This window comes from Streptomyces zaehneri, from assembly GCF_032248645.1.
Classification (GTDB): domain Bacteria; phylum Actinomycetota; class Actinomycetes; order Streptomycetales; family Streptomycetaceae; genus Streptomyces; species Streptomyces coriariae.
Genome location: NZ_JASTTJ010000001.1, coordinates 398,756 through 455,453, shown reverse-complemented (window position 1 = coordinate 455,453; position 56,698 = coordinate 398,756). Strand labels below are relative to the sequence as shown.

The 56,698-nt window shown below is 70.5% G+C and carries 48 protein-coding genes, 5 tRNA genes and 2 pseudogenes (2 of these 55 cut by a window edge); 19 read left to right on the top strand and 36 right to left on the bottom strand.

The window, feature by feature from the left end; genetic code table 11:
• Window positions 1-290, top strand: partial view of a DUF3515 domain-containing protein gene (locus tag QQM72_RS02045; protein WP_314219030.1) — the 3' portion only. It extends 193 nt beyond the left edge of the window; 290 of the gene's 483 nt are visible here — the last part of the coding sequence; its start codon lies off the left edge, out of view; it ends in the stop codon at window positions 288-290.
• Window positions 291-314: 24 nt separating this feature from the next.
• Here QQM72_RS02045 and QQM72_RS02040 read toward each other — a convergent pair whose 3' ends face one another.
• From QQM72_RS02040 to QQM72_RS02030, 3 genes are read right to left on the bottom strand one after another with little or no spacing between them, the layout of a single operon-like run.
• Entirely contained in the window at window positions 315-1,472 is a 1,158-nt protein-coding gene (locus tag QQM72_RS02040) for a D-alanine--D-alanine ligase family protein (RefSeq protein WP_314219029.1), read from the bottom strand.
• A 59-nt stretch (window positions 1,473-1,531) separates the two neighbouring features.
• Window positions 1,532-2,542, bottom strand: a complete 1,011-nt coding sequence (locus tag QQM72_RS02035; RefSeq protein ID WP_314219028.1) for an NAD(P)H-dependent glycerol-3-phosphate dehydrogenase — start codon at window positions 2,540-2,542, stop codon at window positions 1,532-1,534.
• A complete protein-coding gene (locus tag QQM72_RS02030) occupies window positions 2,539-3,450 on the bottom strand; it encodes a lysophospholipid acyltransferase family protein (protein WP_314219027.1) in 912 nt (303 codons plus the stop codon). The genes QQM72_RS02035 and QQM72_RS02030 overlap by 4 nt, the downstream gene beginning before the upstream one ends.
• A 164-nt stretch (window positions 3,451-3,614) precedes the next feature.
• Between QQM72_RS02030 and cofC the strand changes: the two genes are divergently transcribed.
• Together cofC and QQM72_RS02020 are read left to right on the top strand one after the other, a co-directional pair.
• Window positions 3,615-4,253, top strand: coding sequence for a 2-phospho-L-lactate guanylyltransferase (cofC, locus tag QQM72_RS02025; protein ID WP_314219026.1), 639 nt, complete (start codon window positions 3,615-3,617; stop codon window positions 4,251-4,253).
• A 9-nt stretch (window positions 4,254-4,262) separates the two neighbouring features.
• Entirely contained in the window at window positions 4,263-4,466 is a 204-nt protein-coding gene (locus QQM72_RS02020) for a hypothetical protein (RefSeq protein WP_314219025.1), read from the top strand.
• 104 nt (window positions 4,467-4,570) lie between these two features.
• On the opposite strand, the gene QQM72_RS02015 is transcribed toward QQM72_RS02020, so the two are convergent.
• The 4 genes from QQM72_RS02015 to leuC all read right to left on the bottom strand — a co-directional run bounded on the left by QQM72_RS02015 (window position 4,571) and on the right by leuC (window position 7,920).
• Window positions 4,571-5,245, bottom strand: a complete 675-nt coding sequence (locus QQM72_RS02015; protein WP_314219024.1) for an HU family DNA-binding protein — start codon at window positions 5,243-5,245, stop codon at window positions 4,571-4,573.
• A gap of 138 nt (window positions 5,246-5,383) precedes the next feature.
• Entirely contained in the window at window positions 5,384-5,614 is a 231-nt protein-coding gene (locus QQM72_RS02010; RefSeq protein ID WP_028806672.1) for an SCO5555 family protein, read from the bottom strand.
• Between the two features lie 275 nt (window positions 5,615-5,889).
• Window positions 5,890-6,483, bottom strand: coding sequence for a 3-isopropylmalate dehydratase small subunit (gene leuD / locus QQM72_RS02005; protein WP_314219023.1), 594 nt, complete (start codon window positions 6,481-6,483; stop codon window positions 5,890-5,892).
• 6 nt (window positions 6,484-6,489) lie between these two features.
• The gene (gene leuC, locus QQM72_RS02000; protein ID WP_020128753.1) at window positions 6,490-7,920 is read right to left on the bottom strand and encodes a 3-isopropylmalate dehydratase large subunit; all 1,431 of its coding nucleotides are present in this window, start codon (window positions 7,918-7,920) and stop codon (window positions 6,490-6,492) included.
• A 189-nt stretch (window positions 7,921-8,109) separates the two neighbouring features.
• Between leuC and ndgR the strand changes: the two genes are divergently transcribed.
• Window positions 8,110-8,826, top strand: a complete 717-nt coding sequence (ndgR, locus tag QQM72_RS01995; protein ID WP_007384919.1) for an IclR family transcriptional regulator NdgR — start codon at window positions 8,110-8,112, stop codon at window positions 8,824-8,826.
• Between the two features lie 156 nt (window positions 8,827-8,982).
• Here the strand turns inward: ndgR and QQM72_RS01990 are convergent, their stop codons facing one another.
• Complete coding sequence (locus QQM72_RS01990) at window positions 8,983-9,477, bottom strand: DUF4188 domain-containing protein (protein WP_314219022.1); 495 nt, start codon at window positions 9,475-9,477, stop codon at window positions 8,983-8,985.
• A gap of 38 nt (window positions 9,478-9,515) precedes the next feature.
• On the opposite strand from QQM72_RS01990, the gene QQM72_RS01985 reads away from it, so the two are divergent.
• Complete coding sequence (locus tag QQM72_RS01985; RefSeq protein WP_314219021.1) at window positions 9,516-10,160, top strand: MerR family transcriptional regulator; 645 nt, start codon at window positions 9,516-9,518, stop codon at window positions 10,158-10,160.
• A 70-nt stretch (window positions 10,161-10,230) separates the two neighbouring features.
• On the opposite strand, the gene QQM72_RS01980 is transcribed toward QQM72_RS01985, so the two are convergent.
• The 9 genes from QQM72_RS01980 to QQM72_RS01940 form a co-directional block, all read right to left on the bottom strand.
• A tRNA-Glu gene (locus QQM72_RS01980) sits at window positions 10,231-10,303 on the bottom strand.
• 28 nt (window positions 10,304-10,331) lie between these two features.
• Window positions 10,332-10,403: transfer RNA gene (locus QQM72_RS01975), tRNA-Gln, on the bottom strand.
• A gap of 20 nt (window positions 10,404-10,423) precedes the next feature.
• Window positions 10,424-10,496, bottom strand: a tRNA-Glu gene (locus QQM72_RS01970).
• A gap of 62 nt (window positions 10,497-10,558) precedes the next feature.
• Window positions 10,559-10,631: transfer RNA gene (locus QQM72_RS01965), tRNA-Glu, on the bottom strand.
• Window positions 10,632-10,673: 42 nt separating this feature from the next.
• A tRNA-Gln gene (locus QQM72_RS01960) sits at window positions 10,674-10,745 on the bottom strand.
• A gap of 91 nt (window positions 10,746-10,836) precedes the next feature.
• Complete coding sequence (locus QQM72_RS01955; protein ID WP_314219020.1) at window positions 10,837-11,565, bottom strand: HAD family hydrolase; 729 nt, start codon at window positions 11,563-11,565, stop codon at window positions 10,837-10,839.
• 96 nt (window positions 11,566-11,661) lie between these two features.
• On the bottom strand, window positions 11,662-13,146 hold the full coding sequence (gene gltX, locus QQM72_RS01950) for a glutamate--tRNA ligase (protein ID WP_314219019.1): 1,485 nt from the start codon (window positions 13,144-13,146) through the stop codon (window positions 11,662-11,664).
• Complete coding sequence (locus QQM72_RS01945; protein WP_020128759.1) at window positions 13,139-13,924, bottom strand: fumarylacetoacetate hydrolase family protein; 786 nt, start codon at window positions 13,922-13,924, stop codon at window positions 13,139-13,141. The genes gltX and QQM72_RS01945 overlap by 8 nt, the downstream gene beginning before the upstream one ends.
• A 147-nt stretch (window positions 13,925-14,071) precedes the next feature.
• The gene (locus tag QQM72_RS01940; protein ID WP_171399624.1) at window positions 14,072-14,260 is read right to left on the bottom strand and encodes a hypothetical protein; all 189 of its coding nucleotides are present in this window, start codon (window positions 14,258-14,260) and stop codon (window positions 14,072-14,074) included.
• A gap of 604 nt (window positions 14,261-14,864) precedes the next feature.
• On the opposite strand from QQM72_RS01940, the gene QQM72_RS01935 reads away from it, so the two are divergent.
• From QQM72_RS01935 to QQM72_RS01900, 8 genes and pseudogenes are all read left to right on the top strand, one after another.
• Entirely contained in the window at window positions 14,865-18,632 is a 3,768-nt protein-coding gene (locus tag QQM72_RS01935) for a nitrate- and nitrite sensing domain-containing protein (RefSeq protein WP_314219018.1), read from the top strand.
• 9 nt (window positions 18,633-18,641) lie between these two features.
• On the top strand, window positions 18,642-19,055 hold the full coding sequence (locus QQM72_RS01930) for a roadblock/LC7 domain-containing protein (RefSeq protein ID WP_020128762.1): 414 nt from the start codon (window positions 18,642-18,644) through the stop codon (window positions 19,053-19,055).
• Window positions 19,056-19,167: 112 nt separating this feature from the next.
• A complete protein-coding gene (locus QQM72_RS01925; protein ID WP_009190816.1) occupies window positions 19,168-19,566 on the top strand; it encodes a DUF742 domain-containing protein in 399 nt (132 codons plus the stop codon).
• Window positions 19,547-20,122: a GTP-binding protein gene (locus QQM72_RS01920; RefSeq protein ID WP_054239771.1), complete on the top strand. Its 576-nt coding sequence runs from the start codon at window positions 19,547-19,549 to the stop codon at window positions 20,120-20,122. Before QQM72_RS01925 ends, QQM72_RS01920 begins: the two co-directional genes overlap by 20 nt.
• A 376-nt stretch (window positions 20,123-20,498) precedes the next feature.
• Window positions 20,499-23,816: a sensor histidine kinase gene (locus QQM72_RS01915; protein WP_314219017.1), complete on the top strand. Its 3,318-nt coding sequence runs from the start codon at window positions 20,499-20,501 to the stop codon at window positions 23,814-23,816.
• 10 nt (window positions 23,817-23,826) lie between these two features.
• Window positions 23,827-24,240 (top strand): roadblock/LC7 domain-containing protein, encoded by a 414-nt coding sequence (locus QQM72_RS01910; protein WP_037737006.1) that lies wholly within the window; start codon window positions 23,827-23,829, stop codon window positions 24,238-24,240.
• Window positions 24,241-24,335: 95 nt separating this feature from the next.
• Window positions 24,336-24,923, top strand: coding sequence for a DUF742 domain-containing protein (locus tag QQM72_RS01905; RefSeq protein ID WP_028807404.1), 588 nt, complete (start codon window positions 24,336-24,338; stop codon window positions 24,921-24,923).
• A pseudogene (locus QQM72_RS01900) lies at window positions 24,904-25,479 on the top strand (GTP-binding protein); the annotation flags it as partial. The gene QQM72_RS01905 and the pseudogene QQM72_RS01900, both read left to right, overlap by 20 nt.
• A 143-nt stretch (window positions 25,480-25,622) precedes the next feature.
• Here the strand turns inward: QQM72_RS01900 and QQM72_RS01895 are convergent.
• Both QQM72_RS01895 and QQM72_RS01890 read right to left on the bottom strand, forming a co-directional pair.
• Complete coding sequence (locus QQM72_RS01895; RefSeq protein ID WP_267018272.1) at window positions 25,623-25,814, bottom strand: acyl-CoA carboxylase subunit epsilon; 192 nt, start codon at window positions 25,812-25,814, stop codon at window positions 25,623-25,625.
• 67 nt (window positions 25,815-25,881) lie between these two features.
• Window positions 25,882-27,486, bottom strand: coding sequence for an acyl-CoA carboxylase subunit beta (locus QQM72_RS01890; protein ID WP_314219016.1), 1,605 nt, complete (start codon window positions 27,484-27,486; stop codon window positions 25,882-25,884).
• A gap of 409 nt (window positions 27,487-27,895) precedes the next feature.
• Between QQM72_RS01890 and QQM72_RS01885 the strand changes: the two genes are divergently transcribed.
• The 3 genes from QQM72_RS01885 (at window position 27,896) to QQM72_RS01875 (ending at window position 30,356) form a co-directional block, all read left to right on the top strand.
• Entirely contained in the window at window positions 27,896-28,501 is a 606-nt protein-coding gene (locus QQM72_RS01885) for a YceI family protein (RefSeq protein ID WP_314219015.1), read from the top strand.
• Window positions 28,502-28,594: 93 nt separating this feature from the next.
• Entirely contained in the window at window positions 28,595-29,233 is a 639-nt protein-coding gene (locus QQM72_RS01880; RefSeq protein WP_314219014.1) for a hypothetical protein, read from the top strand.
• A 337-nt stretch (window positions 29,234-29,570) separates the two neighbouring features.
• Window positions 29,571-30,356 carry a S1 family peptidase gene (locus tag QQM72_RS01875; RefSeq protein ID WP_314219013.1) on the top strand — a complete coding sequence of 262 codons (786 nt, stop codon included), beginning with the start codon at window positions 29,571-29,573 and terminating at the stop codon, window positions 30,354-30,356.
• A gap of 227 nt (window positions 30,357-30,583) precedes the next feature.
• Here the strand turns inward: QQM72_RS01875 and QQM72_RS01870 are convergent, their stop codons facing one another.
• From QQM72_RS01870 to QQM72_RS01825, 10 genes are all read right to left on the bottom strand, one after another.
• Window positions 30,584-31,951: a hypothetical protein gene (locus QQM72_RS01870; RefSeq protein ID WP_314219012.1), complete on the bottom strand. Its 1,368-nt coding sequence runs from the start codon at window positions 31,949-31,951 to the stop codon at window positions 30,584-30,586.
• A 61-nt stretch (window positions 31,952-32,012) separates the two neighbouring features.
• Window positions 32,013-35,045, bottom strand: a complete 3,033-nt coding sequence (locus tag QQM72_RS01865) for a glycoside hydrolase family 3 protein (protein ID WP_314219011.1) — start codon at window positions 35,043-35,045, stop codon at window positions 32,013-32,015.
• A gap of 740 nt (window positions 35,046-35,785) precedes the next feature.
• Entirely contained in the window at window positions 35,786-37,390 is a 1,605-nt protein-coding gene (gene cimA / locus QQM72_RS01860) for a citramalate synthase (protein WP_314219010.1), read from the bottom strand.
• 307 nt (window positions 37,391-37,697) lie between these two features.
• Entirely contained in the window at window positions 37,698-38,312 is a 615-nt protein-coding gene (locus QQM72_RS01855) for a TetR/AcrR family transcriptional regulator (RefSeq protein WP_314219009.1), read from the bottom strand.
• Between the two features lie 32 nt (window positions 38,313-38,344).
• Entirely contained in the window at window positions 38,345-39,382 is a 1,038-nt protein-coding gene (locus tag QQM72_RS01850) for an agmatine deiminase family protein (protein ID WP_314219008.1), read from the bottom strand.
• A 9-nt stretch (window positions 39,383-39,391) separates the two neighbouring features.
• Window positions 39,392-41,065, bottom strand: a complete 1,674-nt coding sequence (locus QQM72_RS01845) for an urease subunit alpha (protein WP_314219007.1) — start codon at window positions 41,063-41,065, stop codon at window positions 39,392-39,394.
• Complete coding sequence (ureA, locus tag QQM72_RS01840; protein WP_314219006.1) at window positions 41,062-41,757, bottom strand: urease subunit gamma; 696 nt, start codon at window positions 41,755-41,757, stop codon at window positions 41,062-41,064. Before ureA ends, QQM72_RS01845 begins: the two co-directional genes overlap by 4 nt.
• 199 nt (window positions 41,758-41,956) lie before the next feature.
• On the bottom strand, window positions 41,957-43,045 hold the full coding sequence (locus tag QQM72_RS01835) for a branched-chain amino acid aminotransferase (protein WP_314219005.1): 1,089 nt from the start codon (window positions 43,043-43,045) through the stop codon (window positions 41,957-41,959).
• Window positions 43,046-43,368: 323 nt separating this feature from the next.
• Window positions 43,369-44,412, bottom strand: coding sequence for a 3-isopropylmalate dehydrogenase (locus tag QQM72_RS01830; RefSeq protein WP_054239788.1), 1,044 nt, complete (start codon window positions 44,410-44,412; stop codon window positions 43,369-43,371).
• 197 nt (window positions 44,413-44,609) lie between these two features.
• Window positions 44,610-44,741 carry a hypothetical protein gene (locus tag QQM72_RS01825; RefSeq protein ID WP_020131440.1) on the bottom strand — a complete coding sequence of 44 codons (132 nt, stop codon included), beginning with the start codon at window positions 44,739-44,741 and terminating at the stop codon, window positions 44,610-44,612.
• Window positions 44,742-45,021: 280 nt separating this feature from the next.
• Here QQM72_RS01825 and QQM72_RS01820 point away from each other — a divergent pair.
• Window positions 45,022-45,222: pseudogene (locus QQM72_RS01820) on the top strand (alpha/beta fold hydrolase); the annotation flags it as partial.
• A gap of 86 nt (window positions 45,223-45,308) precedes the next feature.
• Here QQM72_RS01820 and pruA read toward each other — a convergent pair.
• Window positions 45,309-46,949 carry an L-glutamate gamma-semialdehyde dehydrogenase gene (pruA, locus tag QQM72_RS01815; protein WP_314219004.1) on the bottom strand — a complete coding sequence of 547 codons (1,641 nt, stop codon included), beginning with the start codon at window positions 46,947-46,949 and terminating at the stop codon, window positions 45,309-45,311.
• A gap of 191 nt (window positions 46,950-47,140) precedes the next feature.
• Window positions 47,141-48,067: a proline dehydrogenase family protein gene (locus tag QQM72_RS01810; protein ID WP_314219003.1), complete on the bottom strand. Its 927-nt coding sequence runs from the start codon at window positions 48,065-48,067 to the stop codon at window positions 47,141-47,143.
• 143 nt (window positions 48,068-48,210) lie between these two features.
• Here QQM72_RS01810 and QQM72_RS01805 point away from each other — a divergent pair, with 143 nt between their 5' ends.
• Entirely contained in the window at window positions 48,211-49,449 is a 1,239-nt protein-coding gene (locus QQM72_RS01805; RefSeq protein WP_314219002.1) for a PucR family transcriptional regulator, read from the top strand.
• A 36-nt stretch (window positions 49,450-49,485) separates the two neighbouring features.
• Here QQM72_RS01805 and QQM72_RS01800 read toward each other — a convergent pair whose 3' ends face one another.
• Window positions 49,486-50,076: a TetR/AcrR family transcriptional regulator gene (locus tag QQM72_RS01800; protein WP_314219001.1), complete on the bottom strand. Its 591-nt coding sequence runs from the start codon at window positions 50,074-50,076 to the stop codon at window positions 49,486-49,488.
• 96 nt (window positions 50,077-50,172) lie between these two features.
• Between QQM72_RS01800 and QQM72_RS01795 the strand changes: the two genes are divergently transcribed.
• Window positions 50,173-51,717 carry an MFS transporter gene (locus tag QQM72_RS01795; protein ID WP_399075585.1) on the top strand — a complete coding sequence of 515 codons (1,545 nt, stop codon included), beginning with the start codon at window positions 50,173-50,175 and terminating at the stop codon, window positions 51,715-51,717.
• 249 nt (window positions 51,718-51,966) lie between these two features.
• Here the strand turns inward: QQM72_RS01795 and serA are convergent, their stop codons facing one another.
• From serA to QQM72_RS01775, 4 genes are all read right to left on the bottom strand, one after another.
• On the bottom strand, window positions 51,967-53,556 hold the full coding sequence (serA, locus tag QQM72_RS01790; RefSeq protein ID WP_314219000.1) for a phosphoglycerate dehydrogenase: 1,590 nt from the start codon (window positions 53,554-53,556) through the stop codon (window positions 51,967-51,969).
• Window positions 53,557-53,789: 233 nt separating this feature from the next.
• Window positions 53,790-54,788, bottom strand: coding sequence for a ketol-acid reductoisomerase (ilvC, locus tag QQM72_RS01785; RefSeq protein ID WP_020131430.1), 999 nt, complete (start codon window positions 54,786-54,788; stop codon window positions 53,790-53,792).
• A gap of 139 nt (window positions 54,789-54,927) precedes the next feature.
• The gene (ilvN, locus tag QQM72_RS01780; protein ID WP_020131429.1) at window positions 54,928-55,452 is read right to left on the bottom strand and encodes an acetolactate synthase small subunit; all 525 of its coding nucleotides are present in this window, start codon (window positions 55,450-55,452) and stop codon (window positions 54,928-54,930) included.
• 21 nt (window positions 55,453-55,473) lie between these two features.
• Window positions 55,474-56,698 carry the 3' portion of an acetolactate synthase large subunit gene (locus QQM72_RS01775; protein WP_314218999.1) on the bottom strand. Its footprint extends 638 nt past the window's final position, so only the last 1,225 of its 1,863 coding nucleotides appear in the window; the start codon falls outside the window, past its right edge — the gene reads right to left on this strand; it ends in the stop codon at window positions 55,474-55,476.

Genomic DNA, 56,698 nt, shown 5'->3' with positions numbered 1-56,698 from the left:
CACCCGCGTCCGCGCTGACCGCGGGCTGGGGGAACCCGGCGATCATACTGCGCTGTGGTGTCGAACGACCCGAGAAGATGAGCGACGAGAGCGCCGACGCGGTCGAGGTGGACGGCGTGGGGTGGCTGCTGGAAGAGCGGGACGGCGGGGCGTTCCGGTTCACCACCACCCTGCGCAGGGCGTACGTCGAGGTGACGATCCCGAAGGACCGCGCGGGAGACGGCATGGCGCCGCTCGTCGACCTGGCGCCCTCCGTCAAGAAGGCGATCCCCGAAGGGATCGCCGACTAGGAGGAGTCCTGGTTCGAGACCGGGTCAGCGCAGTCCGGTGGACCTGCGCAGGGCCGCCTGGACGAGGCGGTCCACCAGCTCGGGGTAGCCGATGCCGGTCGCCTGCCACATCTGCGGGTACATCGAGATCGGCGTGAAGCCGGGCATCGTGTTGATCTCGTTGATGACGAACTCGCCCTCGTCCGTGAGGAAGAAGTCCGCCCGGACCAGGCCCTCGCAGGACGCCGCCTCGAAGGCCTCCACCGCCAGCCGGCGGACCTGCGCCGTCTCCTCGTCCGTCAGCGGCGCCGGGACGATCCCCGGGGTCGAGTCGATGTACTTGGCGTCGAAGTCGTAGTAGGCGTGCGCGTCCGGCGGCGGGATCTCGGCCGGGACGGAGGCGCGGGGGCCGTCCTCGAACTCCAGGACGCCGCACTCGATCTCGCGGCCCCGCAGCGCCGCCTCGACCAGGATCTTCGGGTCGTGGCGCTGGGCCTCGGCGATCGCCTCGTCGAGCCCGGACAGGTCGTCGACCTTGGTGATGCCGATGGACGAGCCCGCGCGCGCGGGCTTCACGAAGAGCGGCCAGCCGTGCTCGCCGGCGAAGTCGACGATCTTCTTGCGGGCGGCCGACTCGTCCAGGGCCCACTCGCGCGGCCGGATCACCACGTACGGGCCGACCTTGAGCCCGAAGGAGGTGAACACCCGCTTCATGTACTCCTTGTCCTGGCCGACGGCCGAGGCGAGCACACCCGCGCCCACGTACGGGACGCCGGAGAGCTCCAGCAGCCCCTGAAGGGTGCCGTCCTCGCCGTACGGGCCGTGCAGGACCGGGAACACGACGTCGACCTCGCCGAGTGCCTTCGGCACCGATCCCGGCTCGTAGTAGACGACTTCGCGGTTGGCGGGGTCGACGGGGAGCACCACGCCGCCGTCCCGCGACTCGGCGAGTTCGTCCACGTCGGGCGTACGGCGGTCGGTGATCGCCATGCGCTCGGGTGCGTCGGCGGTGAGGTACCAGCGGCCCTCGCGCGTGATGCCGATCGGCAGGACCTCGTACTTGGTCCGGTCGATGGCCTTGAGGACCGCGCCGGCCGTGACCACGGAGATCCCGTGCTCGGAGCTGCGACCGCCGAAGACAACGGCCACCCGCGGCTTGCGGACGGGCTGCTGAGGGCTCTGGGGGAGGTTCTCGGTGCTCATATCGGCTTGAGAGTACCCGGTGGTAGGGCCGGGAGTCAGCGTCCGCCCACCGGGTTCGCTCAGCGTCGCTCGGGCTTCGCGCTGCGCGACATCAGCTCCTTGAGGGCGACCACCGGAGGCTTGCCCTCGTGGACGATGCCGACGACCGTCTCGGTGATGGGCATGTCGACGCCGTGCCGGCGGGCCAGATCCAGCACCGACTCACAGGACTTGACGCCCTCGGCGGTCTGCCGGGTGACCGCGATGGTCTCCTGGAGGGTCATGCCCTTGCCGAGGTTGGTGCCGAAGGTGTGGTTGCGGGAGAGCGGCGAGGAGCAGGTCGCCACCAGGTCGCCGAGCCCGGCGAGTCCGGCGAAGGTCAGCGGGTCCGCGCCCATCGCCAGGCCCAGCCGGGTGGTCTCGGCCAGGCCGCGCGTGATCAGCGAGCCCTTGGCGTTGTCGCCGAGGCCCATGCCGTCCGCGATGCCGACCGCGAGGCCGATCACGTTCTTGACCGCGCCGCCCAGCTCGCAGCCCACCACGTCGGTGTTGGTGTAGGGGCGGAAGTACGGCGTGTGGGAGGCGGCCTGGAGCTTCTGGGCGACGGCTTCGTCGGTGCAGGCGACCACGGCCGCGGCGGGCATCCGGGAGGCGATCTCCCGCGCGAGGTTGGGCCCGGTGACGACGGCGATCCGGCCCGGTCCCACCTTGGCGACGTCGTCGATGACCTCGCTCATCCGCATGGTCGTACCGAGCTCGACGCCCTTCATCAGCGACACCAGGACGGTGTTCGGCGCGAGCAGCGGCGTCCAGTCGGCGAGGTTGGCGCGCAGGGTCTGCGAGGGGACCGCGAGGACGGTGAAGTCGGCGTCCCGGGCGGCCTCGGCCGCGTCGGCGGTGGCGCGCAGGTTGCGCGGGAGTTCGACGCCGGGGAGGTAGTCGGGGTTGGTGTGCGTGGAGTTGACCGCGTCGACGAGCTCGGGGCGGCGTGCCCACAGCGTCACCTCGCAGCCCGCGTCGGCGAGGACCGTGCCGAAGGCGGTCCCCCATGATCCGGTACCGAAGACGGCCGCCTTCACGGACTTGCTCACTTGCTGTTCTCCCCCTCGTGACTGGTCTGCGCCTGAGCGGTCTTCGTGTGACCGCTCTGCGCGTGGCTGGTCTGCGCGTGTCCGGACACCGCGCCGTCGATCTCCGCGGCGGCCACGGCACCGTCCCGCGCACCGGCCCCGGCACCGTCCTGCTCACCGGACACCGCCCCGGTCTCCGCCCGGGTGCGGCGGCTCTGCTCGATCCGCTCGCGGCGCGGGTCGTAGGGCGTCTCGGGCGCCTTCTCGCCGCGGATCTCCTCCAGCTGGGCGGTGACGGCCGCCATGATGACCTCCGTCGCCTCCTTGAGGAGTTCCGGGGTCATCTCCTGGCCGTAGAACCGCGTGAGGTCAACGGGCGGGCCGGCCAGCACGTGGTGGGTCTTGCGCGGAAGGAGGTCGGGCTTCCTGGCGTACGGCGGCAGCAGTTCGTTGGCGCCCCACTGGGCGACGGGGATCACCGGGCACTTGGTCTGGAGGGCGACGCGCGCGGCACCGGTCTTGGCGGTCATGGGCCAGCCGTCGGGGTCGCGGGTCAGGGTGCCCTCGGGGTAGAACGCGACGCACTCGCCGCGCTCCACGGCGTCGATCGCGGCCCGGAAGGCGCTCAGCGCGTCCGTGCTCTCGCGGTAGACGGGAATCTGCCCGGTGCCGCGCATCGCGGCGCCGACGAATCCCTCCTTGAAAAGTCCGCTCTTCGCCAGGAATCGCGGAACGCGTCCGCTGTTGTACTGAAAGTGCGCATAGGCGAAGGGATCGACATGCGAATTGTGGTTCACCGCGGTGATAAAACCGCCGTCGGCCGGAATATGTTCCATTCCGCGCCAGTCCCGCTTGATCAGAACCACCAGCCAGGGTTTGCAGAGGACCGCAGCGAAGCGGTACCAGAAGCCGATTCTGCGGCGGGGCACGCGGACACCTTCCTCTAGGACTTCCCATGGCCTGCTCCGGGGCCTGGGGGCCGCACAAGTGTCGCCCCGGGCCGCCGGTCTGTCGAGAACACGGTACGCCCGCGCGTCCGGCCGCCGGATGGGCCGGGTGACAATGACCGCGACACGAGAGGGACGGTACGCCGGTGCAGTGGACCTTGGTCATACCCCTGAAGCCCTTGGCGCTGGCCAAGAGCAGGCTCGCGGACACCGCCACCGACGGGCTGCGCCCGGGCCTCGCCCTCGCCTTCGCCGAGGACACCGTGGCGGCCGCACTCGCCTCACCTGCGGTGCGGGATGTGGCAGTAGTCACGGACGACACCCGGGCCGGGCGGGTCCTGGCGGCCCTGGGCGCCCGGATCGTCGCCGACGAGCCGCGCGGGGGCCTCAACGCCGCCCTGGCCCACGGGGCCGCCGCCGTACGCGCCTTCCGTCCCGATGCCCCGCTGGCGGCCCTCAACGCCGATCTGCCGGCCCTGCGCCCGTCGGAATTGGCCCGGGTCCTCGATGCGGCCGAGGAATTCCCCCGCTCTTTCCTCCCGGACGCGGCCGGGACCGGCACCACACTTCTCGCCGTCGCCGCCGACCGTGAATTGCTTCCCGCATTCGGCACGGATTCCCGGGCCCGGCACCGCGCCTCCGGGGCCGTGGAACTCCGCCCGGAGGGGGTGGTTTCCGTTCGCCAGGACGTGGACACCGGCGAGGATCTGCGCGCGGCGCTGTCCCTCGGGGTGGGTCCCCGGACGGCCGCGGCGGCGGCGCGTCTGTTGATTCCGGGGCAGTAGGCTGCCGCCATGCAGGCGACCGCATACACGTACGACCCCGGCACCCGCAGCGGACAGGTGCTGCTGGACGACGGCACACCGGTGCCCTTCGACGCTCCGGCGTTCGACGCGGGCGGACTGCGGCTGCTGCGGCCCGGGCAGCGGGTGCGGATCGAGGTGGAGGGACCGAAGGACAGGCCCCGGATCACCCTGGTGACGCTTCAGACGTTCTGACGGGCTCGGGCTCTTGGCCGAGGGTCCTCCCGGCGCCCGCCGGACACGCCGCGGGCCGGACTTCCGAGAGGGAGTCCGGCCCGGCGCGTGAGTGCCCCTGTGTCCTACGCCTTGCGGGCGGTGGTCTTCTTGGCGGTGGTCTTGCGCGCGGTCGACTTCTTGGCGGGGGCCTTGGTCGCCGTCGCCTTCTTCGCGGCCGGGGCCTTCTTGGCCGTCGTCTTCTTGGCGGTGGCGGACTTCGCGGTGGTGGTCTTCTTCGCGGCCGCGGTCGTCTTCTTGGCGGTGGCCTTCTTCGCGGTCGTCTTCTTGGCGGTGGCCGTGGTCTTCTTCGCGGCGGCCGTCGTCTTCTTCGCGGCGGCCGTGGTCTTCTTCGCGGCGGCCGACGCCCTCTTCGCCGGGGCGGCCTTCTTCGCGGCGGCCTTCTTGACCGTGGCGGAAGCACCGCCGGTCAGGCTGCCCTTGGGGGCCTTCTTCACGGCGACCTCGCCACCGCGCGGGAGCTTCTTCGAGCCGCTCACCAGGTCCTTGAAGCCCTGTCCTGCGCGGAAGCGCGGCACGGACGTCTTCTTGACCCGAACCCGCTCGCCCGTCTGGGGGTTGCGAGCGTAGCGGGCCGGCCGGTCGACCTTCTCGAACGAACCGAAGCCGGTGACCGAGACGCGGTCCCCCGCGACCGTCGCGCGGACGATGGCGTCCAGGACCGCGTCGACCGCCTCGGCGGCCTGCTGGCGGCCGCCCACCTTGTCGGCAATCGCTTCTACGAGCTGCGCCTTGTTCACGTCTTCCCCTTCGGAGACATTAGCCGGAACGAAACTGTTCAAGCTTTTTCGCACGTTAGGCAGATATATACCGCAAATCAAACACGAAACGGGCTAATCACCCTTGTGCCGCAACGAAATCGGCTGCTCCGGAGACGATCAACGCTCCCCTTCGGGCATTCGACCCTCGTCCAGGTCCGCCATGAACCGCTCCAGACGCCTTGTCGCATCGGCGAGATCGTGCTTGGCCGCGGCCGTAATGACCAGCAGCTTCCGGGTCAGCGCCATCCGTACGCCCTCCGGGACTTGCAGTGCGCGCACTCTTGTGTGCGCTTCCTTGAGCTGGTTCGCGACCGCCGTATAGAGCTCGAGTTGGCCGTCGTGTTCCATGCACAGATTGTGCCATCTGGGGCGAGTTGTCGCCCGCCCAGGGGGCAACTGCCGCCTCGAACGGCCGCCCCGGCACTTCCGGCGGTCGCTTCCACACAAGGCGCGTACCCCCGCAACAACCCCTCTAACGTGGGAAGTTGGGAGGTCGGGCGAAGATTCACGGGGCCGAACGGGTACAGACACAGCCGTACCCCCGATCGGACCGATCGGGGGTACGGCTGGGGTGTCGCGGTGGCCGAAACTCGACCTGCTCAGGGCCTGCTCGGGCCCCGGGGTCAGAGCTGGAGCGTCCTCGGCTTGTACGTCGGGCGCTTGGCCTCGTAGGCGGCGATGTCACCCTCGTTCTGGAGGGTGATGGAGATGTCGTCCAGCCCGTTCAGCAGCCTCCAGCGGGAGTTCTCGTCCAGCTCGAAGGAGGCGGTGACGCCCTCGGCCCGCACCTCACGCGCCTCGAGGTCCACCGTGATCTCGGCCTGCGGGTCCCGCTCGGTGAGCTCCCACAGCGCGTCCACGATCTTCTGCTCGATCACTACCGTGAGCAGGCCGTTCTTCAGCGAGTTGCCCCGGAAGATGTCGGCGAAGCGGGACGAGATCACGGTCTTGAAGCCGTAGTTCTGGAGTGCCCAGACGGCGTGCTCACGGGAGGAACCGGTGCCGAAGTCGGGGCCGGCGACCAGAACGCTCGCGCCCTGCCGCTCAGGGCGGTTGAGGATGAAGTCCTCGTCCTTGCGCCAGGCCTCGAACAGCCCGTCCTCGAACCCGTCCCGCGTGACCTTCTTGAGCCAGTGAGCAGGGATGATCTGGTCGGTGTCGACGTTGGAGCGACGCAGCGGGACGGCCCGGCCGGTGTGCGAGATGAATGCTTCCATGACTGATCAGACTCCAGCGGGCGTACGGGTCTCGGCGTCGGACAGGTCGGCCGGGGAGGCCAGGTGGCCCAGGACGGCCGTGGCGGCCGCGACCTGCGGCGACACCAGGTGCGTGCGACCGCCCTTGCCCTGCCGGCCCTCGAAGTTGCGGTTGGAGGTGGACGCCGAGCGCTCACCCGGGGCCAGCTGGTCGGGGTTCATGCCGAGGCACATCGAGCAGCCCGCGTGCCGCCATTCGGCGCCGGCGTCCTTGAAGACGACGTCCAGGCCCTCGGAGACGGCCTGGAGACCGACCCGCACCGAGCCGGGGACGACCAGCATCCGTACGCCGTCGGCGACTTTGCGGCCCTCGACGATGGCGGCGGCGGCCCGCAGGTCCTCGATCCGACCGTTGGTGCACGAACCTACGAAGACGGTGTCCACGTTGATGGAGCGCAGCGGCTGCCCGGCCTCCAACCCCATGTATTCCAGGGCCTTTTCGGCGGCGAGGCGCTCCGAAGCGTCTTCGTACGAAGCCGGGTCGGGGACGGACGCCGAAAGCGGCGCGCCCTGACCGGGGTTGGTACCCCAGGTGACGAACGGCGACAGTGCGGCACCGTCGATGACGACCTCGGCGTCGAACTCGGCGTCCGCGTCCGTCTTCAGCGTCTTCCAGTACTCGACCGCCGCGTCCCAGTCCGCGCCCTCGGGGGCGTGGTCGCGGCCCTGGATGTACGCGAAGGTGGTCTCGTCGGGGGCGATCATGCCCGCGCGGGCGCCGGCCTCGATCGACATGTTGCAGATGGTCATCCGGGCCTCCATCGAGAGCTTCTCGATGGCGGAACCCCGGTACTCCAGGATGTAGCCCTGGCCGCCGCCGGTACCGATCTTGGCGATGATCGCCAGGATCAGGTCCTTGGCGGTCACGCCGTCGGCCAGCTCGCCCTCGACCGTGATGGCCATGGTCTTGGGACGGGCCAGCGGCAGCGTCTGGGTGGCCAGCACGTGCTCGACCTGCGAGGTGCCGATGCCGAACGCCAGCGCGCCGAACGCGCCGTGCGTGGAGGTGTGGGAGTCGCCGCAGACGACGGTGGTGCCGGGCTGGGTCAGACCCAGCTGCGGGCCGACGACGTGCACGACGCCCTGCTCGACGTCGCCGAGCGGATGCAGCCGGACACCGAAGTCGGCGCAGTTCTTGCGCAGCGTCTCCAGCTGGGCGCGCGAGACCGGGTCGGCGATCGGCTTGTCGATGTCGAGGGTCGGGGTGTTGTGGTCCTCGGTCGCGATGGTGAGGTCGAGACGGCGCACCGGGCGGCCGTTCTGCCGCAGCCCGTCGAAGGCCTGCGGGCTGGTCACCTCGTGCAGGAGGTGCAGATCGATGAAGAGGAGGTCGGGCTCGCCCTCGGCGCGCCGGACGACGTGGTCGTCCCAGACCTTCTCCGCGAGTGTCCTACCCATCGCTTTCCCTCCGGCCGGCAATGTCGCACCGGCCCAACTAGAGATCTTGTGGAGGCGACGCCCGTTGCCCCTGTACCCGGGCACCCGCCGCCAGGCCCGTTGGTCCGCGGGCCACCATGCGTCCAAGGGTTGCGCGTCTCACGGAAAAATGAACTTGCGTTTCACAGAGTGAGACGGGAGTATCGTTGCATGGACAACAGTAGCGGCGTCGGCGTTCTGGACAAGGCAGCCCTTGTCCTGAGCGCCCTGGAGTCCGGTCCGGCCACCCTCGCAGGCTTGGTCGCTGCCACCGGACTCGCACGACCCACGGCTCACCGGCTGGCCGTGGCCTTGGAACACCACCGTATGGTGGCGCGCGACATGCAGGGCCGGTTCATTCTCGGCCCCCGCCTGGCCGAGCTGGCCGCGGCCGCCGGCGAGGACCGCCTCCTCGCCACCGCCGGCCCGGTGCTGACGCATCTGCGTGACATCACGGGCGAGAGCGCACAGCTCTACCGCCGCCAAGGGGACATGCGCATCTGCGTGGCCGCGGCGGAACGCCTGTCCGGCCTCAGGGACACCGTCCCGGTCGGTTCCACGCTGACGATGAAGGCCGGCTCCTCGGCCCAGATCCTGATGGCCTGGGAGGAACCCGAGCGTCTGCACCGCGGCCTCCAGGGCGCCCGCTTCACGGCGACGGCCCTGTCGGGCGTACGGCGCCGCGGCTGGGCCCAGTCCATCGGTGAGCGCGAGCCGGGCGTCGCGTCCGTGTCGGCTCCCGTCCGCGGCCCCTCCAACCGCGTGGTGGCCGCCGTCTCCGTCTCGGGCCCCATCGAGCGCCTGACCCGCCACCCCGGCCGCATGCACGCCCAGGCGGTCATCGACGCTGCCGCCCGCCTCTCGGAGGCCCTGCGCCGCACCGGCTGACGCCCCACGGGAAAGGGCGGCCTCAACGCCGCGGCAGCCCTTCTCCGTGCGGCAAGGTCACCCAGCCCGCAGGCGCGGGGCCGCGCCGATGCACGACTCCGCCGCGCGGGCGCGACAGGCGGCGCCGTACCCGTACCCCACACACGGCAAAAGCCCTTACGGCGCGGACCGATACGAGAAACGGTCCTTCGCGTACCGCCCCCGCTCCTCCAGCGGAACCTGCCCATGCGCCGCCGCGAGGCCGAACGCCGGCATGTCCCCGTAGACCGCCTCGTACGACCCCTCCGGCACGACGTACGTCTCGTGCCAGATCCCCACGTGCCCGCGCACCCTCCCGCCCCGCTCCATGCGGTTGATCTTCGCCCAGGCCTCGTGGTGGAACGCGTCGGGCGCGGTCGCGTAGGCGTAGAGCTTCTCCTTCGACTCCCAGTACTGGACGACGTAGTACGTCCGCGGCGAGGCCGTCAGGAGCACCCGGGAGAGCAGACCGCGGCCCGGATCCTTCTTCAGCTCCGCCAGCATGCGGAACATCGCGAGCATGACCGGCACCCACTGGTGCACGGCCCAGAAGTGGTTGACGCGCATTCCGATCAGCAGGACGACCACGTCTCCCCGGGCGTCCGCGGTGGTACGGCCGGCTGTGAAGGACATGCTTGGATAGTGCCGCTGACCAACGAAGGGCACAAGGCATGCGGCTGGCCGAACTGAGCGAACGCAGCGGTGTGTCCACCGCGACGATCAAGTACTACCTGCGCGAGGGACTCGTGCCGCCCGGCCGCCAGGTGAACGCCACGACCGCCGAGTACGACGACGAGCACCTGCGCCGGCTGCGTCTGGTGCGGGCGATGATCCAGGTCGGCGGGCTGCCGGTGGCCACGGTCCGCGACGTGCTCGGCCATGTCGACGACGAGTCCCTGGGCCGCACGATCCGGCTCGGCGCGGCCCTGTGGGCGCTGCCGCAGGTCCCCGAGCCGGACGCGGAGGACGAGTACGTGCGCGCCGCCCACCTGGAGGCGGACGAACTGCTGGGCGCCCTGGGCTGGTCGAACGCCCGGCAGTTGACGACCATCTCCCCCGCCTACCGTTCCCTGGTGGTGGCGGTGGCCGCGCTGCGCCGGCTCGGCTACGACTGGAATGCCGAACTTCTCGTGTCCTACGCCCGGTTGATGCACCGGGCCGCCGTGCTGGACCTGGACTTCGTGGAGACCCGGGAGTCGGAACCGGAGCGGATCGAGGCGGCGGTGCTGGGCGCGATCCTCGTCGAGCCGATGATGCAGGCACTGCACCGGCTGGCGCAGGAGGAGGAGTCGGCGCGGCGGTACGGCTTCGGATGAGACCGGACATACGGAAAGAGTCCGGATACGCGGAAAGCCCCTCGCCGAAGCGAGGGGCTTTCCGATTGCGTACCCCCGACCGGATTCGAACCGGCGCTACCGCCTTGAGAGGGCGGCGTGCTAGGCCGCTACACAACGGGGGCCTAGATCGTGCGTTTCCGCAGATCAGAGCTGGTCTACCAGGACTCGAACCTAGAATGACGGTACCAGAAACCGTAGTGTTGCCAATTACACCATAGACCAAGGTGATTCAATGAAAAGCGTACCCCCGACCGGATTCGAACCGGCGCTACCGCCTTGAGAGGGCGGCGTGCTAGGCCGCTACACAACGGGGGCCCTAGCGATCCTGCATCGAGGTGAGAGGGAGCTACCCGAGCTCTCCTCGCGGGAAGGATCTGTACCCCCGACCGGATTCGAACCGGCGCTACTGCCTTGAGAGGGCAGCGTGCTAGGCCGCTACACAACGGGGGCTTCGTGGAGTAGATCTCCACAGGCGCAGATAAGCTCTGCGAGCTGGCCTACCTGGACTCGAACCAAGACTAACTGAACCAGAATCAGTCGTGCTGCCAATTACACCATAGGCCACTGGAACGCAAGCCCCGCAGGGGTTCTTGTTCTAGCGTTGCTCCTCCGGTTCCGGCCTTTCGGCCCGCTCCCCGGCGGCGCAGGAAGAACATTACCCGAAGGTGGACCGGGCTCCAAAACGGGTATCGGGGCCGAGGATCGCGGGCAGTTCGGCGAGCGAGACGATCCGGTGGCGTCCGGACGGGAGCTCCACGGTGGCCGTGCCGTAGCGGTCGATCCACACGGAGAGCAGCCCGGCGTCGGCGGCGCCCCGGCCGTCGATCTCCGGATGGTCACCGACGTAGGCCACCTGGTGCGGGGCCAGCGACAGGGCCTCGCAGGCCGCGAGGAAGGCGCCCGCCTCCGGCTTGGAGACGCCGAGTTCCGCTGCGCACAGGATGACCTCGAAACGGTCGTGGACGCCGAGGGTGCGCAGCTTGTGGTCCTGGACGTGGATGCTGGAGTTGGAGAGGACCGCGTGGCGGTGGCTGGTGGCGAGGTCGTCGAGCACGGGCAGCACGTCCGGGAAGAGCGACCAGGCCGCCTCGTAGTGCGCGTGGTAGCGCTGGAGCCAGTCGTCGGCCTCCGTGTCGGCCATCTCACGGCCCAGGAACGCCCGTACCCGGTCCCGGCGCTGGTCCTCGAAGGTGATTCCGCCCGCCGAGAACCGGGCCCAGTGCTCTTCGGTGACCTCCCGCCACCGCGCGAGCCCCGCCTCCGCGGTACCGAACCGGTCGAGCAGCCCCTCGGCCGCCAGATAGGACCGCATGCCCTCGCGGTCGGCGGTCGAGTAGTCGAAAAGGGTGTCGTCCACGTCCCAGACCACGGCGAGGATGCTCATGATCCAACGGTAACGCGGCGGCGGCCGCCCTGTCCGGGGGATGCCGAAGGGGCGGCACCCGGTCGCCGGGTGCCGCCCCTTCGGGCGCGGGTGCGGTCAGGCGGCGAGCTTCGCCAGGGCCGCGTCGACGCGGGCCAGCGTCTTCTCCTTGCCCAGGATCTCCAGGGACTCGAAGAGCGGCAGGCCGACCGTGCGGCCGGTGACGGCGACGCGGACCGGGGCCTGGGCCTTGCCGAGCTTGAGGCCGTGGGCCTCACCGGCGGCCAGGACGGCCTCCTTCAGGGACTCGGACGAGGTCCAGTCGGCGGCCGCCAGCTTCTCGCGGGCCGTCGTGAGCAGCGCGTCGCTGCCCTCCTTCATCGCCTTCGTCCAGCTGGCCTCGTCGAGGACGGGCTCGGGCAGGAAGAGGAAGTCGACGTTGTCGGTGATCTCCGACAGCACCTTCAGACGGGTCTGGGCGTGCGGGGCGATCGCCTCCCACCTGGCCTCGTCGAAGTCCTGCGGGGACCAGGGGGCGTAGGGGGCCCTCAGCCAGGGCGCACAGCGCTCCGTGAAGTCCTTCACGTCCAGCAGGCGGATGTGGTCGGCGTTGATCGCCTCGCACTTCTTCAGGTCGAAGCGCGCCGGGTTGGGGTTGACGTCCGCGATGTCGAAGGCCGCGGTCATCTCGTCCATCGTGAAGATGTCCTGGTCGGCCGAGAGCGACCAGCCGAGCAGCGAGAGGTAGTTGAGCAGGCCCTCGGGGAGGAAACCGCGCTCGCGGTAGAGGTTGAGCGAGGACTCCGGGTCCCGCTTCGACAGCTTCTTGTTGCCCTCGCCCATCACGTACGGCAGGTGACCGAAGTGCGGGGTCCCCTGGGCGATGCCCAGTTCGGTGAGCGCCTTGTAGAGGGCGATCTGGCGGGGGGTGGAGGAGAGCAGGTCCTCGCCCCGCAGGACGTGCGTGATCTCCATCAGCGCGTCGTCCACCGGGTTGACCAGCGTGTACAGCGGGGCGCCGTTCGCGCGGACGATACCGAAGTCGGGCACGTTCTCCGGGGTGAACGTCAGCTCGCCGCGGACCAGGTCCGTGAAGGTGATCGTCTCGTCGGGCATGCGGAAGCGGACGATCGGGGTGCGGCCCTGGGCCTTGTACTCCGCCACCTGCGTCTCGGTGAGGTCGCGGCAGTGGCCGTCGTAGCCGGAGGGCCTGCCTGCGGCGCGGGCGGCGTCGCGGCGGGTGTCCAGCTCCTCCTGGGAGCAGTAGCAGTGGTACGCGTGGCCGGCGTCGAGGAGCTTGCGGGCGACGTCGGCGTAGAGGTCCATCCGCTGCGACTGGCGGTACGGCGCGTGCGGGCCGCCGACCTCGGGGCCCTCGTCCCAGTCGAAGCCCAGCCAGCGCAGCGAGTCCAGGAGCTGCTCGTAGGACTCCTCGGAGTCACGGGCCGCGTCGGTGTCCTCGATGCGGAAGACCAGCGTGCCCTGGTGGTGCTTGGCGAACGCCCAGTTGAACAGGGCGGTGCGGACCAGGCCCACGTGGGGGTTACCGGTGGGCGAGGGACAGAATCGGACGCGGACGGGGGAGCCGGGTGCGCTAGCCACGCTTGACAACCTTGTTGGTGAGAGTGCCGATGCCTTCGATGGTGACGGCGACCTCGTCGCCGACGACCAGGGGGCCTACCCCTGCCGGGGTGCCCGTGAGGATCACGTCGCCGGGCAGCAGCGTCATGGCCTCGGTGATGTTGACGATCAGATCCTCGATCGAGTGGATCATCTCGCTGGTGCGGCCGAGCTGCCGTTGCTGCCCGTTGACCGTCAGCTGGACGGTGAGGTCGCCCGCGGTCTCGAGGTCCAGGCCGGTCTCCACCCAGGGGCCCAGCGGGCACGAGGTGTCGAAGCCCTTGGCCCGGGCCCACTGCTTCTCGCGCTTCTGGACGTCGCGGGCGGTGACGTCGTTGGCGCAGGTATAACCGAAGATCACGTCCTTGACGCGCTCCCGGGGGACCTCGCGGCAGAGCCGGCCGATGACCACGGCGAGCTCGGCCTCGTGATGGACCTCCTCGGAGAAGGCCGGGTACTGGATGGCGTCGCCGGGACCGATCACCGAGGTGGACGGCTTGAAGAAGGCGAACGGGGCGTCCGGCACCTCGTTGCCCAGCTCGCGCGCGTGCTCGGCGTAGTTGCGGCCGAAGGCCACGACCTTGTTGGGCAGGACGGGCGGGAGCAGCCGGACCTTGCTCAGCGGCACCTTGGTGCCGGAGAGCTCGAAGTCCGTGAACGGGATGCCCTTGATGATGTCGAGGACGAGCTCGTCCGGCTTGTCGCCCTCGACCGCGCCGAAGGCGACGTTCCCGTCGATGGAGAACCTGGCGATGCGCACGGGTTGGTTGGCCCCTTGACTGAGCTGGCTGGAGTGTGACGCCCCAGGCTAACGCGGAAGGGCGCCCCCGGCCGGGGACGCCCTTGACATCCGTGGGTGGCCGCCTTGAGCATTCGGCGGCCTGTGCCCGTATCTCCGCGTGAAGATCTACTCCGCGACGGAGGCGGCCACCGGCACCTCCATGAGGATGGTGCGCTTGGGGTTCGCGGTCTGGGCGGGAAGTTCGACGGAGTGCTCCTGCTGCTCGGGGAGCTGGAGTTCGTCGGCGTCCGTGAGGTGCGCCAGGGTCGTACGCCGGGGGTTGGCGATCTTGTGGAACATCGTCGTCGTCTTCACAGTTGTACGTGACCCTGTCGTGTCCGGGCGTCCGGGAAGCCCGCAAGGGCCTCCGCACAGACGCGGTTTGTCGGATGTGCCATCCCTGTAAAGCGTCAGGCTAAACACGCGATTCCCGGTGAAGACGTGAAGGTCGCATGATCAGCGTGTGAGTTTGCTCACGAACCAAGGGGCAAAGCGGTCATTCCCGACCACCCGACGACCGTTACGAAACGGGCATTAGCGACCTGAAGCGCTCATTCCGCTCCTGATCATGGCGACTGGGACACCCCTCGATGGTCACCTCTTCACACCCTTATGTCCGCCTTATGGGGGATGGGTTTCTACATCCCGTAACTTGACCCTCACGTCGTGTCACGGATGTCACAGCCTGGCCAACGGGCCTTGTTGGAGATCCTGCACTGTGCTGGAATTCCTCGGACCGCCGCGGGATCGAGCCGGCGCACAGAGGGCGCTACAGCGCGCCCGGTGGCGGCGAGACAGGGGGAGCCAGCGCCGGTTACTCACGACCAATTGAGGGGCGTAATTCAGGACGCCTCTCAACACGCCGACACCGTCCTTCCGTTCACGCGGAGGGGCGCCTGGTCCAGAGGTTGCGACGCTAGTGCAGGGACGTTTCAAGAGGGATGGCAGCGCTTCGGCCGAGCCGGAGCCGCGCGGCGGGACTGGCCCGATGGCAGTCGGCTCCTCGCCCCAGCACGCCCAGAACCAGGGCCCCAATCCGTCCGGCGACGGCGGTGAGCGCTCCGGGCGTCCCGGTGCGTCCGCGTCGCCGAGTTCTCCTCCCCCGGCTCCGACGAAGCCCCCGACCGGCCCCACCGGCCCCGGCCCGCGGGTGGCGCTGCGCAACTGGCGCATCTCCACGCGTCTGGTGGCGCTGCTGACCCTGCCCGTGGTCGCGGCCACCTCGCTGGGCGCGCTGCGCATCAACCAGTCGATGGACGACATCCAGCAGCTCGACAACATGAAGCTGCTGACGGACATGACCAAGCAGGCCACCGACCTGGCCGACGCGCTGCAGGACGAGCGCGACCGCTCGGCCGGCCCGCTGGCGCACAACGGCAAGGCGACCGACCCCGGCATCAAGGGCCTGCGCGAGAAGACGGACCGCGCGCTGAGCGCCTTCCAGGACTCGTCGGAGGAGATCGACGGCGCCACCGCGGACGGCAACCTCCAGGGCGTCCGGGACAGCCTCGTCGGTCTGCTGAGCGACCTGGGCAACCTCGCCAAGGTCCGTTCGACGGCCTACGCGGAGAAGGGCAACTCCACCCAGACGGTGGAGGCCTACCACCGCCTCATCACCAGCCTGCTCGACCTGTCCCAGGACATGGCGCAGGCCACCAGCAACCCGGAGATGATCCAGCGCACGCGTGCGCTGGCCGCCTTCTCCTCCGCCAAGGAGTACGCCTCCGTCCAGCGTGCCGTGCTCGCGGCGGCGCTGCCGGTGGGCAACACCGTCTACGGCGACCTCTCCGAGAACGACCGGCAGTACGCCGAGGCCGGACTCGAGAACCAGGACTCCGAACTCGCGAGTTTCCGCAGCATCTACGGCGACGGCGGCGCCGAGGAGCTGCTGAAGCCGATCGAGCAGGGCAACCCGGTCATCGAGGACGCCGACACCTACGCCACCCGGGCGCTCAGCTCCTCCAGCGGCCTGGAGTCGCTGGACAAGCAGTCGTACCAGGACTGGCTCGACGCCAGCTCCACCAAGATCAAGCAGATGAACAACATCGAGCTGACGCTGCTCGAGAACATGGAGCAGAAGGCGCGTGAGCTGCGCGCCGAGTCGGAGCGCGAAGCGATCATCTCCGGTGCGCTCATCCTGCTCGTGCTCGGTGTCTCGCTGGTCGGCGCGTTCGTCGTCGCCCGGTCCATGATCCGTTCGCTGCGCCGCCTCCAGGAGACCGCCACCAAGGTCGCCCAGGACCGGCTGCCCGAGCTGGTCAAGCAGCTGTCCGAGTCCGACCCGCAGGACGTCGACACGTCCGTGGAGTCGGTCGGTGTGCACTCCCGGGACGAGATCGGCCAGGTGGCCGCGGCCTTCGACGACGTGCACCGCGAGGCGGTCCGCCTCGCCGCCGAGCAGGCCCTGCTGCGGGGCAACGTCAACGCGATGTTCACCAACCTCTCGCGCCGCTCCCAGGGCCTCATCCAGCGTCAGCTCTCGCTCATCTCCGAACTGGAGTCCCGCGAGGCCGACCCGGACCAGCTGTCCTCGCTCTTCAAGCTCGACCACCTCGCGACCCGCATGCGCCGTAACGGTGAGAACCTCCTCGTCCTCGCGGGTGAGGAGCCCGGCCGCCGCTGGACCCGTCCGGTCCCGCTGGTCGACGTGCTCCGCGCCGCCGCGTCCGAGGTGGAGCAGTACGAGCGGATCGAACTGGCCTCCGTGCCGACCACCGAAGTGGCCGGCCGGGTCGTCAACGACCTCGTGCACCTCCTCGCCGAGCTGCTCGAGAACGCCACCTCGTTCTCCTCCCCGCAGACCAAGGTCAAGGTCACCGGTCACGCGCTGCCCGACGGCCGCGTCCTGATCGAGATCCACGACACCGGTATCGGCCTCTCCCCCGAGGACCTCGCCGCGATCAACGAGCGGCTCGCATCGCCGCCCACCGTGGACGTGTCGGTCTCCCGACGCATGGGTCTGTTCGTGGTCGGTCGGCTGTCCCAGCGGCACGGCATCCGCATCCAGCTGCGTCCCTCCGACTCCGGTGGCACGACCGCGCTGGTCATGCTGCCCGTGGACGTCGCCCAGGGCGGCAAGAAGCCTCAGCCCAAGCCCGGCCAGGGCAGTGTCGCGGGTGGTCCCGCCGCCGCGCAGGCCGCAGCGGGCGCCGCCGCCGCGCGTCGCCAGACCGGCTCGCAGAACGGTTCGCAGGGCGGTGCCCTCGGCTCCGGTCCCGGCACCGGCGGCAGGCTCGCCCCCGGTCAGGGTGCCCGGGCCGCGCTGCCCGGCCGCGACGGCGGTGGCCGCCCCGGTGGTCAGCCGCCGCGCGGACCGCAGCAGCCTCCGTCCTCCCCCCAGCAGGGCCGACCGGCTCCGGCCGGTGCGGGTGCCGGTTTCGGCGCTCAGGCGCCGGGCGCGCCGCAGGGTCTCCAGGCGGCCGGCACGGCCTCCCAGGGCGTGGACATGTTCGGCGGACGTCCGACCCAGCAGCGGGGCAACAAGGCCGACCAGGGCGGCCGCGGCCGCCAGCCGCAGCTGCCGCCGCGCGGTGGTCCGCGCGCCGAGCTGCCCGGTGGCAACCCGCAGCCGCGGGTGACCAGCTGGGGCGACGAGAACGCCCAGCCGCCGGTCCCGCGCAGCCCGCTGGACGCCCCGCGCGGTCACGAGGAGCCGGACGTCGCCCAGACGTCGCGCATGCCGCGCATCGACGACCGTCAGGGTCCCGGCGCCACCGCCGAGATACCGGCGATCCCGCGCATCGACGACCGCCAGGGCCCGGCGGGCCCCGCCGACTTCGGCCGTCCCGTCGCGAACGGTCTCCAGAGCACCGGCCAGTTCCCGGTCGTGGGCAACCCCCAGACGGCACCGGGCGGACGGCAGGACACCAGCCAGTTCCAGCGACCGGGCACGAACGGCCGGCCGGACCCGGCGCAGTTCCAGCGCCCCGGTACCAGCGGCCAGCAGGACGAGAACGGGTTCACCCGGTCCGACGTCTTCGGTGCCCCGGGCGGCCAGAACGGCTCGGCGGCCCCGAACCAGTTCGCTCCGCAGGCGTACGACAACGGCTCCACCGGCCAGTACGCCGCACCCGGCTACGACGGCTCCTCGACCGGTCAGCACTCGCTGCCCGGCCGCCAGGACCCCTCGTCCAACGGCCAGTTCGCCGCTCCGCAGTCCGGCGGCTACGGCACCCCGGCGCAGCCGTCGGGCCCGCAGCGTGCCGTCGGGCGTCCGGAGCCGGAGGCACTGCCGCCGGCCGGTCCCGGTGACGGGCGCACGCCGCTCTACGACACGCTGGAGACCAACTGGTTCCACGGTCAGCAGGCGGGCGGTGCGGCCCAGGCTCCGCAGCAACAGCAGCACCAGGAGCCGCAGGCTCCGGCTGCACCCCAGCGTCCCGCCGCCGCCAATGCCTCCTGGCGCACCTCGCCGAACGACGAACTCGTCCGGCAGGCGGAGCGGGTCAGGCAACCGGCAGCGGGCGGCGTCACCACGTCCGGCCTGCCGCGCCGGGTGCCCAGGGCGAACCTCGTCCCGGGCACGGCTCAGCAGCAACAGCACCAACCCGGTCCGCAGGTCTCGCGTGCGCCTGACGACGTACGCGGACGGCTGACCAATCTCCGTCGGGGCATCGCGCAGGGTCGTCAGGCCGGCAACGGTCAGACCGGCAGTTTCCCGAGCCCCACTCACCAGCAGGAGCGTTAGTTGAGTCAGATGAGCCAGGCGGCACAGAACCTGAACTGGTTGATCACCAACTTCGTGGACAACACCCCTGGGGTGTCCCACACCGTTGTCGTGTCCGCCGACGGGCTCCTGCTCGCGATGTCCGAGGGCTTCCCGCGCGACAGGGCCGACCAGCTCGCGGCCGTCGCCTCCGGTCTGACGTCCCTGACGGCAGGCGCCTCCCGGATCTTCGAAGGCGGCAGCGTCGCGCAGACCGTCGTCGAGATGGAACGAGGGTTCCTCTTCCTCATGTCCGTCTCGGACGGCTCGTCGCTCGCCGTTCTCGCGCACCCCGAGTGCGACATCGGCCTCGTCGGCTACGAGATGACGCTCCTGGTCGACCGCGCGGGCGCGGTCCTCACGCCCGACCTGCGCGCCGAACTCCAGGGCAGTCTGCTCCACTGACCCGCCCCAGCACTACCCACCTCACGAAATCACCGTCCGGCCGACACAATCCCCCCACCGGCCTCGACGGACGGCACGACTGACCGCGAATGCTGTCCCGCCCGGAGGATCCATGACCCCGCCCACCGCCCATCATGATCCGTACGCGGAGCCGTACGGGGATGAGGGCGACCAGCCGCTGGTGCGTCCGTACGCGATGACCGGCGGCCGGACGCGGCCGCGCTATCAGCTCGCCATCGAGGCGCTGATCAGCACGACGGCCGACCCGGCAGCGCTCATGGGGCTGCTCCCGGAGCACCAGCGCATCTGCCATCTGTGCCGCGAGGTGAAGTCGGTCGCGGAGGTCTCGGCTCTCCTGGCCATGCCGCTGGGGGTGGCGCGGATCCTGGTCGCGGACCTCGCCGAGGCCGGACTGGTGGCCATCCACCAGCCGGGCGGCGACGAGAACAACGGCGGCGCTCCGGACGTGACGCTGCTCGAAAGGGTGCTCAGTGGACTTCGCAAGCTCTGACGGGGGGCGGGCCACCACCTCCGCGAAGATCGTGGTGGCGGGCGGCTTCGGCGTGGGCAAGACCACGTTCGTGGGCGCCGTCTCCGAGATCAACCCGCTGCGCACGGAGGCCGTCATGACGTCCGCGAGCGCGGGCATCGACGACCTCACCCACACCGGGGACAAGACCACCACCACGGTGGCCATGGACTTCGGCCGTATCACGCTCGACCAGGACCTGATCCTGTACCTCTTCGGTACGCCGGGTCAGGACCGGTTCTGGTTCATGTGGGACGACCTGGTGCGCGGCGCGATCGGCGCGATCGTGCTCGTGGACACCCGCCGCCTCGCCGACTGCTTCCCGGCGGTCGACTACTTCGAGAACAGCGGCCTGCCGTTCGTCGTCGCCCTCAACGGCTTCGACGGCTCGCAGCCGTACCAGCCCGAAGAGGTGCGCGAGGCGCTCCAGATCGGACCGGACACCCCGATCATCACGACGGACGCCCGGCACCGCTCGGACGCCAAGAGCGCGCTGATCACGCTGGTCGAGCACGCGCTCATGGCGCGACTGCGGTAATTTTCAAGCACCCGGTGCCGTACGGCGGTTGTCGTAGACGCTCTGGAGCCGACTGTGGCCTTTGACACGGTCGGCTCCGGTGTTCATAACGTTTCGGCAGTGGAATCCACATGTACCGACACGCGTCGCGGTCGCTTGGTCTCGCTGTGCGCACGAAAGCCCCGCCTTTTGGCGGGGCTCGTTCTTTTTGACCGTTTTATCTGGGGCTTACATCACATCGAACCAGCGCTTTCCCATGTTTGGAAGAGCGTTGGTCGTCGTGCTGGAATGCCTGAACTGCCCAATAGTCAATGACGTACTGATGGTCGATGGCTGACCGGGCTCTGAGACACTGCGGCACGACGAAGGTGCCGACCGCCGAGAGGTTGTTGGTCGAGTGAGGCGAAGCAAGCAAAGTCCCGAGCCGGCGGCCCGGGGCAACTTCACCCCGCCGCCGCGCGGAGCGGCACCCGCCCCTGTGCCCGGTTCGGAGCCGGCGTCCGCACCCGCGAAGAGCGGCGGCCGCCTCTCCCCGCGGAACTGGCGGGTACCCACCCGGCTGAACGCGATTCTGCTCATACCCGTGGTGGTCGGCCTGGTCATGGGCGGCTTCCAGGTGAAGAACTCGATCGACACCTGGCAGGAAGCCCGCGACGCCGAGAAGACGGCGAAGATCGTGGCCGCCGCCGGCGAGTACGCCGAGGCCCTGCTCAACGAGCGGGACATCAGCGCCCAGCCGCTGCTCCAGTCCAAGAAGGACGACTCGAACGTCAAGGCGGCCCGCGCCACCACCGACGCCAAGGCCACCGCCTTCCACGACGAGGTCGTCGGGATGCCGGACAAGGAAGGCCTCAAGCGCCGTCTGAAGCTGGTGGAGGAGGCCGAGCCGACCCTGACGAAGATTCGCGCCGCCGCCTACACCAAGGCCCTGGACCCGGTGAAGACCGAAGAGGGCTACGTCGCGGTCGAGCACCTGCTGATGGAGTTCTCCAACGAGCTCGGCCTCGGCACCGGCAACATCACCGCCTACGGCCGCACCGTCTACGCGGTCGCCCTGGCCAAGGGCGCCGAGTCCCTCCAGCGTTCGATCGGCATGCACCTGCTGGTCCGGCCCAGCCCCGACGAGACGGTCTTCCGCCAGCAGCTCACCGCCTTCACCTCGTACGCCTACCTCGAGGGCATCGCCCAGCAGGAGTACGTCTCCGGTGGCACCACCGAGGACGCCGCACGGCTCACCGAGGTCATGAAGGAGAAGACCGAGGAGGGCGCGCAGCAGGCCGCCGACGCGAAGGCCAAGGCCGACGCCGCGGGTGAGGACTTCACCGCTCCGCCGACCATGGACAAGATGATCCAGGCGATCGCCAGCGGGCAGTCCCCGTCGAAGCTCGCCGAGCAGGGCGTCACCGCCAAGGCGTGGATGACGGCCGCGACGCTGAAGTTCGAGGGCTACAGCCAGGTCGAGAGCGAACTCATCGACCGCGCGGTCACCGACGCCGGTGAGATCGCCTCCGACGCACAGCGCGACGCCATCATCAACGGCGCCATCGTCATCATCGCCCTGCTCGCCGCGTTCATCGTCGCCAGTCTCATGGCCCGCCAGATGAGCCAGGCCATGCGCCAGCTGCGCAACGCCGCCTTCGGCATCGCCGAGCAGCGGCTGCCGATGCTGGTCGACCAGCTCTCGCGCACCGACCCGGGCCGGGTGGACACCCGTGTCCAGCCGATCCCCATCAACACCAGGGACGAGATCGGCGAAGTCGCCCGCGCCTTCGACCAGGTCCACCGCGAGGCCGTCCGGCTGGCCGCCGAGCAGGCGCTGCTCCGGGGCAACATCAACGCGATCTTCACCAACCTCTCGCGCCGCAACCAGTCCCTGATCGAGGGCCAGCTGACCCTGATCACCGACCTGGAGAACAACGAGGCCGACCCGGACCAGCTGGAGAACCTCTTCCGCCTGGACCACCTCGCCACCCGTATGCGCCGCAACGGCGAGAACCTCCTGGTCCTCGCCGGCGAGGAGCCCGGCCGCCGCTGGGACCAGCCGGTCCCGCTGGTCGACGTGCTGCGCGCCGCCTCCTCCGAGGTGGAGCAGTACGAGCGCATCGAGCTGTCCGGCGTACCCGAGGCCGAGATCCACGGCCGTGCCGTGACCGACCTCGTCCACCTGCTCGCCGAGCTTCTGGAGAACGCGACCACGTTCTCCTCCCCGCAGACCAAGGTCCGCGTCACGGCCACCCGTCTCCCCGACGGCCGGGTCATGATCGAGATCCACGACAAGGGCATCGGCCTCACCGCCGAGGACTTCGCCGACATCAACCACAAGCTGGCCAACCCGCCGACGGTGGACGCCGCGATCTCGCAGCGCATGGGCCTGTTCGTGGTCGGCCGGCTGTCCGACCGGCACGGTATCCGCGTCCAGCTGCGCCCCTCGGGCGAGCAGGCCGGCACCACCTCGCTGGTCATGCTGCCGGACGCCATCACCCACGGTGGTGGTGGCGAGCAGCAGCAGCCTCGCGACGAGTTCACCGTCTCGCAGATCATCCCGGAGCAGAACTACGGCGGTGGCGGCGAGGACTTCAACAACGGTCTGCCGATGCGCACCGCCGCGGAGCTCGGCTTCGACGACAGCCAGTACGAGATCCCCGACGACATCCGCGACCTGGACCCGGTGGGCCGCTCGCTGATGCGCGAGGAGCGCCGTGCGGCCCTGGACACCCCGCCGGGCCAGCCGACCGGGCAGCAGCAGTCGGCCGAGGGCTTCGACGCGCCCCGTCAGCAGCAGTCGTACGACGCCGGACAGAACGGCTACGACCCCGCCCAGCAGGGCGCCGGGGCCGGCTACGACAACGGTGCGACCGGGTACGCCGAGCAGCCGGCGACGTTCGACCAGCAGACGTCGTACGAGGAGCAGCAGCGCCCGGCGTACGACGACCAGTACTTCGCGCCGAACGGTGGCATGCCGCAGGGCGAGTCGTTCTCCGGCAACGGCGGACTTCCGCAGAACGGCCTTCCGCAGGGCGACGGCTTCGCGTCCAACGGCGGCTACCCGGACCCCGCGTACACGGAGCCCGGCCAGGAGGAGCGTCCGGCGGCCCCCGCCGCCGCGTCCGAGGGCTTCCCGCCGTACCAGGAGCAGCAGTCCTACCAGGACGACTGGCCCCAGCAGAACGGCCACACGAACGGTTACCAGAACGGCTACCAGGACCAGTACGCTCCGGAAGCGGAGTCCACGCAGGCCGCTGACGCGGGTGAGCAGAACCGCGTAGGCTTCGACCGTCCGGGACCCTCCTCCTCCGCGTCCCACGCGCTGACCGACGCCGGTCTCCCCCGCCGCGGCTCCGCCGCAAGCGGTGCGAACGGCTCCCGGCCCGCGAAGCAGGAGCCCGCGGCCTCCCCCGCGGAGAGCAACGGCGGCGGCGACTCATGGCGTTCGGCCAACGACGAGCGCTGGCAGCAGGCCTCCGCTCTGAAGAAGCCCAAGGCGGGTGGGGTCACCTCCTCCGGCCTGCCGCGGCGGGTGCCCAAGGCCAATCTGATCGAGGGCGCCGCCGAGACCACCCCCCAGGGAGGCCCTCAGGTCTCCCGCGCCCCGGAGGACGTCCGTGGCAGGTTGAGCAACCTGCGTCGGGGCGTCCAGCGCGGACGCAACGCAGGCAGCAGTGAAACGAACGGCCAGGGCCTCGGTCCTGACAGCACCTACAACCAGGAGCGTTAGTGTGAGCCCGATGAGCCAGGCGGCACAGAACCTGAACTGGGTGATCACCAACTTCGTGGACAACACCCCGGGGGTGTCCCACACCGTGGTGGTCTCCGCCGACGGACTCCTTCTGGCGATGTCCGAAGGCTTCCCCCGCGACCGGGCCGACCAGCTCGCGGCCGTCGCCTCCGGTCTGACGTCCCTGACGGCAGGCGCCTCCCGGATCTTCGAGGGAGGCAGCGTGAACCAGACGGTTGTGGAGATGGAGCGCGGATTCCTCTTCCTCATGTCCATTTCCGACGGTTCCTCGCTCGCGGTTCTCGCCCATCCCGAGGCGGACATCGGCCTCATTGGGTACGAGATGGCCCTTCTGGTGGACCGAGCGGGTTCGGTCCTGACCCCCGACCTTCGTGCGGAGCTCCAAGGGAGCCTTCTCAACTGACAAACGAACGGTGCGTATTGGCGTCCCGAGGCCGTAGGGTTTCGGGACGCGGCTTCCACGTGATGGGTGCCAGGCACATCGGAGGAGGAGAGAGAGTGGCAACACCCCCAGGCGGATCGAATTCAGGCAACTGGTCGTACGGCCCTGCCCAGGGCCAGGGCGACGGTTCCCAGAACCCGAACCGTTACAACTTCCCCTCCGCGCCCAGCCAGCAGCGGCCGTACACGCCCCAGGGTCCGCAGGGTCCCGGGCCGTCACCGTACGACCAGCCGTCGGCCCCGCGCATCCAGCCCGTACAGCCGCACCGCCGCACCCCGGAGCCGGCGCCCGCAGGGGCGTCGAACAACCCGCTGGTGCGTCCGTACGCCATGACCGGTGGCCGGACCCGCCCGCGTTACCAGCTCGCCATCGAGGCGCTGGTGCACACCACTGCGCAGCCGCACCAGATGCAGGGCCAACTGCCCGAGCATCAGCGGATCTGCAACCTCTGCCGAGAGATCAAGTCGGTCGCCGAGATCTCGGCGCTGCTGACCATCCCTCTCGGCGTGGCCAGGATCCTCGTCGCCGACTTGGCGGAGGCGGGACTGGTCGCCATCCATCAGCCCGGCGGCGACGAGAGCGCCGGCGGCCAGCCAGACGTGACACTGCTCGAAAGGGTGCTCAGTGGACTTCGCAAGCTCTAGCGGGGGTCCGTCCCGCTCCACCACTTCCGCGAAGATCGTGGTGGCGGGCGGCTTCGGCGTGGGCAAGACCACGTTCGTCGGGGCTGTCTCGGAGATCAACCCGCTGCGCACCGAGGCCGTCATGACGTCCGCGTCGGCGGGGATCGACGACCTCACCCACACCGGGGACAAGACCACCACCACGGTGGCCATGGACTTCGGCCGTATCACCCTGGACCAGGACCTGATCCTGTACCTCTTCGGTACGCCGGGTCAGGACCGGTTCTGGTTCATGTGGGACGACCTGGTGCGCGGCGCGATCGGCGCGATCGTGCTCGTGGACACCCGCCGCCTCGCCGACTGCTTCCCGGCGGTCGACTACTTCGAGAACAGCGGCCTGCCGTTCGTCGTCGCCCTCAACGGCTTCGACGGCTCGCAGCCGTACCAGCCGGACGAGGTCCGCGAGGCCCTGCAGATCGGTCCCGACACCCCGATCATCACGACCGACGCCCGCCACCGCGCGGACGCGAAGTCGGCGCTGATCACGCTGGTCGAGCACGCGTTGATGGCCCACCTGTTTACGCCGCGACGGCGGGACACGAGACGGCGATCACGGGAGATGCCGGGCCGGCCGGGTCCGCGTCCCACGCACGAAGAAGGGCCCCTCTGCCGAGAGGGGCCCTTCTTCGTGCGGTGAAGCGGCTTGGAGCTGCGCGGCGCCTAGTGCCAGCTGTGCGGGGCGCGGAAGCCGCCCTCGCGCTCCAGGCGGCGCCAGCCGGCCTTGGGGCGGCCTCGGTGGGTCTCGGTGGGGGACGGCTGGGCGGCCGCGCGGGCCAGGAGGATCGCCGTGATGGCGGCGACTTCCTCGGGCTCGGCGTGGCCCTTCTCGACGCGGATGTCGGGAGCGTTCATGGGTGCAAGTCTCCGTGGATGAGGTTTCCGCAGGGGATCCGGTGGGTTACCCGTGGGGTCTGCCGGGTTACTGCGGGGGGTTGCCGTGCTTGCGGGAGGGCAGGTCGGCGTGCTTCGACTGGAGCATGGCCAGCGACCTGATGAGGACCTCGCGGGTCTCGGCGGGGTCGATGACGTCGTCGACCAGTCCGCGCTCCGCGGCGTAGTACGGGTGCATCAGCTCGGACTTGTACTCCTTGACCATGCGGGCCCGCATGGCCTCGGGGTCCTCGGCCTCGGCGATCTGACGCCGGAAGATGACGCCTGCGGCGCCTTCGGCGCCCATCACGGCGATCTCGTTCGTCGGCCAGGCGTAGGTGAGGTCCGCGCCGATGGACTGGCTGTCCATGACGATGTAGGCACCTCCGTAGGCCTTGCGCAGGATCAGGGAGATCCGCGGCACGGTCGCGTTGCAGTAGGCGTAGAGCAGCTTCGCTCCGTGCCGGATGATTCCGCCGTGCTCCTGGTCGACGCCCGGGAGGAATCCAGGGACGTCCAGGAAGGTGACGATCGGGATATTGAAAGCGTCACACATCTGGACAAAGCGTGCAGCTTTTTCCGACGCCTCGATGTCCAGGACACCGGCGAGGGCCTGCGGCTGGTTGGCCACGATGCCGACGACCTGGCCGTCGAGGCGGGCCAGCGCGCAGATGATGTTGCGGGCCCAGCGCTCGTGGATCTCCACGTACTCGCCGTCGTCGACGATCTCCTCGATGACCTTGGTCATGTCGTACGGACGGTTGCCGTCCGCCGGGACCAGGTCGAGCAGGACGTCGCCGCGGCGGTCGGCCGGGTCCGTGGACTCGGTGCGCGGGGGGTTCTCGCGGTTGTTCTGCGGGAGCAGCGAGAGGAGGTAGCGGACCTCCGCGATGCAGGTCTCCTCGTCGTCGTACGCGAAGTGGCAGACGCCGGAGGTCTCGGCGTGCACGTCGGCGCCGCCGAGGCCGTTCTGCGTGATCTCCTCGCCCGTCACCGCCTTGACCACGTCCGGGCCGGTGATGAACATCTGCGAGGTCTCGCGGACCATGAAGACGAAGTCGGTGAGGGCGGGGCTGTAGGCCGCGCCGCCCGCGCAGGGGCCCAGCATGACCGAGATCTGCGGGATCACCCCGCTCGCCCGGGTGTTGCGCTGGAAGATGCCGCCGTAGCCGGCGAGGGCGGAGACGCCCTCCTGGATACGGGCGCCGGCGCCGTCGTTGAGCGAGACCAGCGGGGCTCCGGCCGCGATGGCCATGTCCATGATCTTGTGGATCTTCGTGGCGTGGGCCTCGCCCAGCGCGCCGCCGAAGATGCGGAAGTCATGGGCGTAGACGAAGACCGTACGGCCCTCCACCGTGCCCCAGCCGGTGATCACACCGTCGGTGTACGGCTTCTTGGCCTCGAGACCGAAACCGGTCGCCCGGTGCCGGCGCAGCTGCTCGACCTCCTGGAAGGACCCCGGGTCGAGGAGCAGCTCGATCCGCTCCCGGGCGGTCAGCTTGCCCTTGGCGTGCTGCGCCTGGGTCGCCTTCTCGCTCGGGCCGGCCAGCGCCTGGGCACGGATCTCGTGCAGCTCGGCCACGCGGCCGCGCGCATCCGTGGGCTCCGAAGGCTCTGCGGTCTGCTCGCCGGTCGACTCTTCCAAAACGGTCATGTAGTGACCTTACGAAGCCGACCAAGGAAAGAGGGACGTCGACTCCGTACAGTCTCCGGAGCGTTTTCCTGGTAGCCCTGAACAGAAGCGGGCGGGCATGCAGCCGTTCCGACTGCTCAGAGGGGCTCGGGCTTGTAGGGGTCACACAAACCCCGGACCTGAGACCCGCCTCACATTCCGGGCGCGCACATGCCCTCGCCGGAGTGAAACGGAGCGTCCGGACGGCGGTCCAGGACCACCGGACTCCAGCGGGGCCGACACCGACGGACACCGGCAGGAGCCGACGGACACCGGCAGACCTTACCGGGGCGAAGATGTTGAACATTGAACGGAATAGGTCTACGGTCATCCGTGTTGACCTCGTTGAAGATTAAACATACTCGATCTTCTCGTCCCCAAGGAGCACATCATGGGCATCTTCGGCCGCAAGAACACCGACGAGACCGTCACCGCCACCGCCACCGTGAGCCCCGAGCTCGCCGCCCTGACCGGCGACTACTCGATCGACCCCGCCCACTCGACGTTCGGCTTCGTCGCGCGCCACGCGATGGTCACGAACGTCAAGGGCAAGTTCAACGACTTCACCGGCTCGCTGCACCTGGACGGCACCGACCCGTCGAAGTCCACCGCCACCATCGACGTCACGATGGACAGCATCGACACCGGGTCCGCCGACCGCGACGGCCACCTGAAGAGCGCCGACTTCTTCAAGACCGACGAGTTCCCGACGATGACCTTCCGCTCCACCTCGGCGGAGGCGCTGGGCGGCGACGACTACCGGATCACCGGCGACCTGACCATCCTCGGCGTCACCAAGCAGCTCAGCATCGACCTGGAGTTCAACGGCGCCGCCAAGGACCCGTTCGGCAACGAGCGCGTCGGCTTCGAGGGCAAGGCCGAGATCCTGCGCTCGGCGTGGGGCCTGACCTGGAACGCGGCACTGGAGACGGGCGGCGTCCTGGTCTCGGACAAGATCAAGCTGAACTTCGACATCTCGGCGATCAAGAACGCGTAAGTGATCGGCTTAATACGGTGGAAAACGGCGAATAGGGGTCGGAAGCGAAGAGCTCCCGGCCCCTTTCCCCGTTCCCTGTCACAGTCGCGAGGCATGAGCACCAGGACCGGACCCCAGCACTACCCCGGCGCGAACCGCGACCACTGGTACCAGGACGACTTCGGCGGTGACCGCATGGAGGTCAACGTCGTCGTCCTGCACACCACCGAAGGGCGTTCACTGCCCGACTACCAGGGCGGCTCCGCCGCGCCCAACCTGACGGCCGTGCCGGACTTCGCCGCCAGGAAGCTGAAGTGGTACCAGCACTTCGAGATCGACGTCTCCTCGCGCGCGCTGGTCAACAAGCGCGGCGGCGTCGAGACGAACACGCTGAACGTCTGCCAGGCGGAACTCGTCGGCACCTGCGATCCCGAGCTGCACGCCAAGTGGAAGGCCCGCGGCCAGGCCCACGTCTACTGGCCGAAGGCGCCGGAGTGGGCGTTGCGCGCCGTCGCCGAGTACCTGGCGTGGATGCACATCCACCACCATGTCCCCCTGCGCGGACCGGCGCTGTGGCCCGCGTACCCGAAGTCCGCCGGGAACGGGGGCGGTCAGCGGATGAGCGGGGAGCGGTGGAACGCGTTCAAGGGGGTGTGCGGGCACATGCACGTGCCGGAGAACGCGCACGGGGATCCGGGGGCGCTCGACTTCGAGGGGCTGCTCGACTTCGCCAAGGCGGCGGTCCAGGACTGAGGCGGGCCGAGACGTACTGGCGGCCGGCTGCGCCCCGGCGAGCGCGGCCGCCAGCCGGACGGGCGGAGCCGCCGGCGCAGAGGCGAGGCCGCGCGTGGAGGGGCGAGGCAGCCGGTGCAGAGGTGAGGCGGCCGACAGGAGTGGTGAGGCGGCCGGTGGGCGGATGTGGCTGAATCAGCCCCCTTGTGTGAGGGCTTGCGGGGTTCCCATAATCCAGCAACAGATTTGACCTGACCATGCCAGCGCATGGACGTTTCTTTGCGGTGCGCAGCTTCGCGGTGCGCAGTTCGTGTTGACATGCTCTCGTCAAAGCCGGCCCCCCACGGAAGGCAGCACCTTGAAGAAGCTCCTCACAGCGCTCAAGAGATTCGCAGCCGTCGGCGCGGCAGCCCTCGCGATCGCCAGCCTTCAGCCCCTCTCGTCCGCACAGGCCGCCCCCGCCCCCGTCGTCGGCGGAACCCGGGCCACGCAGGGCGAGTTCCCGTTCATGGTCCGGCTCTCCATGGGCTGCGGCGGGGCGCTCTACACCCAGCAGATCGTGCTCACCGCCGCGCACTGCGTCAGCGGAACCGGCGCCAACACCAGCATCACCGCCACCGCCGGCGTCGTGGACCTCCAGTCCACCACCGGCCGGGTCCAGGTGAAGTCGACCTACGTGTACCGGGCCCCCGGCTACAACGGCAACGGCAAGGACTGGGCGCTCATCAAGCTCGCCTCGCCCATCACCACCCAGTCCACCCTGAAGATCGCCACCACCACGCAGTACAACACCGGCACCTTCACCATCGCCGGCTGGGGCTCGGCCTCCGAGGGCGGCGCCCAGCAGCGCTACCTGCTCAAGGCCACCGTGCCGTTCGTGAGCGACGCGACCTGTCGCGCGTACAGCGGCTACAGCGGCCTCGTCGCCAGTGACGAGATCTGCGCCGGATACGCGGCCGGCGGCACCGACACCTGCCAGGGCGACTCGGGCGGCCCGATGTTCCGCCGGGACGCCGGCAACGCCTGGATCCAGGTCGGCATCGTGAGCTGGGGCATCGGCTGCGCCCGGGCCAACGCCCCCGGCGTCTACTCCGAGGTCTCCACCTTCGCCTCGGCCATCGCCGCGGCGGCGGCCTCGCTCTGACGCACACCCCCCGTCGCACGACCACGGGCCCGGCACCGCCGCGTGCCGGGCCCGTTGCGGGTGCGGTCCCCTCCTGAACCGTCAAGTCCCGCCATGGACAAGGGGGTTGCCGCAACGCGTGCTGAGCGGTCATCACGTCGGGTTCAGCCGGGGACCTGCCACGGCCCCGTCACCGGCATCGCGGCACGACGACTCGCGCGGCTGAACCGGCGGTACCGGAGCGGGCTTCAGAACCCGCCGCCGAAGTCGCCCCCGCCGCCTCCGCCGAAGTCCCCTCCCCCGCCGCCCCCGAAGCCGCCGAAGTCGCCGGGGTCGAAGTCGGCGCCGGAGACGTCGCCTCCGTCGTACCCCCCGCCGAAGTCGCCGTAGCCGCTGCCGTAGTCGGAGGCGTAGGACGGGGCGGCCATGATGCCGCCGAGCATCGTGCCGACGAGGAGGCCGGGCAGGATGCCGCCGCCGAAGTAGCCGCCCGCCCAGGGTCCGTAGGCGGGGCCTGCCTCCCAGTACGGGCGGCGGCCGTAGTCGCTGTCCACCTCGCGGATCACCGGGTCGCGGCCGTCGGCGAGCCGGGTCGCGTCCGCGGCGCAGACCGGGACCTCGCGGGTGGCCCCGCCGGACGGCGTCCAGGTGGCGTCGGCGACCGAGGGGCCGTGGCGCGGGTCGAAGAAGCACGGCGGCCGGCGTTCGGGCAGCGGCTGTCCGGTACGGCGGGCGGCCAGTCGGGCGAGGGAGAAGCGGCCGTCCTCCAGCGCCTCGGTGACGGGGCGGACGTCCTCGGGTCTCGTCGCGGCCGCCATGAACGACTTCGCCTGCTCGTAAGCGTCCAGGGCGCGTTCGTAGTCGGCGCGCATGGAGTCGTCGGCGCCGGGCTCCGACGGGCTGAAGTCCAGCCGGTCGAGCTCCTCGCCGAAGGCCGTGATGTCCTCGTCCACGACGACCCGCAGCCGGTCGAGGGCGGCCCGCTGGTCCGCCGCGTGCCGCCGGCGGTTGCGCCGCACGAGGGTGTAGGCGCCCGCCCCGCCCGCGACCAGCACCACACCCGCCGTGATCAGCGCGGTGGAGGAGATCCCGTCACCGCCGCCCGAGGAGCTCCAGCTCTCAGGGGCCGAGCCGCCCATGTTCGCCAGGGCACGGTCGGTGAAGTCGGTCAGCTGGGTCTTGGCGTCGTCCTCACCCTGGACACTGGCGACCAGGTTGCGGACGGCCGTGCGGGACAGGACCGAGGAGTCGGCGCGGGCGTCGAAGCGGTCACCGAGGCGGATCGCGTACAGGCCGGTCACGCCGGTGGCGGTGCGCAGGTCCGTGAAGAGGTCCGCCGTGGGGTAGCCGGCGGGCAGGACGACGATGAACAGGGGCTTGTCGGCGCCCTCGATCTGCTGCTGGAGGGCGTGCGCCTCCGCCTGGGACAGCTGGGCGCCCGCCTCCGGATCGACGTAGAGCGGGCCCTCGCGCAGGGACGCGGCGATCACCGAGACGCTCGTGGCCGCGCAGGCGCGCGGAGCGCCCGCCGTCAGGACCGCCAGAGCGGTCAGGACGGCGAGCGCCAGTGCGATCAGCGTTCCGGCAGAGCTTCGGGTCGATAGAGCGACCTTCATACTTCGAAGCTACCCGAAAGGCAGCGAAAGCGGTTCTTTCGGGCGGCCCGGGACGCGGTGGCTAGGCCGCCGCCCGGTACGCCGCCGTCAGCTGCTCCACCGCCTTTGCGTACCGGCCGGTCAGCAGCAGGTGGTCCGCGTCGGCGAAGGGCTTCGCGACCGCCGCCGTCACGGCCTGGCCCACCTTCTGCTGGACGATGAGCCGGGCCTTCCCGACCAGCGCCCGCCCCACCTCGTCGGCGCCGGCCCGCTCGGCCACCGCGGCCGCGGCCCGCAGCCCCTTCAGGGTCGTCACGCCGCCCTCCGGCACTCGGCGCAGCGTCGTCAGACCCCAGCCGTAGGGGAACTGCGGGTCGTACGCCGCGTCGCCGACGTTGATCGGCAGCTGGGCCTGGGTCTTCGGCCAGGTCACCGGAAGCTGCCCGGTGAAGGGCCGCCTGCCGTACAGGACGTCGGCCACGCCGTCGCCCTCGGTGCCCGGCAGCCAGGAAGCCACCAGCGCGTCGATGTCGCCGAGCCGGTCACCGATCAGCTGGGGCCGCCCGGACACGATCAGCACCGCGCACCTCATCGCGGCGCACACCTTGTCCACGGCCGCCCGGTCGGCGGCCGTCAGCTCCAGGTCGTTGCCGTTGCCGACGTCGCCCACGCCCTCGGCGTACGGGGTCTCGCCGACGACCACGACGCCGACGTCGTACCCGTTGGTCGGCGCCGAGGCGTCCTGGGAGTAGGTGACGTCCCCGCCGGCCTTCCGCATCCCCTCCAGGATCGTCGTGCCCTGCGTGATGTCGCCGGAGGCGCCCTGCCAGGTGATGGTCCAGCCGCCGCTCTGGTTGCCGATGTCGTCGGCGTTGGAGCCGGCGACGTACACCTTCTGGTGCTTCCTCAGCGGCAGGACACCACCGGAGTTCTTCAGCAGCACCTGCGACTCGGCGGCCGCCTGGCGCGCGACGGCCCGGTGCCCGGCGGAGCCGATGGCGGACGCGCCGTCGGTGTCGGCGTACGGCTCCTCGAAGAGGCCGAGCCTGAACTTCTGCGTGAGGATGCGCGACACGGCGTCGTCGATCCGCCGCTCGCCGATCCGGCCGGCCTCGACCTCGTCGAGCAGTGTGGCGTGGAAGTCCTTGTACGCGTACGGAACCATGATCATGTCGAGGCCCGCGTTGACCGACGTACGGACGTCAGAGGCGTAGTCGCCCGGGAGCTGGTCGATGGCCGCCCAGTCGCTGATGACGAACCCGTCGAAGCCCATACGGTCCTTCAGCACGCCGTTCAGCAGGTCGGCGCGGGCGTGCATCTTCACCGGCCCCCGGCCGTCGCCCGCGACGTCGAGCGAGGAGTAGGACGGCATGACGGTGCCGACCCCGCGGTCGACGGCCGTCCGGAAGGGCGCCAGGTGCACGGCCTCCAGTTCCTGCCGGGTGACCTCGGTGATGCCCTGGTCGACGGTGTACGTGCCGGTCGTGGACGACCCGTACGTGGTGCCGCCGTCCCCGACGAAGTGCTTGGCGGTGGCGAGGACCTTGTCGTCGTCCTTCAGGTCCGCGCCGCTCGCCCGGCCCTGGAGCCCCTGGATCACCGTCTCCATGGCCTGGACCAGTGCCGGGTCCTCGCCGTACGCCTCGTAGGAGCGGCCCCAGCGTTCGTCGCGGGTGACGCACAGGCAGGGGGCGAAGTCCCAGGGGATCCCGGTGGCCCGGACCTCGGCGGCGGTCACCGCGCCGGTCCGCTCGGCGAGCCCGGGGTCCCTGGTCGCCCCGATGCCGATGTTGTGCGGCATGACGGTCGCGCCGACCAGGTTGTTGTGGCCGTGCACCGCGTCGACGCCGTAGATCAGCGGGATCTGGTAGCGGGTGGCCTGCGCCCGGAGCTGGAAGGCGTCGATCATCTTCGCCCACGCCGCGGGGGTGTTGGGCGTCGGAGTCGAGCCGCCGCCGGAGAGCAGCGAGCCGAGGTCGTACGCGGCGATGTCACCGGGAGCGGCGATCGCGCCGCGCTCCGCCTGGGTCATCTGACCGGCCTTCTCCGCGAGGCTCATCCGCGACAGGAGATCGGCGACCCGCCTCTTCACCGGCAACTTGGCGTTCAGATAAGGCAGTCCGTGCGCGTCGACCACGACCTGCGGGTTCTCGGACGGCGGTCTGGCGCCGGTGACGGTCAGCCGGAGCGGGACGGTCTCGGCGGACTCGGCCTTCCTGTCCTCGAGCGTGCGGACGGCGACCGTGCGGGTGGTGCCGGAGGGAGTGCCCGCCGGGAACGTGACGGTGCCCGTGACCGGGGTGTAGTCCTTGCCGGGCTCGGCGGTGCCGGTCGCGGCGGTCTCGTAGGCGACGGTGACGGGTTCGTCGAGGGGGGCGGCGCCGGTGGTGGCGACGGTGAGCCGGACGGCGGCCGCTCGGCCCTCCCGGACCGGGTACACGGCCGCGTCGGTGGTGACGGCGGCGCGCAGCGACTGGTCCGCCCGGCCGTACAGCTCCACGCCGTCCATGGCGAAGTCGCCCTTGACGCCGACGGGGAGGGTGAGGGCGTATCCCCAGGTCTCGGTGAGGCCGAGGACCTGGTCGATGCCGCCGACGGGCTGGTAGTCCGTGCGATAGGTGAAGTCGGTGAAGGGGATCTCGACCTGTTTCCAGCCGGTCCAGTCGTCGGTGAAGGAGGTCGTCCAGAGCTCGGACGCCTCTCCGTTGGCCCCGCCGTCCTTGATCTCGAAGGCGATCTTCCTGCCGTTGTCTCGGCCTTCCCACCAGAACCGGACGCCCCGGTGGGCGGACCAGTCGTGGGCGGGCTCGGCGAAGGCGAAGTCGTGGGTGAAGCCGCCGTAGCCGCTGATGTCGTAGCTGCCGGAGAGGACCTTGTCGCCCTCGGGGGCGTCCGCCCGGGCCGTCAGCCCGAGGGCGGGCGGGTCGTCGGTGTCGCCGCCCCAGGTGAAGAGGCCCTCGGCGGGCGGGTTCGCGAAGGGGACCTCGCCCTCGAAGCGGTCGACCGGGACGGGGGCGGGGTCGGGGTCGTCGGCGCCGGACGCGCCGGCGGCGGTGGTCATCGGGAGCAGTGCGGCCAGCAGGGTGGCGGAGGCGAGCAGGGCGGTTCTTCGCATGCGACGTCCCTCTACTCTCGTGGTCCACTCATGACTTAGATCACGCCGTGAGTTAACTGGTGGGCCGTTGCGCCGTCAAGACTTCACACCGGAACTGATACGGCCGCAACACCCGTCCGGATCAGGGACGTTGTTCGTTCGACAGATGAACGCGCAACCCCTTGACGCGACCTGGAAGCCGTCATTTGCTCACGCCTCGCACGCCCCTGTCCCCCACCTTCGAAAGGGCAACGCTCCATGAGGAGATCCACTCACGTCCTCCGGCTGCTCCTCGCCGGTCTGCTCACCTCCGCCGGGATCACCGCGGCGGTCGCGCCCGCGCACGCGCTGCGGTAGGACCGGGGGCCGCCGGTGAGCAGTGCGGGGGGCGAGTCCCGGTGGGCGGCCCGGGGCCCGGCAGAGGCGGGACTGACGGCCGGGAGCGGGGCTGACGGCCGGGAGCGGGGCTGACGGCCGGGAGCGGGGCTGACGGCCGGGCGGGAGCCAATGGCCGGGCGGAAGCCGACGGCCAAGGCCGGATCGACGGCCGAGCGGGGGCCGATGGCCGCGGCCGGACCGACCGCCGAGACCGGACCGACGGCCGGGCGGGAGCCGACCGCCGAGCGGGAGCCGACGGCCGGGGCCGGACCGACCGCCAAGGCCGGCCGACCGCCAAGGCCGGCCGACCGCCGAGGCCGCCGGCCGCCAGGGACGGGCCTCGGCGAGTGCAAAGGCTCGCCGAGGCTCCTGCTGGGCGGCGCCTACTCGGCGGGCTCCACCTTGGCCCGCAGCAGGCCGTACGTGTAGGCGTCCTCCAGGGCCTGCCAGGAGGCGGCGATCACGTTTTCCGCGACGCCCACCGTGGACCACTCGCCCGTGCCGTCCGTCGTGGAGATCAGGACGCGGGTGGTGGACTGGGTGCCGTGGACGCCCTCCAGGATGCGGACCTTGTAGTCGACCAGGTCGAGCTTGGCCAGCTGGGGGTAGATCTTCTCCAGCGCCACACGCAGGGAGCGGTCCAGGGCGTTGACCGGGCCGTTGCCCTCGGCCGTCGCGACGATGCGCTCGCCCTTGGCCCACAGCTTGACCGTGGCCTCGTTGGCGTGGGTGCCGTCGGGGCGGTCCTCGACGATGGCCCGCCAGGACTCGACCTCGAAGTACTTCAGCGGCCGGCCCTCGACCTCGGCCCGCAGGAGCAGCTCGAAGGAGGCGTCCGCCGCTTCGTAGGTGTAGCCCTTGAGCTCGCGTTCCTTGACCCGCTCCACGACCCGGCCGACCAGTTCGCGATCGCCGCCCAGGTCGACGCCGAGCTCCTTGCCCTTGAGCTCGACCGACGCCCGTCCGGCCATGTCCGACACCAGCATCCGCATGGTGTTGCCGACCTGCTCGGGGTCGATGTGCTGGTAGAGGTCCGGGTCGACCTTGATCGCCGAGGCGTGCAGGCCGGCCTTGTGGGCGAAGGCCGAGACTCCCACGTACGGCTGGTGCGTGGACGGCGTCAGGTTGACGACCTCGGCGATCGCGTGCGAGATGCGGGTCATCTCGCGCAGTTTGCCCTCGGGCAGCACCTTCTTGCCGTACTTCAGCTCCAGGGCCGCGACCACCGGGAACAGGTTCGCGTTGCCGACCCGCTCGCCGTAGCCGTTCGCGGTGCACTGGACGTGCGTCGCGCCCGCGTCCACCGCGGCCAGGGTGTTCGCCACCGCGCAGCCGGTGTCGTCCTGGGTGTGGATGCCGAGCCGGGCGCCGGTGTCGGCGAGGACCGTGGAGACGACCGCCTGGATCTGCGCCGGGAGCATGCCGCCGTTGGTGTCGCAGAGGACGACCACGTCCGCGCCGGCCTCGGCGGCGGCCCGGACGACCGCCTTCGCGTACTCCGGGTTGGCGCGGTAGCCGTCGAAGAAGTGCTCGCAGTCGACGAAGACCCGCCGGCCCTGCTCCTTCAGGAACGACACCGTGTCGCTCACCATCGCCAGGTTCTCGTCCAGCGTCGTGCGCAGAGCCAGCTCGACGTGTCGGTCGTGGGACTTCGCGACCAGCGTGATCACCCCGGCGCCCGACTCCAGCAGCGCCCTGACCTGCGGGTCCTCGGCGGCCTTCGCGCCTGCCCGGCGGGTGGCGCCGAAGGCGACCAGCTGGGCGTGCTTGAAGTCGATCTCCTCCTGGGCGCGGGCGAAGAACTCGGTGTCCCGCGGGTTGGCGCCCGGCCAGCCGCCCTCGATGAAGCCCACCCCGAAGTCGTCCAGGTGCCGGGCGATGGCCAGCTTGTCGGCGACGGTGAGGTTGATGCCCTCACGCTGCGCGCCGTCGCGCAGGGTGGTGTCGAAGACGTGGAACGAGTCGTCGAGTTCGCTGGTTGCGGTCATGGTCTGAAGGCTCCTGTGTCGGATCTCGGTCGTTACCGGAATGACCGGCTCCACCATCCCCCCATGCTCCCTCGCGCTCTCGCTCCCGGCTGCGGGTGGGCCAGAAAAGCGAAAAACCCCTCGCGGGTGCGAGAGGTCTGCGCGCGGGTCGAGGACGACGATGGCCGCTCGTACCTGGTCGTACGGAGCGGTCACTGCGGACCGGCGCGCCTGCTGCCAATAATCGTGGCGAACGAGAGCACGGCGGCAGTCTGGCACAGACCGTCCGTTTGCTCACCGGGTGTCTCAGGATGCGAACAACGTGCTCTCACGCCCGCGTGAGCAGACTCTCGGCCAGGAACTCGCGGACGTGCCCGAGTACCTGTTCCCGGCCCGTGCCCCGCAGTCCGATGGCGACATGGATGGAGAAGCCGTCGAGGAGGGCGCGCAGCCGCGCCGCGAACCGGTCGGGGTCCACGCGCCGGAACTCGCCCCGCGACACCCCTTCCGCCAGCAGGGCGACCAGGTCGCGGTGCCAGGCGCCCTCGATGGCCGCCTGGCGGTCCCGGGCGTCCGCGTCGACGGCGGCGTTCTGCGAGCGGTTCCAGACCTCCAGCCAGAGCGTCCAGTGCGGGTCGCGGTGGCCGTCGGGGACGTACAGGTCGACATAGGCGTCGAGGCGCTCGCGGGCGGGGGCGGCGCGGGCCAGCAGCCGGGCGCGCTCGGCGCCGAGCCGGCCCTCGCTCCACTCCAGGGTGCGCAGCAGGAGTTCGTCCTTGGAGTGGAAGTAGTAGAGGAGATGGCCGCTGCTCATCCCGACCTCGCGGCCGAGCCCCGCCATGGTGAGCTTCTCCAGACCGCGCTCGGAGATCATCTCCATGGCGGCGGCCAGGACGTCCTCGCGGGGCGGCGCGTTCCTGCGTGCCCGTGCCGCTCCGGCCATGTCCCGGCTCCCCTTCGTCTCGTCCCCGGATCTCAGACCCTCGGCTGCTGCTGGGTGATGCAGTGGATGCCACCGCCGCCGGAGAAGATCGTACGGGCGTCCACCAGGGTGACCGCGCGCTCCGGGAACAGGCGGCGAAAGACGCCCGCCGCGAGCTCGTCGCGGGGGTCGTCGAAGCCGCAGAGCACGACGCCGCCGTTGCAGAGGTAGTGGTTGATGTACGAGTAGTCGGCCCAGTGACCGTCGGCCTCCAAGGCGGTCGGGGCGGCGACCTCGACGACCTCCAGTCGGCGGCCCCGCGCGTCGGTCTGCGCCCTCAGCAGTCCGATGACCTCCTTCGTCACCTCGTGGTCGGGGTGGGCCGGGTCGGGCTGGTGGTGGGCGACGACGACTCCCGGGCGGGCGAAGGCGGCGACGATGTCGACGTGGCCGAGGGTGCCGAAGCCGTGCGGAGGGTAGTCGCCGGTGAGTCCGCGGGGCAGCCAGATCGCCTTGCGGGTGCCGAGCATGGCGTGGATCTCCGCCTCGACCTCGTCCCGCGTCCACCCCGGATTGCGCTCCGGGCCGAGCTGGACCGTCTCCGTCAGCAGGACCGTGCCCTCGCCGTCCACGTGGATCGCGCCGCCCTCGTTGACCAGCTTCGAGGCGTACGTCCGTGCCCCCGCGAGGTCCGAGACGTACGCGGCGATCTTCGCGTCGTGCTCCCAGCGGGCCCAGCCCTGGGCGCCCCAGCCGTTGAACGTCCAGTCGACGGCGGCGAGTCGCCCGTCCGCGCCGGTCAGGAAGGTGGGGCCGATGTCCCGCATCCAGGCGTCGTCGAGTTCGCGCTCGACCGTGTCGACGCCTGGACCGAGGAGAGCGCGGGCGTCGGCCGCCTGTCCGGGGCCGCACACCACCGTCACCGGCTCGAAGCGGTGTACCGCGCGGGCGACCGAGGCCCAGGCGGCCCGGGACGCGGTCAGGTCGGCGGGGTCGTCGAAGGTGGGGTTGGCGCCCGGCCACGCCATCCAGGTGCGCTCGTGCGGGGCCCACTCGGCGGGCATGCGGAAGCCGTCGGCGGCAGCAGACATCAGCGGTCCTCAGAGGAAGTACAGGCGGTTGAGGGAGACGGACTCGGCCGGCTCGGAGCGCAGCGGCTCGCCGTCGAGGGTGACCAGGCCGGTGCGCTGGTCGACGTCGACCGCTCCGGTACGGGAGTTGCGGAGCAGGTCGGCGGGGCCGATGCCGCGGGTGCCGCGGACGGCGACCCTGCGGCGGCGGGTCGGCATCGAGTCGCCGCCCTGGTCGAGGGCGGCCCGGGCGACGAAGGCGACCGAGATGTCGGCGGGCGTGGCCCCGTACGCCCCGAACTGCGGTCCGAGGACCAGGGGTTCGCAGGTGTCGGTGGCCGCGCCCGGGTCGCCGACCACGCCGTACGCCGGGAAGCCCGACTTGAGCACGAGCTGCGGCTTGGCGCCGAAGTACTCGGGGCGCCACAGCACGATGTCGGCGAGCTTGCCGGCCTCGAGGGAGCCGATCTCGTGCGCGAGACCGTGGGCGATGGCCGGGTTGACGGTCAGCTTGGCGATGTAGCGCAGGACGCGCTCGTTGTCGTGGCCGTCGTCCGGGGCGCCGAACTCGGCCTTCATCTTCCCGGCCATGGCGAACGTACGGCGGACCGTCTCGCCCGCCCGGCCCATGCCCTGGGCGTCGGACGAGGTGATGCCGATCGCGCCCAGGTCGTGCAGGACGTCCTCGGCGCCCATGGTGCCGGCCCGGATCCGGTCGCGGGCCATGGCGGCGTCGCCGGGCAGGTCGGTCTTCAGGTCGTGGACGGAGACGATCATGCCGTAGTGCTCGGCGACGGCGTCCCGGCCGAAGGGGAGGGTGGGGTTGGTGGAGGAGCCGATGACGTTCGCGACGCCCGCCATCTTCAGCACGTTCGGGACGTGCCCGCCGCCGCAGCCCTCGATGTGGAAGGCGTGGATAGTCCGGCCCTCCAGCACCCTCAGGGTGTCCTCGACCGACAGGCACTCGTTCAGCCCGTCGCTGTGCAGGGCGACCTGCACGTCGTGTTCCTCGGCGACCCGCAACGCCGTGTCCAGCGCCCGGGTGTGGGCGCCCATGTCCTCGTGCACCTTGAAACCCGAGGCGCCGCCTTCGGCGAGGGCCTCCACCAGGGGCGCGGCGGACGACGACGAACCCCGGCCGAGGAAGCCGATGTTGACCGGCCAGGCGTCGAACGCGTTGAACGCGTGCCGCAGCGCCCAGGGCGAGTTGACGCCGACGCCCCACACGGGCCCGAACTCCTGCCCGATGACCGTGGTCACCCCGGAGGCCAGCGAGGCCTCCATGATCCGCGGCGACAGCAGATGGACGTGGGTGTCGACGGCGCCCGCGGTGGCGATCAGCCCCTCGCCGGACACGATGGACGTGCCCGTGCCGACGACGACGTCGACCCCGTCGAGGGTGTCGGGGTTCCCGGCCCGCCCGATCGCGTGGATCCGGCCCTCCCGGATGCCGATCGACACCTTCCGGATCCCCTGCACGGCGTCGATCACGACGACGTTGCTGATCACGACGTCACAGGTCGCGCGGACGGCGGCGGCCTTGAGGTGCAGCCCGTCCCGGGCGGTCTTGCCGAACCCGGCGAGGAACTCGTCGCCGTGCCGCTGGGAGTCCGACTCGACGCGGACGACCAGCCCCGAGTCACCGAGCCGGACGCGGTCACCGGCCCGGGGACCGTGGGTGGCGGCGTACTCGTACGGGTTCATCCGGCCCGCCCCGCTGTCGCTCCCAGATATCCGCAGGCGGCGGCCCGGCGCAGGGCCTCGTCCTTCGCCCCCGGCGCGTCGAGCGCCCCGTCGACCATGCCTGCGAAGCCGATGGCGACCCGGTCACCGCCGATCGGCACGAGCCCGACCTCGCCGCTCTCCCCCGGCCCGAAGCGCACGGAGGACCCGGCGGGGACGGCGAGCCGCATGCCGTAGGCCTTCTCCCGGACGAAGTCCAGCCGCGGGTTGGCCTCGAAGAAGTGGAAGTGGGAGGTGACGGAGACGGGCACGGTCGCCGTGTTCGTGACCGCCAGCCGCAGGGCCGCCTCGGGCTCGGCGTGCTCGGGCCCCGGCAGCAGGGCACCCGGCGCCCGGTCCCCCAGCGTGCCCCCGGCGATCGGATCGCCGACGACCGCGAGACGCGAGCCGTCGTCGAACACGGCCTCGACATGCACCTCGGTGACGACGTCCGCGACGCCCGGCAGCACGTCGTCCGGGCCGAGGACCGAGCGGGCGCGTTCGATCGCCTCGGCGAGCCGGGCGCCGTCACGCGCGGCCTCGCACACCGTGTCCGCGATCAGCGCGGTCGCCTCGGGGACGTTCAGCCTGAGCCCGCGGGCCCTTCTCGCCCGGGCCAGCTCCGCCGCGCCGAAGAGCAGGAGGCGGTCCCGTTCGGTGGGGGTGAGTCGCACGTTGCCCTCCCTTTCTTTGAGCAGCACTCTAAACGTTCCGCACAATGATCAGAAGACATGACGAGAAACTTTTGAGCACTGTTCAAACATGGGCAGCCCTCGAGAACGCCGCAGGGCCACCCCGGACGGAGTGGCCCTGACGGGGGTGGCCCTGACGGGGGTGGCCCTGACGGGGGTGACCCTGGCGGAAAAGGGGCGGCTAGCCCAGCTCGTGCATCCAGCCGTGCTTGTCCTCGGCCGTGCCGCGCTGGATGTCCAGCAGGGCCCGACGGAGCCTGAGGGTGACCTCGCCGGGCTCGCCGCCCGACTGCTGCCACTCGCCGGCGGTGCGCTTGACCGTGCCGACCGGGGTGATCACGGCGGCGGTGCCGCAGGCGAAGACCTCCTTGAGGGCGCCGCTCTCGGAGTCGCGCTGCCACTGCTCGACCGAGACCCGGCCCTCCTCGGCCTCGTAGCCGAGGTCGCGGGCGACCGTGAGGAGGCTGTCCCGGGTGACGCCTTCCAGGATGGAACCCGTGAGCGACGGCGTGATGATCTTGTCGTCGTACACGAAGTACAGGTTCATGCCGCCGAGCTCCTCGACCCACTTGCGCTCGACCGCGTCGAGGTAGCAGACCTGGGCGCAGCCCTGGGCGGCGGCCTCGGCCTGGGCGAGCAGGGACGCGGCGTAGTTGCCGCCGGTCTTGGCGTCGCCCATGCCACCGGGGACGGCACGCACGTGCTCCTCGGAGACCCAGATGGAGACGGGCTTGACGCCGCCCGGGAAGTAGGCGCCGGCCGGTGAGGCGATGACCAGGAACAGGTACTCGTTGGCCGGCTTCACGCCCAGGCCGACCTCGGTCGCGATCATGAAGGGCCGCAGGTAGAGGGACTCCTCACCGCCGTGCGCGGGCACCCAGTCCTTGTCCTGGCCGACGAGCGCGTCACACGCCTCGATGAACGTCTCCACCGGCAGCTCGGGCATGGCCAGGCGGCGGGCCGAACGCTGGAAGCGCTTGGCGTTCTGGTCCGGGCGGAAGGTGGCGACCGACCCGTCGGGGCGGCGGTACGCCTTCAGACCCTCGAAGATCTCCTGCGCGTAGTGCAGGACGTTGGTGGCCGGGTCCAGGGGGATCGGCGCGTACGGAACGAGCTGACCGTCGTGCCAGCCGCGGCCCTCGGTCCACTTGATCGTCACCATGTGGTCGGTGAAGTGGCGGCCGAACCCGGGGTTCGCCAGGATCGCCTGCCGCTCGGTGGCGGAGGTGGGACTGGCGGAGGGCTTGAGCTCGATCGTGGGCGTCGTCATGAGTAGCTGTCCTTCGCTTCCTGGCGAGCGTCTGGGCCACCCCGCGTCTTTCGGCCGGGGGTCCGGGGGTTGTCCCCCGGAAGATGCAGCACCGGTTGTAGTGACGGGCCGCGCTCACGCCCGTACGGCCGGTGGCCGGTGCCAGGACGTCCGAGCATTGCCTCATACCGCGGCTCCACGTTCGATTATCGCAAGCGGCGGACGACGGCCAAAACGGCGTGAATGAGACCCAGGGATGATGGTGGCACCCGGCGGGGGACATGCGGAAGCCGCCGGGTGCGGATGCGACCCGGCGGCTTCGTGAGGTTTCGCGCAGCGCGGGGTCAGCCGGCTACGCGTACGGCGAGCGCGTCGCCGATCTCGGAGGTGCTGCGCGCGGGCAGCGAGCCGCGCTCCTCCAGGTCGACGGAGACGGCCTCCTCGATGCGGACCGCCTCGGCGTCGTAGCCGAGGTGGCGCAGCAGCAGGGCGACGGACAGGACCGTGGCGGTGGGGTCGGCCTTGCCCTGACCGGCGATGTCCGGGGCCGAGCCGTGCACCGGCTCGAACATGGACGGGAACTCGCCGGACGGGTTGATGTTCCCGCTCGCGGCGACGCCGATGCCGCCGGAGACGGCCGCGGCGAGGTCGGTGATGATGTCGCCGAAGAGGTTGTCGGTGACGATGACGTCGAAGCGCGCGGGGTCGGTGACGAGGTAGATCGTCGCGGCGTCCACGTGGATGTAGTCCGTGGTGACGTCGGGGAACTCCTCGGCCACCCGGTTGAAGACGTTCGTCCAGAGGTGACCTGCGAAGGCCAGCACGTTGTTCTTGTGGACGAGCGTGAGCTTCTTGCGGGGGCGGGCCTGGGCGCGGGCGAAGGCGTCCCGGACCACGCGCTCGACACCGAAGGCCGTGTTCACGGAGACCTCGGTGGCGACCTCGTGCGGGGTGCCCTTGCGGATCGTGCCGCCGTTGCCGGTGTACGGCCCCTCGGTGCCCTCACGGACCACGATGAAGTCGATCTCGGGCTGGCCGGCCAGCGGGGTGGCGACACCCGGCAGGAGCTTCGACGGACGCAGGTTGACGTGGTGGTCGAAGAGGAAGCGCAGCTTGAGCAGGAAACCCCGCTCCAGGACACCGGAGGGGACGCTCGGGTCGCCGATCGCGCCGAGCAGGATGGCGTCGTGCCGCTTGAGCGCCTCCGCGTCCGCGTCGGTGAGGGTCTCACCGGTGGCGTGGTAGCGCCGGGCACCGAAGTCGTACTCCTCGGTCTCCAGCTTCACATCCTGCGGGAGGACGGCGGAGAGGACCTTGAGACCTTCGGCCACGACCTCCTGGCCGATGCCGTCACCGGGAATCACTGCGAGATTGAGGCTGCGAGACATACGGGAACCGTACTCCTCGTCCCAGGGGATGACATGGAGCGTCCGCGATACGGACAGAGGAGTCGCGGCACGCACCTGGCGGCGCGGACCTGCGGTGGCGCGCGGGGTCGAGGTGCGACGCGGGTCCCGAAGTCCCGTTCGGGGGCCCGCGCCGCACCCCGTGCGGGTGCGGCTCCCGGACTGCGGGGCGGCTCGGCTCAGTGGCCGGTCTCGCCGCCGTTGTCACGGCGGTCGAGGGCGCGCTGGAGCGCCGCGGCGGCGTTCTTCCGGTCGGACTCGGTCGTACGGGAGATGTGACGGACTCGGCGGCGGACGGTCGTCTCGGCCATGAGAAATCGACTCCTTCGAATTCCAGGGAGTGCGGAAGGGGGTTACGAGACTCCCCCTCTGCCTAATGGGCGGGGGGCGCCCCCAAGGGGCGGGGAGCGGGCCGCAGGGGTTGCCTGCGCGGGCCCGGCTCATGACCGCCATTCGCTTGGTCGAGCGAGACGTTCGGCTCCTACAAAGCTAAGGGAGGAGCACGCGCCTGTCTCTACGATTACTCGGACTTCCTACTATCTGAGACGGCACCCCGGGTCACCCCCCGTCGACCTGCGGTTTCGCCGACGCCCTCAGTACTTCCGCACCAGCCAGGTCCCGCTGCTGGCGGTCTGGGGCGCCGGCGACGAGATCTTCGTCCCGGCCGGCGCGCTCGCGTTCCGCCGCGACCTGCCCCGGGCGGAGGTGCACCTGCTGCCCACCGGGCACTTCGCCCTGGAGACACACGCGGGCCGGATCGCGGCGCCGATCAGTGACTTCCTCGGCCGCGTCGGCACCCGCCGACGGAGAACGGGAAGGGGCCGGGCAACAGCCCGGCCCCTTCCTTCGTCGTGCTTCCGTCGCTGTACGACGACGCGTCAGCCCATGTGCGGGTACGCGTAGTCGGTCGGCGCGACCAGCGTCTCCTTGATGGCGCGGGTCAGGGTCCAGCGCATCAGGTTCTGCGGCGCGCCGGCCTTGTCGTCGGTGCCGGAGGCGCGGCCGCCGCCGAAGGGCTGCTGGCCGACGACGGCGCCGGTCGACTTGTCGTTGATGTAGAAGTTGCCGGCCGCGTAGCGCAGCTTCTCCATCGTGTGAGCGGCGGCCGCGCGGTCGCCGGAGATGACCGAGCCCGTGAGCGCGTAGTCCGACACCGACTCCATCTGGGTCAGCATCTCGTCGTACGCCTCGGCCGAGCTGTCGTCGTACACGTGCACGGCGAGGATCGGGCCGAAGTACTCGGTCGTGAAGACCTCGTTCTCCGGGTCGGTGCACTCGACGACGGTCGGGCGGACGAAGTAGCCGACCGAGTCGTCGTAGGAGCCGCCCGCGACGATCGTGCAGGTCGGGTCCGCCTTCGCGCGGTCGATCGCCGCCTTGTTCTTGGCGAAGGACCGCTCGTCGATGACGGCGCCGATGAAGTTCGAGAGGTCGGTGACGTCACCCATCGTGAGGTAGTCGACCTCGGCCGCGAACTCCTCCTTGAAGCCGGAGTTCCAGATCGACGCCGGGATGTACGCGCGGGAGGTCGCGCTGCACTTCTGGCCCTGGTACTCGAAGGCCCCGCGGGTCAGGGCGGTCTTCAGGACCGCGCGGTCCGCGCTCGGGTGGGCGACGACGAAGTCCTTGCCGCCGGTCTCGCCGACCAGACGCGGGTAGGAGCGGTACTTCTCGATGTTGGCGCCGACCGTCTTCCACAGGTACTGGAAGGTCTTCGTCGAGCCGGTGAAGTGGATGCCGGCGAGGTCGCGGTGGTTGAGGGCGACCTCGGAGACCTCCAGGCCGTCACCGGTGACCAGGTTGATCACGCCCTTGGGCAGACCGGCCTCCTCCAGCAACCGCATGAGCAGCACGGCGGCGTGCGTCTGCGTCGGGGACGGCTTCCACACCACCACGTTGCCCATCAGCGCGGGCGCGGTCGGCAGGTTGCCCGCGATGGCGGTGAAGTTGAACGGCGTGATCGCGTAGACGAAGCCCTCGAGCGGGCGGTGGTCGAGGCGGTTCCAGACACCCGGGGAGTTCGCCGGGGGCTGCTCGGCCAGGATCTGGCGGGCGTAGGCCACGTTGAACCGCCAGAAGTCGACCAGCTCACAGGGACAGTCGATCTCCGCCTGCTGGGCGGTCTTCGACTGGCCGAGCATGGTGGAGGCGGCGAGCGTCTCGCGCCAGGGACCGGCGAGCAGTTCGGCGGCGCGCAGGATGATGGCGGCGCGGTCGTCGAAGGACATCGCGCGCCAGGCGGGCGCGGCGGCGAGCGCCGCGTCGACGGCGTCCTGGGCGTCCTGCCGCGTGGCGCCCGCGTAGGTGCCGAGGCGGGCCTTGTGGTTGTGCGGCTGCACGACGTCGAAGCGCTCACCGCCGCCCATCCGCCGCACGCCGCCGATGGTGCAGGGCAGGTCGATCGGGTTGTCGGCCAGCTCCTTGAGCTTGGCCTCCAGCCGGGCGCGCTCCGGCGAACCGGGGGCGTAGCCGTGCACCGGCTCGTTGACGGGGGTGGGGACCTGGGTTACCGCGTCCATGTCTTCCGTTACTCCTTCTGAGCGGTGTTTCGAGCGGGGGGTTGCGGGCTCGGCCCTTGCTGGTCATCGAGGGGACATCAACGGACGAAGAACCGCAGGCCGGTCGGCTTCTGCGCGAGCCGGCGCATGCTGCGCCCTCCCGGGGGACGACCCCCGGACCTCCGGCGGCACAGCGGGGCCGGCATCGTGTCTCAGCCTCGGGTGAGCATGCTGCGGGCGAAGAAACGCAGGTTGGCCGGCTTCTCCGCGAGCCGGCGCATGAAGTAGCCGTACCAGTCGGTGCCGTAGGCGGTGTAGACGCGCATGCGGTGCCCCTCGGCGGCCAGCCTCAGGTGCTCGTCGCCGCGGATGCCGTACAGCATCTGGAACTCGTACTCGTCCAGCTTGCGTCCGGCCTTGCGGGCGAGTTCCTGCGCGATGGAGATGAGGCGCGGGTCGTGGGACCCGATCATGGGGTACCCCTCGCCCTCCATCAGGGTGCGCAGGATCCGGACGTACGCCTTGTCGATCTCGTGCTTCTGCTGGTGTGCGACCTCGGCGGGCTCCTTGTACGCGCCCTTCACGAGCCGTACCCGGCTGCCGCTCGCCGCGAGGCGCCGGGCGTCGGCCTCGGTGCGGAAGAGGTAGGCCTGGATGACACAGCCGGTCTGCGGGAAGTCCTTCCGCAGCTCCTCGTGGATGGCGAACATCGAGTCGAGGGTGGTGTGGTCCTCGGCGTCGAGTGTGACGGTGGTGCCGATGGCCGCGGCTGCCTCGACGACCGGACGGACGTTCGCGAGGGCCAGCTCGTGGCCGCCCTCCAGCGCCTGGCCGAACATCGACAGCTTGACGGACACCTCGACCCGCTCGCCGAGCTCCAGCTCCGCGAGCCGGTCGATCAGCGCCAGGTAGGCGTCCCGGGCGGCGGCGGCCTGCCCGGGGGTGGTGATGTCCTCGCCGACGACGTCCATCGTCAGTTCCAGCCCGGAGGCGGTGAGCTCCTCGACGATCGGGACGATGTCGTCGACCGTCTCACCGGGGATGAAGCGGTCCACGACCTGCTTCGTCACCGGGGCCGCCGAGATCAGGCGTCGCATCCGGTCGCTGCGCGAAGCGGCGAGAATCACGGGACCCAGCACGGGGCACCTCCACATACCAACCCATACGAGGCCGTTTCCCGACGATCGGGGAACGGCACGGAGAACCACCGTGAAACCTAAGGATCCCTCCGATCGTGGGCCATCGACAGCTGTCACGCATCCGTGCCGCGGATCTCAGACAGATGTATGAAGGGGATGCGGACTTGCGGGAGAATGCCTGGGTGACAGCCGATTACCAGGGTGACCACCAGGAGCTCGTCGACGAGATCTCCGAGCTGCTCGGCGCGCCGGCGACCCTGGAGAACCGGGATTTCGAGCTGATCGCCTTCGGCGCCTACGACAGCGAGGGCGAGCTCGACGCGTCGGCGCTGGATCCGGTGCGCACCCGCTCGATCCTGACCCGGCGCTCCACGGCCGCCGTCCGCACCTGGTTCGAGGGCTTCGGCATCACCCGCGCGACCGGCCCGGTCCGGATCCCGCCGACCCCGGAGGCCGGGGTGTACCGGGGCCGCGTCTGCCTCCCCGTACGGCACCGGGGGGTCGTCCTCGGCTATGTCTGGCTGCTCGACGACGACCCCGGGCCCTCGGACGCCCAGCTGGCGGCCGCGATGGAGGTGACCGGCCGGATCGGCGCCCTGCTCGCCGACGAGGCCCAGCACGGCGCGGACCTCACCCGGGAGCTGCGGGCGGTGCTCACCGCGCAGCCCGACTGGCAGCGGGACATGGCGGTGGCGGAACTGCGCGCCGCGCTCGGCGCCCGCGCGGACGGCCCGCACACGGTGGTGTGCGTGACGCCCTGGCCGTCCGCCGACCCGGACGACGCGCCCTCGCTGCGCACGCTGCCGGGGGCGACGGCGCTGTGCACCGTGCCGTGGGGTGGGGGTACCTCCCACGCCCTCAAGTCAGGTGGGGAGCCCCAGTCCCTGGCGCTGCTGGTCCGCCTGCGCTCGACGGACACCCTCACCCCGGCGACGACGGCGGCGGCCCGGCTGCTGGAGCGGGCGGGCGGGTCCGCCGCGGGAGTGGCCGCCGGGCGGGCCGGCCTCGCGGAACTGGGCGCCGCCTGGCAGGAGGCGTCGGCGTCGGCGCGGGCGGCGCTCGCGGAGCCCGGCCTCGGCCCGGTCGCCCGGTGGGCGTCCATCGGCCCCTACCGGCTGCTGACCGCCCTGCCCCGGGAGAGCGCCCAGGACCCCGCCGTACGGACCCTGTTGGCCCCCGCGCACCACGAACTCGCCCGCACGGCCGAGGTGTACCTCGACTGCGCGGGCCAGGCGGGCCGCACGGCAGCCGAGTTGGGCATCCACCGGCAGACCCTCTACTACCGGCTGTCCCGGGTGGAACAGCTGACCGGCCTGGACCTGGACGACGGCGAGGACCGGCTGCTCCTGCACATGACGCTCAAGGCGGCCCGGCTGCCCTGAGCCCCTCTCCGGGCCCACCCTGACGACCCGCCCCGGTCAGCTCTTCGCGGCGCCCGCGATCACCCGGCGCAGCCCCTCGGTGAGCTGTGCCGCGTCGGTCGCCGAGTCCGGGTCGAAGAGCCACTGGACCATGAGCCCGTTGAGGAGGGTCTGGTAGAAGCGGCCCTCCGTGTCGACGGTCTCCTTGTCGAGTTCGTCCTCCGGGACGCCGTTGAACATGGGCACGATCCCCGACCGGCCCTGCTCCTGCGCCTCGGCCAGCAGCTTGCGCACCTCGGGGAGCCGGTCCCCCTGCACGATGAGCTCGAAGCTCAGCAGCCAGACGGCCCGCGTCCGCGGCACCGACCCGATGATGCTCGCCCACACCTCCTGGAAGCGCTCGAGCGACCCGGCGGCCGCCGTCATCTCGCGCCCCGCACCCCACCCGGGGTCGAACTCGTCGCCTGCGCCCTCGATCAACGAGACGTACGCCCGCACCAGCAGCGCGTCCTTCGACCCGTAGTGGTAGCCGATGGACGCCAGGTTGGTCCCCGACTCCTTGACGATGTCCCGCGCGGTCGTACGCAGGAACCCCTTCTCCAGCAGGCAGCGCTTGGCGCCTTCGAGCAGATCCTCACGGTGTCCCATGTCCGCCACCCTACCCCGATCCATACAACCGTCCTATACGCATGACTTATACAAGCGTTCTAGACACACGTTTAATACGCTCGTACAGTCATCGCCATGACCAACTCGACGCACACGAACGCGACGGACTCGGTGGCTGCCCCCACCCCCATGGCGGGCCGCGCCGGCCGCCGTGAATGGACCGCGCTGGGCGTACTGATGCTTCCGCTCCTGCTGGTCTCCATGGACGTCTCCGTCCTCTACTTCGCCATCCCGGCGATCAGCGCCGACCTGAGGCCGACCGGCACCCAGCAGCTGTGGATCTTCGACATCTACGCCTTCGTACTGGCGGGCCTGCTGATGACGATGGGCTCGCTCGGCGACCGCATCGGCCACCGCAGGCTGCTGATGACCGGCGCCGCCGCCTTCGGCGCCGCCTCACTGACCGCCGCGTACGCGAACAGCGCCGAGACCCTGATCGCGGCCCGCGCGGTCCTCGGGATCGGCGGCGCGACCCTGATGCCCGCGACGATGGCCCTGATCCGCACGATGTTCACCGACCCGGGCCAGCGCGCGAAGGCGATCGGCATGTGGTCCGCGGTGATGACGGGCGGCATCGCGCTCGGCTCGGTGATGAGCGGCCTGCTGGTGCAGTACTTCTGGTGGGGCTCGGTCTTCCTGGTCAACCTGCCCGCGATGGTCCTGCTGCTCGTCCTCGGCCCGGCCCTGCTGCCCGAGTCCCGCGACCTTGCCCCGGGCCGCTTCGACTGGCCGAGCGTCCCGCTGTCGATGGCCGCCGTACTGCCCGTGGTCTACGGCCTGAAGGAGATCCCGTCCGAGGGCTGGCACGCGCGGTACGTCGTCTCGGTCACCGTCGGTCTGCTCTTCGCGACCCTCTTCGTCCACCGCCAGCGCACCACGGCCGCTCCGATGATCTCCCCGGCCCTGTTCCGCGGCCACGGTTTCGCCCCCGCCCTCGCCCTCAACCTGGTCTCCGCCTTCGGCATGCTGGGCTCGGCGTTCTTCACCACCCAGTACCTCCAGTCGGTCCTCGGCAGGAGCGCGCTGGAAGCGGCCCTGTGGGCGCTGCTCCCCTCGGTGCCGATCGGCCTGGCGGCCCCGGCCGCGACCTCCCTGGTCCACAAGGGCGTCAACCGCGCCTACGTGGTCACGGCCGGCTTCGCGATCGGCGCGAGCGGCTACGCGCTGCTGGCCCTCGCCGGTGCGGACTCGATGTGGCTCGTGCTGACCGCCTGCGCGGTCCTGGCCTGCGGGATCGTCATGGTCCTGTCCCAGATGACGGACCTGGCGCTGGGCGCGGCCCCGGTGGAACGGGCGGGCTCCGCGGCCGCCCTGCTGGAGACCGGCACCGAGTTCGGCGGCGCCCTCGGCATGGCCGTCCTCGGCTCCATCGGCACGGCGATCTACCGCCACGACATCCCGGCCACGGCCCCGGCAGAGGCCCGCGAGACCCTCGGCGGCGCCCTGGCGGTGGCGGGCCGTCTCCCGGGGCGCACGGGAGACGCCCTGACGACGACGGCACGCGAGGCGTTCACCAGTGGCATGCACGGCGCGGCGATCGCCGGAGCGGTACTCCTCGCCTCGGCGGCGGCAGCGGCTTCGGTCACGCTGCGGCGGATCCGGGTCGACGACGAGAAGTGACACAGGCGAAAGGAGCCGGGGGGCGGGGGGTAACACCCCCCCCCCCCCGGCTCCTGTCATCGAGCCACGTGCGGTACACCCAGCCCGCCCGGCTCCTGCTGTCGAGCGACCTTCAGCAAATCCAGCCCGTCCGGCTCCTGCTGTCGAGCCACGTTCAGTAGATCCAGCCCGTCCGGCGTTTGAGGACGAGGCCCGTTCAGGGCCGAAGCGGGGGCCTGGGGGCGGCGGCCCCCGGTACGTGCGGCGACCTCAGACGAGGTTCACCGCACGAGCGGACGTCGCGCCGATCTCCTCGGCGACCTCCGCCAGCACCCCGGCGGGCACCGTGTCGTCGACGGTCAGAACGGCCAGCGCCTCGCCGCCGACGGCCGCGCGGGCGACCTGCATGCCGGCGATGTTGATGCCCGCCTCGCCGAAGACCCGGCCCACGGTGCCGACGACACCCGGACGGTCCTCGTACTTGAGGACGACCATGTGATCGGCGAGCGCGAGGTCGACGTCGTACTCGCCGACCGCGACGATCTTCTGCAGGTGCTTCGGACCGGCCAGCGTGCCGGAGACCGACACCTCCTCGCCGTCCGAGAGCGTGCCGCGCACGGTGACGACGTTGCGGTGGTCGGCCGACTCGGAGCTGGTGGTCAGCCGCACCTCGACGCCGCGCTCCTGCGCGAACAGCGGGGCGTTGACGTAACTGACGGTCTCGTCGACGACGTCCTCGAAGACACCCTTGAGAGCCGACAGCTCCAGCACCTTCACGTCGTGCTGGGTGATCTCGCCGTACACCTCGACGTCGAGGCGGACCGCGACCTCACCGGCGAGCGCGGTGAAGATCCGGCCGAGGCGCTCGGCGAGGGGCAGACCGGGCTTGACGTCCTCGGCGATGACACCGCCCTGGACGTTCACCGCGTCCGGCACCAGCTCGCCCGCGAGGGCGAGGCGCACCGAACGCGCGACCGCGATACCGGCCTTCTCCTGAGCCTCGTCGGTCGAGGCGCCGAGGTGCGGGGTGGCCACGACCTGGTCGAACTCGAAGAGCGGGGAGTCCGTGCAGGGTTCCTTCGCGTACACGTCGAGGCCGGCGCCGGCGACGCGGCCCTCCTTCAGCGCCGAGTACAGCGCCTCCTCGTCGACGATCCCGCCGCGCGCGGCGTTGACGATGCGCACGCTCGGCTTGACCTTGCGCAGCGCCTCGTCGCCGATCAGACCGACCGTCTCGGGGGTCTTGGGCAGGTGGACGGTGATGAAGTCGGCGACCTCGAGCAGCTCGTCCAGCGAAAGGACCTTCACGCCCATCTGCGCGGCGCGGGCGGGCTGGATGTAGGGGTCGTACGCGACGACCTTCATGCCGAAGCCGGACATGCGCTGCGCCACGAGCGCGCCGATGCGGCCGAGGCCGACGACGCCGAGGGTCTTCTCGGCCAGCTCGACGCCCGTGTACTTGCTGCGCTTCCACTCGCCGTTCTTCAGCGCGGCGTTGGCCTGCGGAATGTGGCGGGCGGTGGCGAGCAGCAGACCGCAGGCCAGTTCGGCGGCGGTCACGATGTTGGAGGTGGGGGCGTTGACGACCATCACGCCGGCCTTGGTGGCCGACGGAACGTCGACGTTGTCCAGGCCGACGCCGGCTCGTGCGACGACCTTCAGTTTCTTCGCGGCGGCGATCGCCTCGGCGTCCACCTTGGTGGCCGAGCGGATCAGGATCGCGTCGACGTCGGCGATGGCCGGGAGCAGTTCGGCTCGGTCCGCTCCGTTGGCGTGCCGGATCTCGAAGTCCGGGCCAAGCGCGTCCACGGTCGCGGGCGACAGCTCTTCAGCGATGAGTACGACAGGTTTCGAGCTCACGTGAGTCCTCACAAGTCCAAAGCGTGCGGACGGCCGTCCCGACGGCCGCAGGCGGAGGAGGGGCTAGCCGCGTGGAAGACGCACGACGCTGTGGGCCTGACGCGTATGTAGTGCAGCAGTGTAGTGCCGCGACGGCGGTCGCCTCACGCCTCCGCGGAAGGATCACCCGTCCGTGGTGGACGGGATGGACAACGGGGCCGGAGCGATCTGCTCCGGCCCCTCGTCCCGAGGCCTTACGCCTCTTCGTTCACCCAGCTCATCAGCTTGCGCAGCTGCTTGCCGGTGGTCTCCAGCAGGTGCTCGGAGTCCGCGTCCTTGTACTCGTTGTACTTCTTCAGACCGCCGTGGTACTCGTCCATCCAGTTCTGGGCGAAGGTGCCGTCCTGGATCTCCGCGAGGACCTGCTTCATCTCGGCCTTGGTGGCGTCGGTGATGATGCGCGGGCCGGTGATGTAGTCGCCCCACTCGGCGGTCTCGGAGACGCTCCAGCGCATCTTCTCCAGGCCGCCCTCGTACATGAGGTCCACGATCAGCTTCAGCTCGTGCAGGCACTCGAAGTAGGCGATCTCCGGCTGGTAGCCGGCCTCGACCAGGGTCTCGAAGCCCGCCTTGACCAGCGCGGAGGTGCCACCGCAGAGGACGGCCTGCTCACCGAACAGGTCGGTCTCGGTCTCCTCGGTGAAGGTCGTCTTGATGACGCCGGCGCGGGTGCCGCCGATGCCCTTGGCGTACGACAGGGCCAGCGCGAAGGCGTTGCCGGTCGCGTCCTGCTCGACGGCGGCGATCGCGGGAACGCCGCGGCCCTCCTCGTACTGGCGGCGCACCAGGTGACCCGGGCCCTTCGGGGCGACCAGGGCGACGTCGACGCCGGCCGGGGCCTTGATGAAGCCGAAGCGCACGTTGAAGCCGTGGGCGAAGAACAGCGCGTCGCCGTCCTTCAGGTTCGGGGCGATGGACTCCTCGTAGACCTGGGCCTGGATCGGGTCCGGGATGAGGATCATGATGACGTCGGCCTCGGCGGCGGCCTCGGCCGGGGTCACCACGCGCAGACCCTGCTCCTCGGCCTTGGCCTTGGACTTGGAGCCCTCGTGCAGGCCGACCCGGACGTCGACACCGGAGTCACGGAGCGACAGGGCGTGGGCGTGGCCCTGGCTGCCGTATCCGATGACCGCGACCTTGCGGCCCTGGATGATGGACAGGTCGGCGTCGGCGTCGTAGAACAGCTCGGCCACTTTGGGTTCTCTCCTTGAGTGCAGGTGTTGCGTCCCACCGTATGACGGCGAGCGGAAGGGAAGTTTCGGGGTCTCGGTATACGGGCGGTCGGTGATCACCGGCCGCCCGGATCCGTTCGCACGAAGACCGGTTACGTACTTACGCCGACCGGTCGAGAGCGCGCAGCGACCGGTCCGTGATCGAACGGGCGCCACGGCCGATGGCGATCGTGCCGGACTGGACCAGCTCCTTGATGCCGTACGGTTCCAGCATCTTGAGCATGGCGGACAGCTTGTCGTTGCTGCCGGTGGCCTCGATGGTCACGGCCTCCGGGGAGACGTCGACGGTCTTGGCGCGGAACAGCTGGACGATCTCGACGATCTGCGAGCGCGTCTCGTTGTCGGCGCGCACCTTCACCAGAACGAGTTCACGGTGAACGGCCTGTCCCGGCTCCAGCTCGACGATCTTCAGCACCTCGACGAGCTTGTTGAGCTGCTTGGTGACCTGCTCCAGCGGCAGGGCGTCGACGCTCACCACGATCGTGATCCGGGAGATGTCGGCGTGCTCGGTGACGCCGACGGCGAGCGAGTCGATGTTGAAGCCCCGACGGGAGAACAGGGCGGCGATCCGGGCCAGGATGCCCGGCTTGTTCTCCACCAGGACGGAGAGCGTGTGCTTGGACATGTCTTCTTACGTCTCTCTCGCTCAGTCGTCTTCGTTGTCGCCGAAGTCGGGGCGGACGTCCCGGGCGGCCAGGATCTCGTCGTTGGAGGTGCCGGCGGCGACCATCGGCCACACCATCGCGTCCTCGTGGACGATGAAGTCGACGACGACGGGGCGGTCGTTGATGGAGTTCGCCTCCTCGATGACCTTGTCGAGGTCGTCGGGGGACTCGCAGCGGATCGCGTGGCAGCCCATGGCCTCCGACAGCTTCACGAAGTCGGGGACACGGGTACCGCGGGCGTCCGGGTTGACGTCGTTCGGGCCGGAGTGCAGCACGGTGTTGGAGTAGCGCTGGTTGTAGAACAGCGTCTGCCACTGGCGGACCATGCCGAGGGCGCCGTTGTTGATGATGGCGACCTTGATCGGGATGTTGTTCAGGGCGCAGGTGGTGAGTTCCTGATTGGTCATCTGGAAGCAGCCGTCGCCGTCGATGGCCCAGACGGTGCGCGCGGGCGCGCCGGCCTTGGCGCCCATCGCGGCCGGGACGGCATATCCCATGGTGCCCGCGCCGCCTGAGTTCAGCCAGGTGGCGGGCTTGTCGTACTGGATGAAGTGGGCGGCCCACATCTGGTGCTGGCCGACGCCCGCGGTGAAGATCGTGCCCTCGGGGGCGAGCTGTCCGACGCGCTCGATGACCTGCTGCGGGGAGAGCGAGCCGTCGGCGGGCTGGTCGTAGCCCAGCGGGTAGGTCTCGCGCCAGCGGTCGAGGTCCTTCCACCAGGCTGCGTACCTAGGCCCGGCGGCCTCGCCGGCCTGGCCCTCGCTGTGCTCCTTCTGCACCGCCTGGATCAGGTCGGCGATGACCTCGCGGGCGTCCCCCACGATCGGCACGTCGGCGGCGCGGTTCTTGCCGATCTCGGCCGGGTCGATGTCCGCGTGGACGATCTTGGCGTGCGGCGCGAAGCTGTCGAGCTTGCCGGTGACACGGTCGTCGAAGCGGGCGCCGAGGGCGACGATCAGGTCGGCCTTCTGCAGACCGGTGACGGCGGCCACCGAGCCGTGCATGCCCGGCATGCCCAGGTGCTGCGGGTGGCTGTCGGGGAAGGCGCCCAGTGCCATCAGCGTGGTGGTGACGGGCGCACCGGTCAGCTCGGCGAGGACCTTCAGCTCGGCGGTGGCGCCGGCCTTGAGGACACCGCCGCCGACGTACAGGATCGGCCGCTTGGCGGCGGTGATCAGCTTGGCGGCCTCGCGGATCTGCTTGGCG

Excerpts from the sequence above, each read along its gene's own strand:
- QQM72_RS02040 (WP_314219029.1), bottom strand. The coding sequence starts at position 1,472 with ATGAGCACCGAGAACCTCCCCCAGAGCCCTCAGCAGCCCGTCCGCAAG.
- QQM72_RS02020 (WP_314219025.1), top strand. The coding sequence starts at position 4,263 with ATGCAGGCGACCGCATACACGTACGACCCCGGCACCCGCAGCGGACAG.
- QQM72_RS02010 (WP_028806672.1), bottom strand. The coding sequence starts at position 5,614 with ATGGAACACGACGGCCAACTCGAGCTCTATACGGCGGTCGCGAACCAG.
- leuD (WP_314219023.1), bottom strand. The coding sequence starts at position 6,483 with ATGGAAGCATTCATCTCGCACACCGGCCGGGCCGTCCCGCTGCGTCGC.
- leuC (WP_020128753.1), bottom strand. The coding sequence starts at position 7,920 with ATGGGTAGGACACTCGCGGAGAAGGTCTGGGACGACCACGTCGTCCGG.
- ndgR (WP_007384919.1), top strand. The coding sequence starts at position 8,110 with ATGGACAACAGTAGCGGCGTCGGCGTTCTGGACAAGGCAGCCCTTGTC.
- QQM72_RS01990 (WP_314219022.1), bottom strand. The coding sequence starts at position 9,477 with ATGTCCTTCACAGCCGGCCGTACCACCGCGGACGCCCGGGGAGACGTG.
- QQM72_RS01985 (WP_314219021.1), top strand. The coding sequence starts at position 9,516 with ATGCGGCTGGCCGAACTGAGCGAACGCAGCGGTGTGTCCACCGCGACG.
- QQM72_RS01955 (WP_314219020.1), bottom strand. The coding sequence starts at position 11,565 with ATGAGCATCCTCGCCGTGGTCTGGGACGTGGACGACACCCTTTTCGAC.
- QQM72_RS01930 (WP_020128762.1), top strand. The coding sequence starts at position 18,642 with ATGAGCCAGGCGGCACAGAACCTGAACTGGTTGATCACCAACTTCGTG.
- QQM72_RS01925 (WP_009190816.1), top strand. The coding sequence starts at position 19,168 with ATGACCCCGCCCACCGCCCATCATGATCCGTACGCGGAGCCGTACGGG.
- QQM72_RS01910 (WP_037737006.1), top strand. The coding sequence starts at position 23,827 with ATGAGCCAGGCGGCACAGAACCTGAACTGGGTGATCACCAACTTCGTG.
- QQM72_RS01895 (WP_267018272.1), bottom strand. The coding sequence starts at position 25,814 with ATGAACGCTCCCGACATCCGCGTCGAGAAGGGCCACGCCGAGCCCGAG.
- QQM72_RS01890 (WP_314219016.1), bottom strand. The coding sequence starts at position 27,486 with ATGACCGTTTTGGAAGAGTCGACCGGCGAGCAGACCGCAGAGCCTTCG.
- QQM72_RS01885 (WP_314219015.1), top strand. The coding sequence starts at position 27,896 with ATGGGCATCTTCGGCCGCAAGAACACCGACGAGACCGTCACCGCCACC.
- QQM72_RS01880 (WP_314219014.1), top strand. The coding sequence starts at position 28,595 with ATGAGCACCAGGACCGGACCCCAGCACTACCCCGGCGCGAACCGCGAC.
- QQM72_RS01870 (WP_314219012.1), bottom strand. The coding sequence starts at position 31,951 with ATGAAGGTCGCTCTATCGACCCGAAGCTCTGCCGGAACGCTGATCGCA.
- QQM72_RS01865 (WP_314219011.1), bottom strand. The coding sequence starts at position 35,045 with ATGCGAAGAACCGCCCTGCTCGCCTCCGCCACCCTGCTGGCCGCACTG.
- cimA (WP_314219010.1), bottom strand. The coding sequence starts at position 37,390 with ATGACCGCAACCAGCGAACTCGACGACTCGTTCCACGTCTTCGACACC.
- QQM72_RS01855 (WP_314219009.1), bottom strand. The coding sequence starts at position 38,312 with ATGGCCGGAGCGGCACGGGCACGCAGGAACGCGCCGCCCCGCGAGGAC.
- QQM72_RS01850 (WP_314219008.1), bottom strand. The coding sequence starts at position 39,382 with ATGTCTGCTGCCGCCGACGGCTTCCGCATGCCCGCCGAGTGGGCCCCG.
- QQM72_RS01845 (WP_314219007.1), bottom strand. The coding sequence starts at position 41,065 with ATGAACCCGTACGAGTACGCCGCCACCCACGGTCCCCGGGCCGGTGAC.
- QQM72_RS01835 (WP_314219005.1), bottom strand. The coding sequence starts at position 43,045 with ATGACGACGCCCACGATCGAGCTCAAGCCCTCCGCCAGTCCCACCTCC.
- QQM72_RS01830 (WP_054239788.1), bottom strand. The coding sequence starts at position 44,412 with ATGTCTCGCAGCCTCAATCTCGCAGTGATTCCCGGTGACGGCATCGGC.
- QQM72_RS01825 (WP_020131440.1), bottom strand. The coding sequence starts at position 44,741 with ATGGCCGAGACGACCGTCCGCCGCCGAGTCCGTCACATCTCCCGTACG.
- pruA (WP_314219004.1), bottom strand. The coding sequence starts at position 46,949 with ATGGACGCGGTAACCCAGGTCCCCACCCCCGTCAACGAGCCGGTGCAC.
- QQM72_RS01805 (WP_314219002.1), top strand. The coding sequence starts at position 48,211 with ATGTATGAAGGGGATGCGGACTTGCGGGAGAATGCCTGGGTGACAGCC.
- QQM72_RS01800 (WP_314219001.1), bottom strand. The coding sequence starts at position 50,076 with ATGGGACACCGTGAGGATCTGCTCGAAGGCGCCAAGCGCTGCCTGCTG.
- QQM72_RS01795 (WP_399075585.1), top strand. The coding sequence starts at position 50,173 with ATGACCAACTCGACGCACACGAACGCGACGGACTCGGTGGCTGCCCCC.
- ilvN (WP_020131429.1), bottom strand. The coding sequence starts at position 55,452 with ATGTCCAAGCACACGCTCTCCGTCCTGGTGGAGAACAAGCCGGGCATC.